Origin of the sequence: Burkholderia sp. BCC1985, assembly GCF_905339915.1 — a bacterium.
Classification (GTDB): domain Bacteria; phylum Pseudomonadota; class Gammaproteobacteria; order Burkholderiales; family Burkholderiaceae; genus Burkholderia.
Genome location: NZ_CAJPGY010000035.1, coordinates 1 through 55,436, shown reverse-complemented (window position 1 = coordinate 55,436; position 55,436 = coordinate 1). Strand labels below are relative to the sequence as shown.

The following is a 55,436-nucleotide window of genomic DNA, read 5'->3' as shown; positions in this document are numbered from 1 at the left end:
CAGGTCGTTGAAGCCCGCGTCGATCAGCACGAAGTCGTGCTTCGGACGGCGGTTCACGGCCTGCACTTCGGTGACGAGCGTGCCGGCCTCGGCAACGAGGAAGCGGCCCGGTTCGATCTCGATGCGCACCGCGTGGCCGAGATGCCGTTCGATCCGCTTGCGCGCGGCATCCCACTGGCTGAAGTAGTGACCGACGTCGACGCGCGGCTCGCCGTCGCGATACGGAATCGACAGCCCGCCGCCGGCGGAAATCGCTTCGATGTCGTGGCCGAGCGACGTGACGAGGTCGACCATCGCATCGCACACCTGAGACAGGTGGCCGTAGTCGACGCCCGAGCCGATATGCATGTGGATGCCGACCAGCTTCAGCCCGTACTGGCGCACGATCTCGATCGCGCGCGGCACGTCGTCGATCCAGATCCCGTGCTTGCTCTGCGGGCCGCCGGTGTTGGTCTTGTTGCTGTGGCCGTGGCCGAAGCCGGGATTCACGCGCAGCCACACGCGATGGCCGGGCGCATGCTCGCCGACGCGCGCGAGCATGTCGAGCGAGCCGGCGTTCACGGTCACGCCGTGCTTCAGCACGGCCGCGAGCGTCGGGCGGTCGATCAGGTCGGCGGTGAACACGACGCCTTCCGGCTCGCCCGCCGGACTGAACCCGGCCGCGAGGCTGCGCTCGATCTCGCCGAGCGACACGGCGTCGACGCACGCGCCTTCCTCGCGCATCAGCTTCAGGATATGCAGGTTCGAGTTCGCCTTCTGCGCATAGCGGATCACGTCGAACTGGCGCAGTTGGGCGATGCGGTCGCGGATGACGTCGGCGTCGTACACCCACAGCGGGGTGCCGTATTGCTGCGCGAGCGTCGCGAGCTGGCGGGAATCGAGGGACATGGCGGATGAATCGGATCGAATGAACGGACAGCGTGAATGATGCGCCTGAATGGCTATACAGTAAAATGCATGTTTTTCGACATTCGATGCATTTCTGATATAGATAGCCATGCTCACACACCGGCACATCGAGGTCTTCCGCGCGCTGATGGTCACCGGCAGCACGACGCGCGCGGCCGAGATGCTCTATACGTCGCAGCCCACGATCAGCCGCGAGCTCGCGCGGATGGAGCAGGTGGTCGGCTTCGCGCTGTTCGAGCGCTCGCACGGCCGGTTGCGGCCGACGATGGCCGCGCTCACGCTGTTCGACGACGTGCGGCTCGCGTATGTGGGGCTCGAGCGCGTCGCGGCGACGGCCGCGCGGCTGCGCGAGTTTCGCGACGGCCAGTTGTCGGTGATCGCGCTGCCGGCGTTTTCGCACGCGATCCTGCCCGGCGCATGCCGGCGCTTTCACGACGCGCATGCGGGCGTCAGCGTGTCGGTCGCGACGCAGGAGTCGCCGGTGCTCGAAGAGTGGCTGACCGCGCAGCGCTACGATGTCGGGCTGACCGAGCACGACGTCGCGCCGGCCGGCACCGTGCTCACGCCGCTGCTCGAAGTCGACGAGGTGTGCGTGCTGCCGGACGGCCATCCGCTGCTCGCGCAGCGCGCGATCGATCTCGCGGATCTCGCCGATCGCCCGTTCGTGAGCCTGTCGCTGAACGACCCGTACCGGATCCTGATCGACGAGGCGTTCGCGCAGCTCGGTGTCGCGCCGCGTTCGGTGGTCGAGACGCCGTCGGCCGTGTCGGTGTGCGCGTTCGTCCGGCAGGGGCTCGGCGCCGCGATCGTCAATCCGCTGACCGCGCTCGATTTCGTCGGGCGCGACCTGCACGTGCGGCCGCTCACGCGCTCGTTTCCCTACCGCGTCAGCGTGATCGTGCCCGAGCACCGGCCGAAGAGCCTGCTCGTCGACGCATTCGCCGAAGCGCTGCGCGGCGAAGCGCAGGCGATTCGCGAGCGGCTCGCCGCGCTGCCGGGCTGACGATAGCCGTATGATGGGCGTTTCGCTGCGCGCAGCCTGCTCCTCTTCGTCATCTTCACGGAAACGGAACCCGTCATGACCGATGCTGCATCTTCCCTCGAACAACCGACGCTCACCGGCGAGCGCATCGCGCTGCGGCCGCTCGAAGCATCCGACCGGCAGGCGTTGCTCGATGCGGCGGCGGACGGCGAGCTGTGGAACCTGAAGGTCACGGTCGTGCCGGGCGAGGAGACGGTCGACGCCTATCTCGATACGGCGCTGCAAGGCCGCGCGGCCGGCACCGTGATGCCGTTCGTGATCGTCGAGCGTGCGTCGGGCCGCGTGATCGGCAGCACGCGTTTCTGGAAGATCGACCGCAAGCACCGCAAGCTCGAGATCGGTCATACGTGGCTGAGCGAATCGGCGCAGCGCACGCGTGCGAATACCGAAGCGAAATGGCTGCTGCTCGCGTATGCGTTCGACACGCTGCACTGTGTGCGCGTGCAGTTCACGACCGACGAGCTGAACGAGAAGTCACGCGCGGCGATTCTGCGGCTCGGTGCGAAGCAGGAAGGGATCGTGCGTCACGAGCGGATCATGCCCGATGGCCGCAAGCGCAATTCGGTACGCTTCAGCATCATCGACGACGAATGGCCGGAGGTGAGCGAGCGGTTGCGGGCGAAGCTCGCGACCTGACGCGAGGCGGGTGCCGCGTGCGTCGCGCCGCCGCAAACGGGGCGGCGACGCGACGAGGGGGGAAGCGGCGTGCCGCGCGCGATGCGCGGCGGGGCAGCGCGTTACTGCGCCGATGCGAGGTGATGACGCTGCGCGAGCTTCTGCGCGGCCGCGTAGTGCGCCTGCAGGATCGGCAGCGCCTGGCGTGCGACTTCCTTCAGCTTCGTGTCGCGGCCCGACGCGATTTCGGCCTGGAATGCCGAGATCGTCTTCTGCTGGCCGGCGAGCGCGACCTGCTCGATATACGCCTTGTCGAATTCCGCGCCGCGCAGGGTCTTGATGCTGTCCAGCACGGCCGTGTCGGGATCGTTGGCCGGCACGTCGACGCCGCGCGGGCTGGCCGCGCGCATCGCCTGGATGATCTTCTCATCGTCGGTCGACACGCGTTGCGCGAACGCCTTCACCTGGCTGTCCGACGTGCGCGAATCGGCGATGCGTGCGGCGTCGTGCTGGGTCGACACGGTTTTCGTGCCGTCGTTGATGAAGGCCTGGTCGGCTTCGTGGATGCGCGTCTGCGTGGCGGCGGCCGGTGCGGACGGCGCCGGTTGCGCGGTTTGCGCGGTCGCCGTCACGGCGACGAGAAGCAGGCCAGCGGCAGACAATGCAAGGCGCGAGACTTGGGGAAAGCGGTTCATGGGACCTCCTTTCTATCGGGGCTCTGATTAACGGACGGATCGCGTGATCCGCAGCTGTGCGAGAGACCGGGCGCGCCCGGGCCGGGCTCGATCGCCGCTCTGCCGCGGCGGCGTTCGAAGTGTTTCCCGGCCCGACTGATTCTAGGAGAGCGCTCAGGTAGCAGGTGCAACCGCGCTGTGGTTTGTGTAACGGTTGGTAAGACGAAACGATGGGTGCGCGCGCGGCCAGGTAGGGCGTACCTGTTGCGTGCATCGTGGCGGCAATTTTTGCGTGCGCGGCGTGCATGTGATCGCTGCGATGCGCGCGCGTGTCATCGACGTTTCATCGTTTCGCGGGCGGGTTGTTTCGCGATTCGTCGAATCGAGCGCGCGATTCGTACGGCGTCCTCACACGCGATCGAGCAATGCGTCGAGACGCGGCAGCAACGGCGTCGCGCAATGCGCCTGCAGCGCGTCGGGCGCCGTGTAACCCCATGCGACACCTTGGAATGCGATACGCGCGCGGCGCGCCGCTTCGGCATCGCGGATCTCGTCGCCGACATACAGCACGTCGTCGGGCTGCATGCCCGCTTCGCGCACGAGCGCGCGCAGCCGGCGCGCCTTGCCGAACAGCGGAATGCCGCACGCGAACGTGTCGACGCAACGGCTCGCGTGCGGGCCGAGCCGGTCGCGCACGATGTCCTCGGTGTTCGACGTCGCGACCGCGATGCGGATGCCGCGTGCGGCGAGCGCGTCGAAGGTCGCGTCGACGCCGGGGAACAGCTTTACGTGCGCGATGCGCGGCCGCATCAGCCGGCGCATGTCGAGCGTCACGCGCGGCACTTTCCACATCGGCACCTCGAGCGCGCGGATGATCTCGCGTGCCGACATGCCGCGCAGCGCCGGGCGCAGCTCGGGCGTCGCGTCGCGAAAGCCGTGCAGGCGCGATGCCTCCGTGAGCGCCGCGAGAAAGCAGTCGAGCGAATCGGCGAGGGTGCCGTCGAAGTCGAACGCGATGAGTCGATAGGGCATGAAGCGATGCCGCGAGTTGATCGAGCCGGTGACGATATCACCGAATCGAGCCGCGTGGCCCGCGCGAGCGGTTGGGTCCGCGGCGAAGCGGGATGGTCGTGCAGCTTCCTTGCATCGGACGGAATGCCGCCCGCGAAACGCGGTGCATGACATAACGGGCGTGAAAGCCCGGTATGCTGTCGACGCTATCGTTTCCCCCCGTTTCCTTCGTCTGGACTTCCCTGAAATGAAAATCGCCCGTGCCCGTTCCGCGATGTGGATGCTTGGTGTGTTCGTCGCGTTGACGTCCGCGACGCCCGCGGCCGCCGCCGCGGAGAAGCGCTGCGGATGGCTCGAGAATCCGACGCCGGCCAACTGGTGGCTCGTCGACAAGGACAACAGCTGGACGCTGTCGACCCAGGGCAGCCCGCCGGTGCCGGGCCTCGACGAGATGCCGGACATGTCGACGCGCGGCTGGGTCGTCACCAATGCGGGGATGCACGGTTACGGCTGCGCGTGCCTCGACCTGGAAATCGACCCGCGCACCCGCGCGGTGACGCGGATCGTGGCGGCCCGGCCGCTACCGCTGAAGCGTTGCAAGGCTGATCGGGCGTTGCCGGCGCCGTAAGGGGGCAGGTTGGTGGGAGCGACGCGATCGTGAATCGGCGGCATCGCTTGTCGCCCACCCGGCGCCGCGCTATCGTTGCTGCTCCACCCCGAGCCGACCGGAGAGCCGACGTGCCCGCAGCCACCCCCGCCCCGCTGAGATTTTCCACCGACAAGCGCGAGCTCGACATCGACGCGATCTTCGATTTCCTGCACCGCGATGCGTACTGGTCGCAGGGCATTCCGCGCGACGTCGTCGAGCGCGCGATCGACGGCTCGCTGTGCTTCGGCGCGTATGTGGGCGACCGGCTCGTCGGGTTCGCGCGGCTCGTGACCGACCACGCGACGTTCGCCTACCTGTGCGACGTATTCGTCTTGCCGGCCGAGCGCGGCAACGGCTATGGCCGCGCGCTGATCGACCACGTATTCGCGCAGCCGATGGTGCAGGGCCTGCGCCGCATCATGCTCGTGACGACCGACGCGCACGAACTGTACCGGCCGGTCGGCTTCGGGCCGTCCGCGAATCCCGAGCGGCTGATGGAGATCCGCCGCCCCGATATCTACGCGAAACGCTGACGCGCGGCGAGCGCATACAATACGCGCTTTCGTTTTTGCCGAAGGGAAGCAGATCATGACCGAACAGGAAGCCGAACAGCTCGCCACGCATCGTCACTACAAGGGCGGGCTGTATCGCTACATCGGCGTCGCCCGTCATTCCGAAACCGAGGAATCGGTGGTCGTGTACGAGCATCTGTGGCCGCATGCGCGCGGCTTGTGGGTGCGGCCGGAAGCGATGTTCAACGAGAACCTGCCGGACGGCACGCCGCGCTTTCGCAAGCTGCGCGACTGAACTGAGCGCGCCCGCCGACCGCACGACGAGCGGTGCCGGCGCCCGGCCTAGCCGGCGGCGCCCGGCGTGTCGCGCGGCGCGGACTCCCGGTGCATCGCCAGCGCGAAGAAGCGCCGGATTTCGTCCATCAACTCCGCACGCGCCGATGCGAAATCGAAGGCGCGCCGGTTGTCGTGCGCGAAGCGCCGGCGCCACTCGTCCGCCGCATGCCGTGCTTCGCGTGCGCGCAGGTCGTCGAGTTCGGGCGTGCGCAGTGCGTGGTCGGCAATCAGCGTCACGCCGTCGCGGCTGACTTCCAGCAGGCCACCCGCGACGAGCAGCCGGCGGTGCTCGCCGCCCGGTGCGGCAACGAGCGTCACGACGCCGGGCCGCAGCCGCGTGAGCAGCGGCGCGTGATGCGGGTAGATGCCCAGCTCGCCGCTTTCCCCGGGCACGACGACGAAATGTGCGTCGCCCGAATACAGCACGTCTTCCACGCTGAGGATGTCGAGCTTCATCGACGTCGGCATGCGCGCCTCCTTCAGACCGCCGCCGCGCCGGCGACGATCTCGCACAGCTCGGTGGTGATCTGCGCCTGGCGCGTCTTCTGATACAGGTGCCGCAGCTCGCGTAGCACGCGATCGGCGTTCTCCGTCGCGGTCTGCATGCTGAACATCCGCGCGCACTGCTCGCACGCGTAATTCTCGACGACGGCCTGGTAGAGCGTCGCCTCGACGTAGCGCAGCAGCAAGGTATCCACGGCCGGCTTCGGTGCGGGCTCGTACAGATAGTCGGATGTCGCGGTGTCGCCGGGCGGCGTGCCGGTGTCGAGGCCGGTGAGCGGCAGCACCGCGTCGATGCGCGGCGAATACGCGAGCGGGCTCGTCAACTGGTTGTACGCGATGTGCAGTTCGTCCAGTTCGCCGTTGACGAATGCGGTGAGCGGCACGAGCAGCGCGCCGAGCAGCTGCTCGAAGTGCGGCGCGGCGGCGAGGCCGCTGGCGCGGGCGGTGATGGTCGCGCCATGGCGCATCAGCGGCGCAATGCCGCGTGCGCCGATCACGCTGAGTTCGCACGCGACGCCGGCGCGGTTCCAGCGTTCGAGCGCATCCACGCATTCGACCAGCAGCCGCGTATTGAGCGGGCCGCACAGCCCGCGATCGGTGCTGACGACGATCAGGCCGACGCGGCGCACGGGCGTGCGTCTCGCCATCAGCGCGGAGACGTGGCCGGACCGGTCGCGCAGCACGCGCTCGGCCATCTCCCGGATGCGCGCCGCATAGGGCCGGAAATCGCGCGCCCGCCGCTGCGCGCCCGCCATCTTGGTGCGAGCCATCATTTCCATCGCCTTCGTGATCTTGCGCGTGGACGAGGTACTGCTGATCTTCGAGCGGATTTCGCGGATGTGCATGTGAGGCGGGGAGGCAGGTCGCCCGGTGTCGCCGGTGCGCTGTGGCGACGCGATGTCGGCCGCGAGTGCGGCAGCGAGGTCGGCGGATATCGCGCCGCGGCCATCGAACTGTCATCGCGCGATTTCATGCTATCGGGATTTCACCTGAAACGATTGACCGCGATCAAGCGATCGCTTCCGGTTACGGACCAGAATGGTTTCGCCGATGGTCGCACCGGGCGTTCGATGACCGATTGCCGCCCGCATCGGAAGATCGTTGCGGACGCATCGAAAGACGCAAACGTCACGCATACGTCACGGCCGCGCGCGTGACGTGCGATTCGCCGCGGGTGTAGCGCGGACGATCGTCGCGCAGCCCGCGTACGGCTTTCTCCTTCATGTTCCCAGTAGCCAGGAATTCGATGAATTCGAGCGATACCGATACCATCCCGCCTTCCGCGACGTCCGCCAGCGCGCCGGCGTTGCCGATCTTCTGGCCGATGGCCGCCGCCGCCGAGATGGTCCGGCTCGGCTCGGCACTCACCGCGCGCAACCTGCGTTTCGTCGCGGAAGAGGAGAAGCTGCATTGCGAACCGCATCCGGCGCTGGCGTCGCCGAACCGCGCGCTGCTGGAACTGCGCACGATGACGTTCCGCGATTATTCGGTCGCGCCGGCGCACGGGCTGCCGACGATCGTCGAAGCGCCGTATGCGGGACACCGGGCGATGATCGCCGACTATCAGCCGGGGCAGAGTTTGATGCAGACGCTGCGCGAGCACGGTGTGACGCGCGTGTACCTGACCGACTGGCGCTCGGCGACCGAAGACATGCGGGACCTCGAGATCGACCAGTACCTGGCCGAGCTGAACGTCTGCGTCGACGAGCTCGGCGGCCGCGTGAATCTCGTGGGTCTGTGCCAGGGCGGGTGGATGTCCGCGATGTATGCGGCGCGCTTTCCGCACAAGGTCGCGAGCCTCGTGCTCGCGGGCGCGCCGATCGACACGGATGCGGGCGACGGTCCGATCAAGCGGATGGCGCACACCTATCCGACGTCGTTCTACGAGGAACTGGTGACGATGGGCGGCGGCCTGATGCGCGGGCGTTTCATGCTGCGCGGCTGGAAGAACATGCATCCCGACCAGCACTATCTCGCCGAGCACGTCGACCTGTACGAACACCTCGACGATGCGGACTACCTGCGCAAGCGCGAAGCATTCGCGAACTGGTACGAAAGTCCGATCGACCTGCCGGGGCGCTGGTATCTGCAGGCGATCGTGCAGATCTTCAAGGAGAACCGGCTCGCGAAGGGCACGTTCGTCGCGCTCGGGCGGATGCTCGACCTGAAGGCGATCACGTGCCCCGTTTATCTGCTTGCCGGCGCTGCCGACGACATCACGACGCAGGAGCAGGTGTTCGCCGCGCAGGACCTGGTGGGGACGCCCGCCTCGCAGGTGACGCGCCAGCTCGTGCCGGGCGGACATATCGGGCTGTTCATGGGATCGCGCACGCTGAAGGACGTGTGGCCGGGCATTGCACGCTGGATTGCCGCGAAGCGGTAGCGGTTGCAGCGGAGGCCCACCGCGCGGTGGGGATGCGCGGCGGCGCCGCGATGCGTCGGTGCGTCGATGGGTCGATGGGTCGATGCGTCGGCGCGTCGGTACGGCAACGGTGCCGGCGCGCACGCAGGCGGCGGGCGAGCGGTCGCGCCGCCGCGGCAGATCAGCTGCCGAGCAGTGCGTCCGCGAGCGCTGGCGGCGCGTGCCCGACCGTCACTTCCGGCGTGCCATGCCACGCCGCCAGCCGTTTCACGGCCTTCGCGACGTCGGCCGCGAGCCCCGTGCCGAACCGCACGCCCGGCTCGACATGCACCGTCTTCAACTCGAACGTGCCGAGCGCGCGATGCGCTTTCGCGTCGACGCGCCCGATCAGCCGGCCGCGATGCAGCACCGGCAGGCAGAAGTAGCCGTAGCGCCGCTTGTGCGCGGGCGTATAGCACTCGATCGTGTAGTCGAACCCGAACAGCGTCGAGGCGCGCCGCCGGTCCCACACCACCGGATCGAACGGCGACAGCAGCGTCGTGACCGTCGAGCGCAGCGTGTCTGCCGCGGCGGCCGGCAGCAGCGCGTCGAGCGAGCGATGCACGTAGGCCGGCTCCTTCCAGTCGGCGACCTCCACCGGGATCAGCTCGCCCGCGTCCGCGAGCTGCTCGAGTTCCGCGCGGTACGAACGGCGCGGCAGCCGGTAGTAATCGGCCACCCAGTCCGCGCGCACGATCCCGAGTGCGCGGCACGTGTAGTCGAGCAGCGCGGGCAGCACCGCGTCGCGCGGCGGCAGGTCGTGCGCATCGTCCCAGTCGGGCAGCACGCGTTCGCGCACGTCGTAGATGCGCTGGAAATTGCGGCGCTCGGACACCATCAGGTGGCCGGTCGTGAACAGCACTTCCAGGTGTTTTTTCTCGGGCTTGCGGTCCCACCAGCCGTTGCCTTTCACCCCGTCTTCGCGGATGAAATCGGCGGACCGCACGGGGCCTTCGTCGCGAATCCGCGCGAGCAGCCGCTCGATCTCGGCGCGGTTCTGCGCGTGCCAGTCGGCCGCGTATTTCCAGCCCATCCCCGACGGATCGAGCATCTTGTAACGCATCAGCCCGAATTGCTCGACCGGCAGGAAGCACGCTTCGTGCGACCAGTATTCGAACAGGCGCGCCTCGGCGAGATGCTCGTCGAGCCACTGCGGGGCGAAGTCGCCGAGTCGGCTGAACAGCACGAGATACGGACTGCGCGCGACGACATGAATCGTATCGATCTGTAACTGCGCCATCCGGCGGATCGTGTCGAGCACGTCGGCCTTGGTGGCCTTGCGGCGGGGCGGGGTCAGCAGGCCCTGCGCGGCGAGATGCAGCGCGCGGGCGGCGGCGGGCGAAAGCGTGAGCATCGGAGCGGCGGCTGAAGGTGGCGGTCGGGCACCACTTTAGCGCGAAAGCGGCGCACGTGTGCGACGCTTTCGCGCGACACGTCTGACAATGCTTGACAGATGCGCGGCGCGACTTTCCCTATAGTGCAGTCATGGCGCGACGAAATGTGCGCGCAACGATTCGGCTTCCGACGCACATATGTCCATGGCACGCAGGAAGCAGATCCGGGATTCTCAACCCCCAACGAGAGACCCGGAGCCCTGAGCGGACATCCATGCGGCTGTGCACCGGCCCCGTGTGGATGTCCGCTGATTTTTTTTGTGTGGCTGTGATTCCGCCGCCTGCCTTTTCCCGCCAGCCAGCCCGTTCATTGCCGCTTGCCGCGCGCGACCTCGTCGCCGGCGCCGGACGGCAGCCGCCGCGTGATCGGAATCGATGCGAACGAACACAGCCCGACCACGACGAACGCGGGCCAGAAATCCGACCACACCATCGTCTGATGCCCCTGCAGCCAGTGCGACAGGTGCAGCACGAGGCCGGCGACCGTCACGCCGAGGCCGAGCGACATCTGCTGTACGACACTGCCGAGGCTCGTCGCGCGGCCTGCATCGGCCTGCGAAATATCCGCGTAGATCATCGAATTCAGGCTCGTGAACTGCAGCGCGGGGAAGATCCCGCCGACCAGCACGATCATCCAGATCGCCCAGGTCGCCATGCCCGGATGGAACACGCCGTAGGCGGCGATCGCGAGCCCGGCGAACGCGGCGTTGTAGATCAGCACCGTGCGAAAGCCGAAGCGACGCAGCGTATGGGTGGCCGTCGAGCGGCTCACCGCGCCGCCGAGTGCCGATGCGCAGGTGATCAGCCCGGAGTGGAACGCGCTCATGCCGAGGCCTTCCTGCAGCGCGAGCGGCAGCAGGAACGGCACGGCGCCGAGGCCGATGCGGAACAGCGACCCGCCGACCACGCTCGCGTGGTAAGTCGGGATCTTCAGGAAACTGAGGTCGAGCACCGGCCGCGCCTTGCGGCGCGCGTACGGCACGTAGAGCGCGAGCATCGCCGCGCCGGCCGCGCACATCAGGAGCGCGTTGCCGCGCGACGTGAGCGCGCCGTCGATCAGCGTGAGCCCCATCAGCAGCAGCGCGGCGCCGCTCGCCGACAGCAGGAAGCCGAACCAGTCGAGCGGGCCGGGATCGGCCTCGTGCGTGTTCGCGATGTGCTTGCTCGCGAGGTAGATCCCGTAGATGCCGATCGGCACGTTGATGAAGAAGATCATCCGCCAGTGCAGGTAGGTCGTGATGAAGCCGCCGACGAGCGGCCCGACCGTCGGCCCGAACAGAGCGGGAATCGCGAGGTAGTTCATCGCGCGCACGAGATCGGAGCGCGGCACCGCGCGGAAGATGATGATCCGGCCGACCGGCACCATCATCGCGCCGCCGACGCCCTGCACGAAGCGCGCGAACGTGAGCACGCCGAGCGAGTTGGAGGCCGCGCACATCAGCGAGCCGGCGACGAAGATGCCGATCGCGGTGCGGAACACGGCGCGCGCGCTGAAGCGGTCGGCAAGCCATCCGCAGATCGGGATGAAGACGCCGAGGCCGACCACGTAGGCCGTGATCGCAATGTTCAGTGTGACGGGATTGTGCCCGAAGTCCCTCGCCATCGCGGGCAGGGCGGTGACGATGATGTTCGCGTCGACGCTTTCCATGAACAACGCACAGGCAACGATGAGCGGTGCTAGAAAGACGGGCGACATGGGCAGGGCGCGCGGTAAAGACGCCATTATGCCCACAATGTGGTCGTTGCGTCACGCGAGACAACGCTCGTTCCGCATGTTGCAACAGTCGTTCCTGTTAGCGCGCGTGGAAGAAGAGACGACTGCGCTGCCGGTGCGGTCCATGACATGACATATGACGCGCGCCCGCGGGGGCCGCCGCGAAACTTGCGTGCGATGCGCGTTTCGTGCGACAGTCGGAACTCATCCGCGGATGACAACGACGCGCATCGATCGACGGCCATCGAGACGAGCGCACGCGCGAACGAGACCCCTGCCGAACCATTGATCATCGAAAGGAGGGGACACGTCATGACGTCACGTCGCGCCGCATCGACCGCATCGCATCCTGCCTCGCATCCATCCGTGCCCGCGCCGCGTCTGCGCTGGGCCGCCGTGCTCGCCGTCGCTTACCTCGCGGTTGCCGGCTGCGCCGCGCAGGCCGACAGTGCGAACCAGGCCGCGAACCAGGCCGCGATGCAGGCGGCCAGCCAGTCCGCCGCGCCCGCCACGGCGCCGGCTTCCGGCACGCTGCTGCCGCCGCCGAGCCAGCTCTACGGCGACCTGTTCGTCGCGGTGCAGACGGCGCAACTCTATCCCGACCAGAAGACCTTCGTCGACGCGACGCCCAACGCCGATCCGGCGACGATCGTACAGTTGTATCAGCAACAGAAGTCGCAGCCGGGCTTCTCGCTGAAGGCGTTCGTCGACCAGCACTTCACGCCGCCGCCGGAAGGCGGGGTCACGCCGCCCGCGAACCAGACGCTGCGCCAGCACATCGACTGGCTGTGGCCGCAGCTCACGCGAACCAGCACGACGGTGCCGCCGTACAGTTCGCTGATCGCGTTGCCGAAGCCGTATGTGGTGCCGGGCGGCCGCTTCCGCGAAGGCTACTACTGGGATACCTATTTCACGATGCTCGGGCTGCAGGTGTCGGGGCGCGAGGATCTCGTCGACGACATGCTCGACAACTTCGCATACCTGATCGACACGATCGGCCACATCCCGAACGGCAACCGCACGTACTACGCGAGCCGCTCGCAGCCGCCGTTCTTCGCGTACATGGTCACGCTCGCCGCGCAGGCCGAAGGCGACAAGGTCTACCAGAAATACCTGCCGGCGCTGCGCAAGGAGCATGCGTACTGGATGCAGGGCGAAACGACGACGCCGCGCGGGCAGGCCGCGCGCAACGTGGTCGCGATGCCGGACGGTGCGGTGCTGAACCGCTACTGGGACGCGAGCGACACGCCGCGCGACGAGTCGTATCTCGAGGACGTGACGACCGCGAAGGCCGTGCCGGATCGCCCCGCGAACGAGGTGTACCGCGACCTGCGCGCGGGTGCCGAAAGCGGCTGGGACTACAGCTCGCGCTGGTTCGGCGACGGCAGGACGCTCGCGACCATCCGCACGACGGCGATCGTGCCGGTCGACCTGAACAGCCTGATGTTCCATCTCGAGACGACGATCGTGAAGGGCTGCGCGGTCACGCGCGACTTCGCGTGTGTCGCGGATTTCTCCGGACGGGCGGCGCGGCGCGCGGCTGCGATCAACCACTATCTGTGGAACCGTCGCGGCTATTACGGCGACTACGACTGGCAGTTGCGCAAGCCGCGCGACGGCGTGACGGCGGCCGCGCTGTATCCGCTGTTCGCGGGTGTCGCGTGGCCCGAGCGTGCGAAGGCGACCGCGCGAGAGGTGCGCAAGACGCTGCTGCAGCCGGGCGGCCTCGCAACGACGACCGCGAACACGGGCCAGCAGTGGGATGCGCCGAACGGCTGGGCGCCGCTGCAGTGGATCGCGATCGACGGGCTGCGCCGCTACGGCGAGCCGGCGCTCGCAAAGGACATCGGCACGCGCTTTCTGGCCGACGTGAAGCATGTATATGCAACCGAAGGCAAGCTCGTCGAGAAGTACGTGGTCGAAGGGGCTGGCGCGGGCGGCGGCGGGGGTGGCGAATATCCACTGCAGGACGGCTTCGGCTGGACCAACGGCGTCACGCTGAAACTGCTCGGGCTGTATGGCGAGTGACCGGCCGCGTGCATTGCATGCACGCACCTGAACGAGCACGGGCCGGATCGCCGCGCGCGCGGCAGTCCGGCCCGTTTCGCATGCGCGGATGTCAGAACGTGATCGTCGTGCGCACGCCGACCACCGTTTCGTCGCCGATGCGCGCGCCGGCCGCGTTCGGGTCCGGAATGCCGCCGCCCGGCCGGAAGAAGTGCTGCAGGTCGGCCTGCACTTGCCACCACGGCGCGACCTGGTACTGGTAGGTCGCCTCGATCACCGTTTCCGCGCGCCGCACCGGATAGCCGGGCGTCGCAAGCCTGCCGGTGTCGCCGTCGAGCGCACGCGCATGCGAGCCGATCTTCGCGTAGCCGACCGCGATGCCGGCCGTATCGTCGTCGCGGCCCTTGAACGGCGCCTTGAGCGTCACGCCCGCATTCGCCGCGAAATCGACGACGTTGCGATCGCCCGGCGCGCCCATCACGCGCGCGAACACGCCGACCGAGCGCGGGCTGTCCGCCGACGGCCGCCATACCATCTGATCCGCAACCGCATAGAAACCGTAGTTGCCGCGATGCGTGGCGGGGATCCCGTTGCTGGCCGGATCCGCGAGCGACAGCCCGTCGGTGCCGACGCGCGGATCGTTCGCGTGCTGCGACTGATACCAGAAGCCGAGCTTGTACGTGCCGGGCAGGCCGGCCGGTTGCGGTGCCTTCGGGTCGGCGGGCGGCGCGTTCAGCGCGTACTGGAGTTCGCCGATCACGAACGCGCCGCTGCGCAGGTTGAAGTTGGTGCCGTGCGCGTTCAGCGCCTGCGCATCGCCGTCGCTGCGGCCGGCCGGGTTGCCGTCGAACACGCCGACCATCGCGGTCCACGCGTCGGCCGGCTTCACGCGCAGCCGCACGCCGAGCGACGACAGCGGATAGGCAGCACCGCCGGCCGGCAGGTCGGTCGCCGGCAGCACGGGCCAGCCGAACGTCGCGTTCATGAACGTCGCCGCGTACTGGCTGACCATGAATTCCTGGTCGACGCTTTGCTGGCCGACCTTCACGTCGGCCTTGCCGGCGAGGAACGCCTGCTGGTACCAGAGCTCCCACAGCCGCGTGGTCGAATTCGCCTCGATGCCGGTCGCGGTCTGCAGCGTCTGCAAATAGCGCTGCGTGAGGTTGGTGCCGTGGATCTGCAACCCGGACACGTTGAACGTGCCGCCCGGCAGGCCGATCGCCTTCTCCGTATCGACGTTGAAGCCGAATTGCGTGAGGCCCTGGTAGGCACCGCCGCGCTGCGTGCCGCCCGCGGCGTTGTACAGGTACTCGCTGGTTTCCTGCAGGTTCAGCGTGACGCCGTGATCGCCGAGCACGTCGCGCAGGCCGCCCATGTTGCCGAGCAGGTTCGACCGTTCCCAGAAACCGGTGGGGGCGGGCGCGGCAGCGGCGGCTTGGGCGGGGGCGGCGGCAGTGTCGCTGGCTCCGGCCGCCGGTTCGGCCGCGCTGGCTGGTGACGACGATTGCGCGAACGCAGGCGCGGCCGCGAGCGACAGCAACAGCGCGGCGAGCGTGTCGAGGCGCGCTGTGCGCGGCGCGGATGCGAAGCGATTTTTCATGCGGGCTCCATGATTCGAGTGATTGGTTTGGCTGAAGCAGTGAAAACGTGAAGCGATGGCGCAGGTGCGGGCGGCGGCGCGCGGGCATGCTGCGCGTTGCGCGCGCGACCCGTTACGGCAGCCAGCCGCCGATCCGCCATACGTGCGTGAAGCCGAGGCGCGATGCGGTCGCACAGAGCAGCGCGACGAGCGCGACGGCGGCCGCCATCGCGCCGGCCAGCACGCAGTCGAGCGGGCGCGGTGCCGCCGGCAGGTGCGCGAGCGCGCTGCCGCGCCAGTTGCCGAACGTGTGGGCGAGCGGTGCAAGGGCCGAAGCGAACGAGCGGTCGGACACGACACGCGCGAGTTGCTTGAGTCTGACCATGAGCGATTGAAACAACATGACGTGCCTCCGTCCGGTCCGGCGCATGCCGGACGACGTGATCGAGCGCGGGTGCATGACGCGACCGGCGCTCGGCGGTTGGAACGTAACGGAGCGTGCGACACGGACGATCCGGCGATGCCGGCCCGGGAGGAAGCGCGCTAACCCGACGATGGCGAGCTAGCGGCGAAAGACATGCGCCTGGCTGCTATCTCGCGATGGCTTGGCCGGCCTGGACCGGCATCGAACTGCAACTGGAGCATGCGTCCACGAAGGGACTCCCTTGATGAATTGGGGCGGATTGTAGTCGCGAGTTTTGCTGCGGTGCAAGCAAAAAAGGCGGCGGCGTTGCGCATTTCGCACCGCGTGCGCCGCCCCCTCCGGGCCGGTCGATGCCCGCTGCGACCGCCCGCCGGCGGCGTGCGGCGACTGTTGCTCGCACGCATCGGCGGCGCGTGCGCGTCGAGGCGCTGAAAGGTTGCGGCGCGTCATTCCGGGCGCGATTCTTTCAGCTCGCATGAACCCGAAAAAATATTCCGTCAAGCCGGTTCCAAAGGGTTGACTTCCGTTTCGGCCGGTCCATAGAATCCGCCATCTTCACTCTTGGGGCCGCCGCCTTGGACGCCTGCAGTAGTCGATCTTCGAACGAAGTTTCCGCCTGAGCGACCGACGTCCGCGCCTCATCGAAGCCGCCGTTTGTCCCCCAGGCAAACGGTGCGCGCAGCAGTATTTCGCAGTAACCCCCTCGTGCACCCAGATTCGCGCCGGTCAGCGTGATGCGTTTGCGCATGCGCCATCCGGTTTCGCCGCCGCCCGGCGCGCGGCCGCGTTCGCGCATGCGTTTCGCATGCACCCGAACGGCGGCCCGCGCGCCGGGCGGCGGCCAACCGTGTTCTCCGGAACACCGCACAGGAGCCGCCATGAACGACAGTGACAGTTGTCCCTTATGCCCGTTGCACCAACAGACCCTTTTGAACCCGGGTCGCAGGGACATTCCGGCCGACTAGCCTGACACGTCGTTCAGGCCCCGGACTGGCCCCGCACCCACCACGCGGCCGGCATGCATGCCGCTGCCGTCAGGAGCCAGACCATGAACTTCGGCCTTCTGCTGTCGAATCTTCCGCAAGTCACGCGATCGCATCCGCACTACGACGCGATGCCGATGCTCGACGCCCGTCCGCGGGTGTTTTCCCGTTTGTTCAACCGGTTGAAATCGCTGCTTTGCTGAACTGAAACACCGAGCGCGTCTCGGCATGCGCGCGCGGGCTCCGGGCTCGTTACGCGTGCGCATTCCAAGACCACACGCTTGACCGAAAAAAACCAGTCGTACGGAATTCATCATGTCCACGCCATCCAACGTCTCTCCACCGATCGCCGTCGAACGCAGTGCCGTGCTCGACGAAGCCCACCTGGGCGACATCCGCGGCGCGCTCGGCACCATCGCGCATCACGACACCGCCGCGCGCGGCACGTGGTGGGCGCGCCTGCGCACGCTGCTCGCGATCATCGGGCCCGGCCTCATCGTGATGGTCGGCGACAACGATGCGGGCGCCTTCGGCACCTATACGCAGGCCGGCCAGAACTACGGGACGACGCTGCTATGGACGCTGCTGCTGCTCGTGCCGGTGCTGTACGTAAACCAGGAAATGGTGCTGCGCCTCGGCGCGGTCACGGGCGTCGGCCATGCGCGCCTGATCTTCGAGCGTTTCGGCAAGTTCTGGGGCGCGTTCAGCGTGATCGACCTGTTCCTGCTCAACGCGCTGACGATCGTCACCGAGTTCATCGGCATCACGTTCGTGCTGGCTTTCTTCGGGCTCCCGAAGATCGCGGGCGTGTGCGTGGCGGCCGCGCTGACGATGGCGGCCGTGAGTACCGGCGACTTCAGGCGCTTCGAGCGGTTCGCGATCGTGCTGTGCGTGCTGAGCCTGCTGCTCGTGCCGGTGCTCGTGTCGATCCACCCGCCGGTGGCGCAGATGTCGCGCGACTTCTTCGTGCCGAACTGGCCCACGCACGCGAAGCTGTCCGACGTGATGCTGCTCGTGATCGGCATCGTCGGCACGACGGTCGCGCCGTGGCAGCTGTTCTTCCAGCAGAGCTACGTGATCGACAAGCGCATCACGCCGCGCTTCATGAAGTACGAGAAGGTCGATCTGTGGATCGGCATCGCGTTCGTGCTGATCGGCGCGGTCGCGATGATCGGCTTCAGCGCGGCGCTGTTCGGCGGCCATTCGGAAGCGGGCAACTTCAGCGACGCGGGCGGCGTGATCGCGGGCCTCGAGAAGTATGCGGGCCGCACGAGCGCGACGCTGTTCGCTGTCGCGCTGCTCGACGCGTGCATCATCGGCGCGGCGGCGGTGTCGCTGTCGACCGCGTACGCGATCGGCGACGTGTTCAAGATCCGTCATTCGCTGCATCGCGGCGTGTCCGACGCGAAGGGCTTCTATCTCGTCTACTTCGGGATCGTCGCGGCCGCTGCCGCGCTCGTGCTGATCCCGGGCAGCCCGCTCGGCCTGCTGACCGAAGCGGTGCAGACGCTCGCGGGCGTGCTGCTGCCGAGCGCGACGGTGTTCCTGCTCGTGCTGTGCAACGATCGCCAGGTGCTCGGCCCGTGGGTCAACTCGACGAAGCTCAACATCTTCACGGGCGCGGTGATCTGGGTGCTCGTGCTGCTGTCGATCATCCTGACCGCGTCGGTGATGTATCCGGACATCAGCGGCGAAGCGATCATCGACGTGCTGGTCGGCGGCACCGTGCTCGCGATCACCGGCTATCTCGCGACGGTACTGATCCGCCGCAACAAGCGCGTCGTCGAGCCGGGCATCGATCGCGCGCTGCGCGCCACCTGGCGCATGCCGCCGCTCGACACGCTCGAACCGCAGAACATGACGGTCGCGACGCGCGTCTGGATGGCCGTGCTGCGCGGCTATCTGGTGATCGCGGTCGGTCTCGTGATCGTCAAGGTCGTGCAGATGACGCTGCTGAAGTAACGCCGTTCGGCGTCATCTCCTGGTGTTGCGCACATGCCGGCCCGCGAGGCCGGCATGTGCGTTTACGCGGGCAGAGCGCGCGCGTCAGATCAGCTCGAGCTTCGACGTCAGGTACGTGAGCTGGATCCGGTTCGCGACGCCGAAGCGCTTGCGCAGCTTGCGCAGGTGATAGTCGACGTTGTGCGCGCTGGTGTCGAGGCGCCGGCCGATCTCCTTGTCCGACGCGCCTTCCGCGATGCCCAGCAGCAGTTCCTGCTCGAACGGCGTGAGCCCGTTCACGGCGCGTTCGCGCGACGTCGCGATCAGTTGCGGCGACGCGAACTTGTGCACCGACAGCCCGATCGACAGCGCCTGCTCGATCGTCGCCGGCGTGATCCACTCGCGCGTGCGGCGCGGCGCGGTGAAGCTCATGAACGCGTGCAGCCGCGTGCCGGGCACGGCCATCGAATACATGATGCCGCTGCACATGCCGTCGTCCTGCATCGTCTGCAGGAAACCGTCGAGCGCGGCCGGGCTCACGCACGGGCCGCCGTCGCGCTCGCGGTGGTCGCGGCGCAGCTGCTGCAGGTCCCACACGATCGGCATGTTGCACACGCGCGCGTCGAGCGTGCGCGGATCGATGTCGTGATGGTTGTGCCGGACGTAGTCGCCGCGATAGGTGGGCGGCGTGAACGCCTCGTGCAGGTAGAGACTTTCGACACGCTCCCGCGAGAATTCGAGCGCGAAATACGCGAACGTCGAGAAGCCCGTCAGGTGCAGCAGGCTGGTGACGATCCGGTTGCGTTCGGCGGTGCTCTGCGCGTGCGCGAGCGTATCGGCGACGCCGAGCTTCGGCGCGTGCGGCTGCGCGATGTCGTCGCGCTTGACGTCGTCGCACCAGACGACCTGCACCGGGCGCGCTCTCGACGCGTCGGCACAGGCGACCGTCCGCCGCGGCGGACGGGGCAAGGTTGGGGCGACCGCTTCTTCTTGCAATGCAATATCGGACATGAGCCATCCCTCGGAATCGACGCGCATCGCGCAGCGGCAGCCGTGTCGTGCACGGTGCCCGCGACGATGCGATCGAGCATCTTTATGATTTGCGCCGATCGTCATCCAGACGAAACGCGGGGGCATTGTACAAAAATGCCTGTATGCGCGTAATATGCCGTAATACTAATTCGGGCGAAAGGTTCATATTCGCACCGGTATAGAGTCGACCAGAAAATCATAAAGAAAAGACCAAATCGTGACGGGGCAGGTTCACATATTGGGAAGGGGTGGGCTCCTCATGACATATGCTGACGACGCGCCACGCGTCGAGTGGTTCTCGCAAGCCGATATCGCGGCCGCTGCCGCTTATTCGAAAGAAATTCATGCAATCGGGCGCGACGTTTTTACCGGCATTCAAATCGCGCCCGGTAAATCCGACCTCGCTTCCGTCGATTTCTCCCAATGCCATGCGCGCTTGCGGCAAATCGGTTTCAGCACGCTCGGCTACGGCGCCTACGAGATGATCGGGCGGCGCATCCTGTGCGCGCATCTGCTGCGCGACCTCGCGCCCGCGACGTTCATGCAGCCGTATATCGAGGGCATGCTCTACGAGAGCGACCCGCGTTTCGCGCAGGTGCGCAGCAGCGGCTTCCCGGTCGCATGGCGGCTCGACGAGATCGAGTCGGCGGCGCAGGGCAGCGGCGACCGCAAGGTGCTCGCGCTGGCCGGCCATCTGCGCGCGCATGCAATGAACAGCGGCGTGATCTTCAGCCTGTCGGCGCCGCGGCTCGACCTGCGCGTTGCCGTGAACGTGACGTCGGAAGCCCACGGCACCGAATGGATCGACGATCGCGTGATCGGCGGTGCGCTGTCGGTGAGCCTCGCCGTGCATCGCGTCGCGCTGCCGTTTCTCGAGGCGCGCATCGCGCGCATGCGCGGCTTCGCGCTCGGCGACGAGCAGCAGCAGGTGCTCGACCGGCTCGTGCACGGGCTGTCCGACCAGGAGATCGCGAGCGCGCTGCGCACGTCGCTGCACAAGGTCGGTCACCATATCCGCTCGCTCGAAAAACTCTTCAACGTGCAGAACCGCGCGCAGCTCGCGTATCTCGCCGCGCGCCGTCTGGAGTCCTGACCCTGTCTGCCCGCGCGGCGCCAGCCGCGCGATGGAAGCGGTTCCGGCGATGCGCGCGCGCAGGCGCCGCCGGGTTTCGTAGTCCGATCCGATCGTCACCGGAAAACGGCTGCGACGCTACGAGGCGCATCCCTTTTTACGCGGTTGCGCGTCGCTACACTCGTCCCATTCAACGGTCCGCGCGACGCGGGGCATGACGGCCCGCGTCCGCCGGCGACAACGACAGGACGACGGCACGATGGCAGAACCGAAGGCGCTCCCTCGCGACTGGCAGCGGATCTTTTCCGCCGGCCGCAGCGTGTCCGGGCGACGTCTCGGGGCATCGCCGCGCGCCGACCTGTTTCTCGCCGCGTTCATCGTGTCGGTGGTCGCGCTGTTCATCCTGCCGCTGCCGCAAGCCGCGCTCGACGGGATGATCTCGCTGAACCTCGCCGCGAGCGTCGTGCTGCTGACGGTATCGACCTACGTGCCGTCGGCGGTCAGCTTCTCGTCGTTTCCCGCGCTGCTGCTGTTCACCACGCTGTTCCGGCTCGCGCTGAACATCGCGTCGTGCAAGCTGATCCTGCTGCACGCGAACGCGGGCCACGTGATCGACGCGTTCGGCCGGCTCGTGGTCGGCAACAACGTCGTGGTGGGCGGCGTGGTGTTCCTGGTGATCGCCGTCGTGCAGTTCATCGTGATCGCGAAGGGTTCGGAGCGGGTCGCCGAAGTCGGCGCGCGCTTCTCGCTCGACGCGATGCCGGGCAAGCAGATGAGCATCGACGCGGACCTGCGCGCGGGCATCATCAGCGCCGACGAAGCGCGCGAGCGCCGCGAGAAGCTCGAACAGGAATCGCAGATGCACGGCGCGATGGACGGCGCGATGAAGTTCGTGAAGGGCGATGCGATCGCGGGCCTCGTGATCGCGTTCATCAACATCGTCGCGGGCATCGCGGTCGGCACGCTGATGCACGGGATGGATATCGGCGAGGCGCTGCAGCGCTACGCGATCCTGACGGTCGGCGACGGGATGGCGTCGCAGATCCCGTCGCTGCTGGTGTCGATCGCGGCGGGCATCGTGACGACGCGCGTCGCGACGCGCGACACGCGGCAGCGCCAGCTCGGCGAACAGCTGGGCGAGCAGCTCGGCGCGCATCCGCGCGCGCTGCTGATCGCGGCGCTGGTGCTGGCCGGGTTCCTCGTCGTGCCCGGTTTTCCGAAATGGTCGTTCGCGCTGATCGCGCTCGGCCTCGGCGCGTTCGCCTTCACGCAGCTCAAGCGCAAGACGACCGCGCCGAGCTTCAACCTGATTCATATCGCGGGTCGCATCGGCGCGACCGACGACGGCCAGCCCGCGAAGGTGTCGCATGCGGCAGGCGTCACGTCGCTGATCGCGGTGTCGCTGTCGGACGACCTGCGCACGACGCTGAACCTCGCGCAGCTGCAGACTGCGCTGTCGAGCGCGAAGGCGCGCGTCGACGCGGACATCGGCACGGTGTTTCCACGCATCACGCTGAACGACGACGAAGGGGCGGCGCCCGGCACGTACCGGATCTATCTGCAGGACGTGCTCGCCGCGCATGGCGCGCTGAAGCCGGGCTGGCTGCTGTGGGACGGCGTCGCGCCGCTGCCGGAGCGCGCGGAGCGCCAGCCGGCCGAGGCGTTCGGCCCGTTCGCGACCGCGCTGTGGATCAAGCCCGACGGCGCGGCGCCGGACGGCAAGTGGCTGACGAGCGAAGGCGCGCTCGCCGCGCACGTCGAGCAGATCGTGCGCCAGCATGCGGACGAGCTGCTCGGCATCCAGGAAACGCAGGCGCTCGTGCACCTGGTGCGCCGCGAGCATCCGGAACTCGTCGGCGAACTGACGCGGCTCGTGCCGCTGCAGCGCGTGACCGAGGTGCTGCGCCGGCTGCTGGCCGAGCAGGTGCCGATCCGCAACCTGCGCGTGATTTTCGAAAGCCTGATCACGTGGGCGCCGAACGAGCCGGACGACGTGATCGCGCTGGTCGAGCTGGTGCGCGTCGACCTGCGCCGGATGATCACCGATCGCCATGCGGGCGCGACGCGGCAGCTGCGCGTCGTGCTGTTCGAGCAGAACCTGCAGGAGCGGATCGAGAACGCGGTGATGCGCACGAAGCAGGGCAATTTCCTCGCGCTGTCGAGCGCGATCAAGCAGGACATCGGCGAACAGGTGCGCGCGATCGTGCAGGCCGCGACGGCGGCGCAGCCGGCAGGCGCGGGCGGTCACGGCAACCCGCCGGGCGCCGCGCGGCTCGCGGTGATGGTCGCGCTCGGCGCGCGCCGCTACGTGAAGACGATTTTGCAGCCGGTGCTGCCGGAACTCGCGGTGCTGTCGTACCAGGAGGTCGAGGAGGACGTGCAGCTGCATACGGTCGGCTGGGTGAAGAACCCGCCCGACGACGGCACGCTCGGCGCGGGCGCCGGCGTGCGTGCGCCGGGAGTCGTGCAATGACGAGCTCGACGATCCTCGACCTGACCCGGCAGGCGCTGATGCTGGTGCTGCTGCTGTCGCTGCCGATCGTGCTGATCGCCACCGTCACCGGCCTCGTCGTCGCGATCCTGCAGGCCGTCACGCAAGTGCAGGACGCCAACCTCGGCATCGCGGTGCGGCTGATCGCCGTGATGGTCGCGCTCGTGCTGCTGTCGGGCTGGCTCGGCAGCGAGGTGCTGCGCTTCGCGCAGCAGGCGCTGGAACGCATGTTCGTTTCTTCCACAGGAGTGTCTTGATGCGTCGACGCGTCGCCCCGATCCGGTTTCAACCGCGCCGCCTGCAACGGGCCGCGCTCGCCATGTGCGCGACCGCGCTGCTCGCGGCGTCGCTGTGCGTGACGGTCGCGCAGCCGGCGCGCGCGGCGGACCTGCGCTGGCGCAACAAGCCGTTCACGATCGTCGCGAACGGCAAGAAGATCGGCGACTTCATTCGCGAGCTCGCATCGTCGCAGGGCGTGACGGCCGTGGTCGACCCGAAGGTCGACGGCGTGATCAGCGGCCGCTTCTCGGGCACGCCGCAGCAGACGCTCGACACGATCTGCTCGACCTACGGGCTCACGTGGTACTACGACGGCTCGTTCCTGTACGTCGACCCGGCCGACCAGTCGCAGACGCAGATGATCCCGATCCCGCCGAACGCGGCCGGCGAGATCGGCCGCGCGCTGCAGGCGATGCAGATTCCCGACAAGCGCTACACGCTCGTGATCAACGATCGCGCGAACAGCGTGTACGTGGCCGGCCCGCGTCGTTACGTGGAGCTCGTGCGGCAGGCGGTCGGCTCGGTCGGCGATCCGTCGGCGAACGGCGCGCATGCGGACATCCGCGCGTTCCGGCTCCGGTACGGCTGGGCGTCCGACTTCACGATCAACCGCTCGGGCAAGGAAGTGACGGTGCCGGGCGTCGCGACGATCCTGCGCCGGCTGTTCGGCAAGGGCGGCGGCACGAGCGAACTGCCGTCGAGCACGCCGCTCGGGCAGGCCGCGCGCCAGGTGAAGCTCGGCTCGGGGCTGACGATCGCGGTGCCTCGGCTCGACTTCCCGGACATTGCCGGCGGCCCGCGCCAGGGCGGCTATGGCGGTGCCGACGGCGCTGCCGGCGGCGTCTCGCCGTTCTCGAACGGCGGCGGTGGCGACACGCTGCCGCAGATCGTCGCCGATCCGGCGATCAACGCGGTGATCGTGCGCGACCTGCCGGAGAACATGTACCGCTACCAGTCGCTGATCAACCAGCTCGACGAGCGGCCACGCATCGTCGAGATCAACGTGACGATCATCGACATCAACGAGGATTCGCTCGACAGTCTCGGGATCGACTGGCGCCTGCACACGACGCACGGCGACGTGCAGATCGGCAACGGCGCGAACCCGCTGAACGGCAACACGCAGTACAACGGCGCCGGCAATCCGCCGCTGACGTTCGGCGTCGGCGCGTCGGAGACGGGGCAGACCGGCACCTTCATGCCGACCGGCATCGCGCTGACCGCGTCGATCGGCGGCTCGCTGCGCAACTACCTGCTCACGCGCGTGAACGCGCTCGCGCAGAAGGGGCAGGCGCAGCTGCGCTCGAAGCCGAAGGTTCTCGCGCTCGACAACACCGAGGCCATTCTCGAGAACCTCACGCAGTTCTACGTGCAGGTGCAGGGCTACCAGGATTCGTCGCTGTACAGCGTGACGACCGGCACCAGCATCAAGGTGACGCCGATGATCGTCGACGAGGCGATCCGCAATGCGGCCGCCGTGTCCGGCAACCCGCAGAGCGTGATGATGTCGATCGACATCCAGGACGGCAACATCGTGCCGGGCCAGGCCGTGTCGAACGTGCCGGTGATCCAGCAGCGCAACATCGTCACCAAGACGATGATCGACGAAGGCAAGAGCCTCCTGATCGCGGGCTTCAACGACGACGAGGTGCGGCTGAACAAGAGCGGCGTGCCGTGGCTGTCGGACATCCCGCTGATCGGCAACCTGTTCAAGTACACCGACAAGTCGGGCAACCACATGGAGCGGTTCTACCTGCTGACGCCGCGCGTGGTGACGACCGCGTCGATGTACGCGCCGGACGGCGCGCCGGTGAACCCGGGCGCGGACGGGCCGGCCGGTTCGAACGGCACGTCGATGTATCGCCCGCCGGACAACGACATCGCGGTGCCGCTCACGCCCGCGCCGCTGCCCGGCACCAAGTTCGGCCCGCCCGCGCTGCCGCCGCCGCCGAAGGATTCGGCGGCGCAGCCGGTGGCGACGACCGCAGGAGCGTCCACCCATGTCGACGACCATCATTGACCCGCACGGCGACGGCGCATTGTCCGGCGGCACGGCGGGCGCCGCGGCCGGGGCGCCCGCGCTCGCGTCGCCGTGGAACCTGTGCTTCCTCAGCGGGCCGATGTACGGCCGCACGATGTCGCTCGCGCGCGGCGCGAACTGGGTCGGCACCGCGGCCGACTGCGAAGTGATCCTGCCCGATCGCGAGATCGGCGCGAAACAGGTATGCCTGCAGGTCGGCGCGCTCGCGGTGACGGTGCAGAACCACGGCGGCGACGGCGGCGCGCCGGTGCTGTTCAACGACGCGCCGCTCGGCGCGGGCCGCCGCTCGATGACGCCGCAGGATGTCGTGACGGTCGGCTCGATCAAGCTCGGCATCGCGCGTCATGCGCAGGCGAGCGTCGCGGTGCCCGACGAGGCCGACGCGCCGGACGCCGCGCGCGAGGCCGCGTGGCTCGGCTGGCTCACCGGCGGGCTGCGCCGCCTCGGCAGCCGGCGGCTCGTGATCGCGGTCGTCGCGCTGTGGATCGGCGTGCTGCTCGGCGCGCTCGGTTACGGCTTCGTCGCATGGTCGGGGCGCCTGCCGTGGCAGCACGAGTCGGTGCTCGCGCGCACGCACCGGCTGCAGCAGCTGCTTCACGCGTATCCGGAGCTCGCCGTCGCGCCGCGCGACGACGGCGTGATCGTGTCGGGTTACGTGAGCGACCCGGCCGCGCGGGAACGCGTCGCGCAGATCGTCGCGGGCGTCGACAACGCGGCGCTCGGCAATCTCTACGTGGTCAGCGATCTCGTCGCGACCGCGCAGACGTATTTCAGCGACACGGCGCTGACGGTCACCTATCTCGGCCGCGGCCGGACCGAATTGACGGGGGCGGCCGAGCGCGCGCAGATCGAGCCGCGTATCCGCAACTACATGAAGGACGCGCGCCCGGCGCTCGAGGTAGTCGACCACGTGCGCGACGCCGATGCGGCCGCGCCGCGCACCGCGACGACGCTCGGCGGCGTCGCGGGGATTCCGGAGATCACGACGGTGTTCGCCGGCGACGGCGACCAGCGCTACATCGAGACGGCCGATGGCAGCCGCTATTTCGAAGGCGCGCGGCTGAAGGAAGGGCCGACCGTGGTGTCGATCGGCCCCGACGAAGTGGTGTTCGAACGCAATGGCCAGCGCATCACGATGCCGCTCGGCGGCCCGTCCGCGAGCGCGCCCGGGCGGGCGCCGGCGCCGCCCGTGCCGCCGCTCGCGAGCGGCGCGGCGGCCGGCGTCGCGCAGCCGGTGCCCGGACCGGCGTTGTTGCCGGATGCGCCGGCGGTACCGGCGGTATCAGCGGTACCGGCGGTTGCCGCGGCCGGCGCATCGAAGGCGGCGGCGCACTAGCGCCGCGACGGGACTTGCGCATCGCGTGTCGCGCGGTGCGCGCATTACGCGACACGCCGCGCGCATGCGGCGCGTCACGTCGCCGGCGGGGCATGGGGCCGCCGCCGGAACAGGGAAGCAGTTCAATGACGTACATGCAAAGGAGCGAAACATGAGTACCCCCCCGACTGGTGCCAACAACACGCAACAGGTCCAGCAGCAGGCGGACGACCTGACCAAGACGCAGCTCGAACTGACGAAGATCAACTTCCAGGTCCAGCAGTCGACCGCGACGTTCGAAACCAGCAACGCAGTGACCGCGCAGGAAGGGACGGCGAACGCCCAGGTTGCGCAACACCTGAGTTCCGCCGGCCGCGCATGACGCCGGTCGCCGGCCGTGCCGCGCGACGCCGGATGCCGGGGCCGCCCGTGACGGGCGCCCGGCGGGGCGTATGCGCGTGGCGGCCGGCCCGTTCCCGGCGCTGCCGGTCAAGGAGGACACGATCATGTCGGTAACAGGCGTAGGCGCGGCACCCCCGGGCGCGGCCGCGCTCGCGGGTGCCGTGCAGCAGGCGGGCACGGCGTCCGATCCGGCGCAGGTGCGCCAGTTCGATGCGTTGATGCAGCCGGGTGCCGCGCCGGCCGCGACGTCGCCGTCGGCGTCGGGCGTCGCGATGACGCGTGCGCCGGCCGATGCGGCGCCGGCCGTGCAGATGACGCCAGCGACACCCGCGCAGGCGAACCATTCGTCGCTCGTCGAGCGGTTGCGCACCTACGGCAACGATCTCGACACGCGGTACGCGAACATCGACAAGCATCGCACCGAGATGCTGACGTCGATGGCGGACAACCGCAGCGATCCGCTGATGACGATGGTGAAGGCGATGGATTTCCAGTGGACGGCGACCACCACGATTTCGGAATACCAGTTGAGCCTGTCGGTCGCGCAGGCGGCGAACGGCTTCACGCACACGGTGCTGAAGACCCAGGAGTAGCGAAAGCCGGTGCGTGCGCCTGAACCGGCCGCGCGCCCTGAAGCGGACAAACGATGACGACGATCGATTCGACGCCGCGCCTGCATGCGTGGCGCAGCCGGGCGGCGCGTGCGCTGCTCGCGGGGCTGCTCGCGCTGCTGGCGGGCTGCCAGAAGGAGCTTTACTCCGGCCTGTCGGAGCGCGATGCGAACCAGATGGTTGCCGTGCTCGGCGACGCGGGCATCAGCGCGGCGAAGGACAACGACGCGCGCGACACGTCGGATCGCAACGCATGGCAGGTGAGCGTCGCGGACGGCGACATGCAGTCGGCGCTCACCGTGCTGCAGGCGAACGGGCTGCCGAAGCCGAGCTACGCGAGCCTCGGCGAGCTGTTCCAGAAGCAGGGGCTCGTGTCGACGCCGGCCGAGGAGCGCGTGCGCTACCTGTACGGCGTGTCGCAGGACCTGTCGCGCACGCTGCAGGACATCGAGGGCGTGGTGGTCGCGCGCGTGCAGGTCGTGATTCCGGAGAACGATCCGCTCGCGGACAAGATCAAGCCGTCGTCGGCGGCCGTGTACATCCGCTACCGGCCCGGCGTGGACCTGCGCGCGATGGCGCCGATGGTCAAGGATCTCGTCGCGCACAGCATCGAAGGGCTGCAGTACGACAACGTGTCGCTGTTCCTGCAGCCGGCCGCCGCGCGCACGGCGCGCGTGGACGGGATCGGCAGCGCGGTGTCGGACATCCTGCGGCTGCGCTCGCCGCTCGGCTGGCTGGTGTTCGCGCTGATCCTGCTGACCTGCGCGGTGATCGCGCTGTCGGCCGCGCGGCGCGGGATGTTCGGCGCGCGGCTGGCCGGGCTGGTCGGCGGCGTACCGCGCGGCGGCAACGGTGCAGGCGGCGCGTCCGCGCAGTCGGGCGGCAGCCTGCGCACGCCGGACGGCGCGCGCGACGGCGCATGAACGAGCCGCATGTGCTGCCGCCGGGCGTTGCGCCCGACGCCGTGTCGCTGCCGTGGCTGCAATCTCTCGCGGCGCCGCCCGCCGGGCGGCGCGCGGCGTTTCGTGCGCTCGTCTGCGAATTCAACCTGCGGCCCGACCGTTATCTGCACGTGACGCGCGTGCCGGCCGACTGGCCCGCGCGCTACCGCTCGCCCGACGCGTTCGGCCCGGCCGGCCGCAAGCTGCTTGCGCGCCATCTGCTCGATGCGAACGGCGTGGCCGAACATCACGACTTCGACCTCGCGAATCCGTGCGCGCGGCTCGCGCTGCTGCCCGGCGCGGCGCTCGAACAGCTCGCATCGTATGCGGGCTTGCTGCTGCATCGCGGCTGGCTGCGCGATGCGCTGGCCGTGCGCCGCATTCGCGCGGAAGTCGCGGCGAAGCTCGGCGGCGATGCACTGGAGCTCGCGCTCGAGCGCGCGCCGGAATTCGGTGCGCTCGCGGACACGCTCGAACCGTGGCGTGCCGATCCGGCCGCGCTGCCGGTGGTGATCCGTGCGCGCGGCGGGCGGCTGCTCGCGGATTTCATCGGCGTGGCGGGCGATGCGGTCGCGCGGCGCGCGCGGCTGAAATTCAACCGCGCGATCGACGACGAAGCGCCGTACTGGCTGAACCGCGCGCAGCGCGACCAGTTCGGCGAATTGCTGTTTCTGTTTCTGATTCCCGAGAGGCTTGCGTCATGGGACTGGCTTTTCTGATCACGAGCGACAACCTGCAGCTGCTGTCGGAGCGCAAGGTACTCAAGGAGCGCGAATACGCGGCGCTGCTCGACGCGTCCGCGGTGATCGCGACCGCGCGCGACGAGGCCGCGCGCATCGTCGCCGATGCGCAGCGCGAATTCGACAAGCGCCAGGCGGCCGGCTACGACGAAGGGATGCGCCGCGCGCAGCGCGAGCATGCGGCGCAGGCTTATACGCAGGCGCTGGCCGCCGCGCGCACGATGGAGTCGATGAAGGATTCGATGGCCGACATCGTCGTGAAAGCCGTGCGCGCGATCGTCGGCGAGATGCCCACGCAGAAGCTGTACGAGGCTGCGCTCGCGCGGATCGCGCCGCTCGTGCGCGACGAGGCGTTCCTGATCGTGCGGGTCGCGCCGGGCCGCGAGGACGAGATGCGCGACGCGCTCGAGCGCGCGTTCGCCGGCCAGTCGAACCGGCAACGGATCCGCATCGTCGAGGATGCGCAGCTCGAACGCCACGCATGCACGGTCGAGACGCCGTCCGGGCGCATCGATGCGAGCCTCGACCTGCAGATCGACGCGCTGCGCCAGGCGATCCGCCGCGACGCGCTGAAGGGCTCGCCGCGATGAACGCGCCGCTCGACGATCCGCAACCGAACGGCCGCGAGAGCGACGACGATGCCGCGCCGTTCGATCGCGGCCGCCTCGTCGGCGATCTCGACGCGGGGCTCGCCTTCTTCTCGCCGGTGTCGGTGCAGGGCCGCGTCAATCACGCGGTCGGGCAGATCCTCAACGCGACGGGCATCCGTGCGCGGCTCGGCGAGATCTGCGAGCTGCGCACGCCGAACCAGCCGACGCTGCTCGCCGAGGTGGTCGGCTTCTCGCGGCAGACCACGCTGCTCACGCCGCTCGGCGACGTGGCCGGGCTGTCGCCGGAGACGAGTGTCGTGCCGTCCGGGCGCGAGCACGTGTTTCCGGTCGGCGAAGCGCTGTTCGGCCGCGTGCTCGACGGGCTCGGCCGGCCGCTCGACGATCGCGGGCCGGTGACGGGCGCCGCGTGGGTGTCGACGCAGCAGGACCCGCCGAACCCGCTCGCGCGCAAGCTGATCGACACGCCGTTTCCGACCGGCGTGCGCGTGATCGACGGCCTGATGACGCTCGGCATCGGCCAGCGCGTCGGCATCTTCGCGCCGTCCGGCGTCGGCAAGAGCACGCTGCTCGGGATGATCGCGCGCGGCGCGCAGGCCGACGTGAACGTGATCGCGCTGGTCGGCGAACGCGGCCGCGAAGTGCGCGAGTTCATCGAGCACAGCCTGTCGCCCGAGGTGCGCGCCCGCTCGATCGTCGTCGTGTCGACGTCCGATCGTCCGGCGATGGAGCGCGTGAAATCCGCGCTGGTCGCGACCGCGATCGCCGAGCACTTTCGCGATGCGGGCAAGCGCGTGCTGCTGCTGGTCGATTCGCTCACGCGTTTCGCGCGCGCGCAGCGCGAGGTCGGCCTCGCGAGCGGCGAGCCGCCGACGCGGCGCAGCTTCCCGCCGTCGACGTTCGCCGTGCTGCCGCGCCTGCTCGAACGCGCGGGGCAGGGCGCGACCGGCTCGATCACCGCGCTGTATACGGTGCTGGTCGAAGGCGATGAGGAATCCGATCCGATCGCCGAGGAAGTGCGCTCGATCCTCGACGGTCACATCGTGCTGTCGCGCAAGATCGCGCTCGCGAACCGCTATCCGGCGATCGACGTGCTCGCGAGCCTGTCGCGCGTGATGCCGCTCGTCGCGAGCCGCGCGCATCAGCAAGCGGCCGCGCGCGTGCGCGAGCTGATCGCGAAGTACCAGGAAATCGAGCTGCTCGTGCAGATCGGCGAGTACCGCGAAGGCAGCGACCGGCTTGGCGATCTCGCGCTGCGTGCGCGCGATGCGATCGGCGCGTTCTGCGCGCAGGCGTCGCACGAGGACGTGCGTTTCGACGCGCTGCTCGCGAAGCTGACGAAACTCGCGAACGACCATGTCTGAAGCCGACGACCGTCTCGTGCTCGCGACGCTCGCACGCCTGAAGCGCGTGCGCGAGATGCGCAGCCAGATCGCGCGCGTGGCGGCCGCGCGCCAGCAGGGCATCGCCGCGCAGAGCCGGCGCGCGCTCGACGCCGCGCACGCGCAGCTTGCGCAGCAGGTCGCGGCGAAGGCCGCGATCCAGACGCGCCTCGCCGATGACGTGCGCGAGGCGCGCGCGTTGCAGAACGCGGCGGCCGATACGCGCACGTTCGACCGCCATATCGGTGTCGCGCACGCGTCGGTCAGCGAGGCCGCGCACGTGCACCGCGATCACGAGGCCACGCTCGCCGACCTGCAGCGCGCCGCGCGCAAGGCGAAGGCCGCCGAGGACAAGCTCGACAAGGCCGGCGAGAAGGCCCTGCACGCGCGCGCGGCGCGGGTCGAGCGCGACGCCGATGAAGTCGCGGATGCGCATGCGGTGCGGCGCTTCGCGACGGCCGGCGTGTGGGCGGGCGACGCGCAGGGGCATGCATCGGGGCAGCGTGACATGGCGGCCGCGTTCGATGCGGAAATGGTGTCGCGACCGGCGGGGGTGGACGCGATGGACACGGCAAACACGGCAAACACGGCAAACACGGCAAACACGGCAAACACGGCAAACACGCGCGCAGCGGCCGGCAACGCCGACCCGGGCGGCGCGACTGTCCCGGCCGCCGCCGTCGACGATGCGGCGCCGCCCGCCGCCGCGGAGCGCCGATGCTAGACCACGCCGCGAACTTCAACGACATCGCCGGCACGCTGCGTCCACTGCTCTACGTGATGCCGCGCCTGCTGCCGATCATGTTCGTCGTGCCGGTGTTCAACGAGCAGATCGTCACGGGCCTCGTGCGCAACGGCATCGCGGTCGTGATCGCCGCGTTCGTCGCGCCGGTGATCGACCCCGCGCAGGTCGCCGCGCTGCCGTTCCTGATGTGGTGCCTGCTCGTCGCGAAGGAGGCGGTGATCGGCATGCTGCTCGCGGGCGCGTTCAGCGCGGTGCTGTTCGCGATCCAGGGCGTCGGCTACCTGATCGATTTCCAGACCGGCAGCGGCAGCGCCGCGTTCTTCGATCCGATGGGCGGGCACGAGGGCGGCCCGACGTCAGGGTTCCTGAATTTCGTCGCGATCGCGCTGTTCGTCACCGCGGGCGGGCTGCAGGTGCTCGTGCAGCTGTTCGCGCAGTCGTACGCGTGGTGGCCGATCGGCTCGCTCGGCCCTGATTTCTCGTCGATGCTGCAGACCTTCGTCGTGCGGCAGACCGACACGATCTTCGAATGGATGGTGAAGCTCGCCGCGCCGGTGATCATCGTGCTGGTGCTGGTCGAGCTCGGCATCGGCCTCGTCGGGCGCGCGGTGCCGCAGCTGAACATCTTCGTGTTCGCGCAGCCGCTGAAGAGCGCGCTCGCGGTGCTGATGATGGTGCTGTTCCTGCCGGTGGTATACGCGTCGCTGCACGCGCTGCTGAGCCCCGATAGCGGGTTGATGGCGCTGCTGCGCGCGCTGTTCGCCGCGCACGGCGGCGCGTGACGGCCCCGCCGGAACCGGAGCGACGATGGCCGAAAAGAACCAGCAGCCGACCGCGAAGCGCCTGCGCGAGGCCCGCCAGAAAGGCGACGTGCCGAAGAGCGCGGAGACGATCTCGTCCGCGTTCTTCGTCGGCGTGTGCGTCGCGCTCGCGGTCGGGCTCGGCACGTTGTTCGCGCGGCTGCAGGCGCTGTTCCGGCTCGTGTTCGATGCGGCGGGCGCCAGCGATCCCTCCGCGCGGCTCGCGGTGCTGATCGACGGCGCCGCGCGCGACTGGGCGCTGCTGTCCGCGCAGATCGTCGCGGCCGGGCTGCTGGCCGGCCTGCTCGCGGGCTTCGTGCAGGTGGGCGGCGTGATGGCGTGGAGCCGGCTCGTGCCGCAGCTGTCGCGGCTCAATCCCGCCGAGGGGCTGAAGAACATGGTGTCGATGCGCAACCTCGTGAACCTCGCGAAGATGCTGCTGAAGACCGTGCTGCTGGTCGCGACGCTCGGCTGGCTGATCGTCGAGTCGCTCGACCCGGCGGTGCAGTCCGGCTTCACGCGGCCGATGTCGATTCTCGCGCTGATCGTGAAGCTGCTGATGCTGCTGTTCGGCTGGGCCGCGCTGATCTATATCGTGATGGCGCTGATCGACATCGTGCATCAGCGGCGCGAGTTCAATCAGAAGATGAAGATGTCGATCGAGGAAGTGCGGCGCGAGCACAAGGAAGATGAAGGCGACCCGCACATCGAGGCGAAGCGCCGGCAGCTCGCGCGCGAAGCGCAGTTCTCGTCGCTGCCCGACCGGATCGGCTTCGCGTCGGTGGTCGTCTATTCGTCGAGCGTCGCGGTCGCGCTTTATTACGGCGGCGTCGGCACGCTGCCATGGGTGCTCGCGCGCGGCGAGGGCGAGGCGGCCGAGCGGATCGTACGGCTCGCGCGCGACGCGCTGCGTCCGACGCTTGCGAACGCCGGCCTCGCGCAGGCGCTGTACGAGAGCACGCCTGAAAAGGGCACGATCCAGCAACGGCATTTCCGCGAAGTCGCGCAGTTGCTGAAGTGGGCGACCGGCGCGGCCTGACGTGCTCGAACTGTCGGGGCCGGAACATCGAAAGGCGCGCGGTTCAGCGATGCGTCGTGATGCGGAACCGTTTCCGCTTCACCGGGCCGGTCGCACGCAGTGCTTGACGCCGGTTTTTTTCCGGGTTCTTCCGAGATTCACCCATGAATTATTGCTGATTTATTTCTTCGTAATATGGCTCGACCGTCAGCCGGACGGCGGGCTGCGAGGTTGCGCCGCCGCTGACGGAACAGGTCAACAGAGGCAGACAAATCAATGTGCGGAATCGACGGCTTTCTGAATAGCGTCGCCTTCGATGAGGAGACAGCGCGCGGCACGCTCGCGCGAATGACGGCGAGCCTCGCGCATCGCGGCCCCGACGGGCAGGGCCTCTGGGTCGACCCGGAAGCCGGTATCGCGCTCGGCCACCGGCGGCTTGCGATCGTCGATCTGTCGGTCCACGGCCGGCAGCCGATGGCATCGGCGTGCGGCCGCTACGTCATGGTCTTCAACGGCGAAATCTATAACCATCGCGAGTTGCGCGCGGAGCTCGGGCGCGCGGGTCGCGCACCGGCGTGGCGCGGCCACTCCGACAGCGAGGTGCTGATCGCGGCGATCGCCGCGTGGGGCGTCGAGGCGGCGCTGCGGCGCGCGACCGGCATGTTCGCGTTCGCGCTGTGGAATCGCGCGTCGCGGGTGCTGACGCTCGCGCGCGACCGGATCGGCGAGAAGCCGCTCTACTACGGCCGGATCGGCGACGCACTGGTGTTCGCGTCGGAGCTGAAGGCGCTGCGCGGCTACCCGGGCTTCGACGGCACGATCGATCGCGACGCGCTGTGCCTGTACCTGCGCCAGTCGAGCGTGCCCGCGCCGCATACGATCTATCGCGGCATCAGCAAGCTGCCGCCGGGCACCTTCATCCAGTTCGAGCATGCGCGCGACACGCCGCGCCCGCGCGCGTACTGGACGCTCGAGCAGGCGATCGAAGCCGGCCGCGAGCAGCCGTTCGAGGGCAGCGCCGACGAGGCCGTCGATCAGCTCGACACGATCCTGCGCCAGGCCGTCGCGCGGCAGATGGAAGCCGACGTACCGCTCGGCGCGTTCCTGTCGGGCGGCATCGATTCGTCGGCGATCGTCGCGCTGATGCAGGCGCAGTCGGCGAAGCCGGTCGACACGTTCACGATCGGCTTTCACGAGGCCGGCTACGACGAGGCCGGCTATGCGAAGGCGGTCGCGCGCCACCTCGGCACGCGGCATACCGAGCTCTACGTGACGGCCGACCATGCGCTCGGCGTCGTGCCGAAACTGCCGACGATCTATGACGAGCCGTTCTCCGACGCGTCGCAGATTCCGACCTTCCTCGTGTCGGAGCTGACGCGCCGGCACGTGAAGGTGAGCCTGTCCGGCGACGGCGGCGACGAGCTGTTCGGCGGCTATACGCGCTACTTCCTGACGCCGCGCCTGTGGCGCAAGCTGCATCGCGTGCCGGCGGCGGTGCGCGCGCGGATCGCCGCCGCGCTGCATGCGCTGCGTCCCGATCATGCGGACCAGCTCGCGGCGGTCGCGCAGGGCGCATGGAGCGGCGTGGAAGCGCGCGACTCGGCGACCCGCATCGGCGACCGGCTGCACAAGCTCGGCCACGTGATGACGGCCGAGAGCCGCATCGCGCTGTACCGGCTGCTGATGTCGTCGGTGCATCATCCGGAGCGCATCGCGCTGGCCGGACAGGAACCGCCGACCCCGCTCGATACGGTGTCTGCATGGCCCGCGAACCTGAGCTTCGCCGAGCAGGCGATGGCGATCGACACGCTCACGTACCTGCCGACCGACATCCTCGCGAAGGTCGATCGCGCGGCGATGGCGGTGAGCCTCGAGACGCGCATGCCGTTCCTCGATCATCACGTCGTCGAATTCGCATGGCGCGTGCCCGCGTCGGTGCGTTTACCGGAAGGGCAGTCGAAGGCGCTGCTGCGCCGGCTGCTGGACCGGTACGTGCCGTCGGCGCTGATCGACCGGCCGAAGCAGGGCTTCTGCGCGCCCGTCGATCACTGGCTGCGCGGCGCGCTGCGCGACTGGGCCGATGCGTTGCTGCAGCCGTCGCGGCTGCGTGACGAGGGCTTTTTCGACGCGGCGGCGGTCGACCGGCTGTGGCGCCAGCACCAGTCGGGCCGGATGAACTGGCAGCATCAGCTGTGGACGGTGCTGATGTTTCAGGCATGGCTGGAGGCGCAGCGCGCTGCGTGAAGCGGGGTTTCGCGCACGCTTGGAGGCACAGCGCGCTGCACGAAGCGGGATGACGCGGCGCGGTTCGGATGTGCCAGGCATGGCTGGAGGCACGGCGCGCCGCATGAAGCGGGGCGACGCGGCACGCCGCGTCATCCGATGCACGTCATGCCGGCGTCGCGTCGACGCTCACTGATCGAGACAGCGCACGCACAGCCGCTTCGCCTGGCTCGCCGGCAAGCCGCGGCACATCATCACGACCGGGCGCGCATGGCACGACGGCGCGTCGGCGGAGGCCGCGGGCGACGCGAGCCTGCGCGCGCGTTCGGGCGGCGTGGTCGCGGCCGCGTTCATGCGCCGTTGTCGCGCGGGCGGCGGCATATCGCTCACCACCGGAATCGGTTCGACGCCGCCTTCGCGCGCATTGCGTTGCGCGCTCGCGACGACGCGGCTCACGTAGCCGCTCGAGAACCCGGTCGTGAAGTTGCCGCTGTAGTAGCACGACAGCGCCGCGCGCAACGCGGCCTGCGCGGGACGGCCGGTATTCGACGAGCGCGCGAAGCATTCGGTCAGGATCGCGCCGCCCGCCCGCAGGTTGCGGCACGGTTCGAACATCGTCGTGTCGTCGAGGCCGTATTTCGCGAAGTTTCGTTCGTTTACCTGAGCGAGGCCGACACTGTAGCTGAAGCCGCGCGCGGCCAGCTCGCTCGTGGTCGCGCGCGCTTCGTCGAGCGACGCGGGCTGGCGCGTCAGGTGGCCGCCGACCACGCCGATCGCATACGGGTTGAAACCGGATTCGGTGCGCACCAGCGCGGCGAGCGTGTCGGGATCGACGTTCGGCGCGCACGCGCGCGCGAGCTGCGCGAAGCCGGCGGCGCTGCCGGCCGCGTGCGCGCTGCGCGGCTGCAGGCCCGCGCAGGCGAGCGTCAACGCCAGCGCGATTAGCACGGCCGGCGCGATCACTGCGCGCAGGTTCGGCACGACGCTGCGCAACGCGCGCGCGTTCATCCCGCCCCCGCCACGCGATACGACAGCACGAGCCCGTGCACGAGCAGCGACCAGCCGTCGAGCGCGACGAACAGCAGCAGCTTGAACGGCACCGAGATCGTCGTCGGCGAGATCATCTGCATCCCGAGCGCGAGCAGGATGTTCGCGACCAGCAGGTCGACGACGATGAACACGATGTAGATCACGAAGCCGATCTGGAATGCCTTGGTCAGCTCGGCGAGCGTGAAGCTCGGCACCAGCACGAGCAGGTCGTCGTCCTTGATGCCGTCCGCGCGGTTCTTCGGCCAGACCGAGGTTGCCGTGCGCACGAAGAATTCGCGGTCGCGCTGCCGCGTGTGCGACACCAGGAAATCCTTGACCGGCGGCAGCGCGGCATCGGCGAGCGCGCCGATATCGGCGGTCGACAGCTGCCCCGACGCGTCGAAGTGGCGTGCCTGCAGCGCGTCGCGGATCGACATGCCGACCGGCGCCATGATGAACAGCGACAGGATCAGCGCGATGCCGTTCAGCACGAGGTTCGGCGGCACCTGCTGGATTCCGAGCGCGGAGCGCAGCAGGCCGAGCACCACCACGAGCTTCGTATAGCTCGTCACCATCAGCGCGGCGAACGGCGCGATGCCGAGCGCGGCGATCACCGCGATCAGCGCGACCGGATTCGGCAGGCTGCCCATCGTTCAGCGCTCGCGCGGCGCGGGCTGCGTCAGCGTGACGACGCGCACGCCGAGCTTCTGGCCGACCGCGATCAGGTGCCCGGTGCCGATCAGCATCCCGTTCGCGACGAGATGGATCACGCTCTGGTTGATGCCTTGCTGCAGCTCGATCACCGCGCCCGGTTGCAGCGCGCCGAGTTCGCCGAGCGGGATCGACGTGGGCGGCAATTCGAAACGCAGGTCGACCGCGAGGCCGTCGAGCGAGCGCGGCGCATCGTCGGGCGGCGCATCGTGCGCGCTCGCGGGCGGGGTGTCGGTGCGGGTCGGTTCCAAAGGCATCTCCCTGATTCGTTCGACGGTCAGCCGGTTGCCCGACGGCCGTCCGGTGATCTCCCACGCCGGCGCGGCCGGCACCCGCGCGACGCACAGCAGGTTCTGCTCGTGCGCGCGCCAGCGTTCGATCGCGATGATGTCGCCGCCGACGACGTCGGCCAGCTCGGCCATCGTCAGCTCGGTCCGGCCGATCTCGAATACCAGCTGCACCGGCAGGCCCGCATACGCGGCGCCGGTGTCGGGCCGCGCGGCCGCCGGCGTCGGTGCTGCGAAGAACACCGCTAGCGCGTCCGGCGCATCGAACAGCAGCGCGCCGTGGCAGCGCCAGGCGCCGTCGGCGCGACGCAGCTCGAAGCGCAGCGCGGCCGGCGCGGTGCGCCACGCGGGCACGCTCGCCGGCGGCGGCAGCAATTCCACGCGCTGCCGCGTCGCGGCCTGCAACACGGCCGAGAGCGGCGCGGCGAGGTCGGCGAGCAGCGCCGCGCGGATCACGGCCGGCACGGCCGGGTCGGCCGCGTCGCCGAGCCATGCGCTTTCCGCGACCGGATCGATCCACAGCGTGCCGGCGGCCGGGCCGATGACGAAGCGGTAGGCATGCGCGTCGGCGGCCGGTTCGGCATCGACGCGCCAGCGCACCTCGTACGCGTGTTCGCCGAGCGTGATCGGGACCGCGGCCGTCGCGCCGTACGCATGCGACAGCCCGCGCGCGGCGGCGGCGGACAGGCGCGGCAGCCAGGGCGACGCGTCGAGCGCGACCGCGGCCGGCGGGGGCGGGATGGCGGCCGGGGTGGCGGCGGCGGGTGGCGCCCGGTTCGCGGCGTCGCCGGCGTCGGCATTCGTCAGGGACAGCGCAGGCACGGCGGGATCAGGGCGGATTCGGCGTTGGTTCGACGGGTTGTTGTGGCCGGCGGCGCAGGGGGCGCGCGGCTGCTGCGTCGATTGTAGGGACGCCGCCGGCCGCGTGCCGCGCCGGAATCCGTAGTCGTGTGCAGCGCGGGGCCGCGCGGGCGGCGGCGAGCTACGAAGCCTTTTGTCGGGGGGCGTGGCGGGGCGGTGGTGGGTCGGCGCGGTGTCGCGGCGGCGTGGCGTGCGATAGCGCAGCCGCTAATCGACGGCACGCGCGCTTGCATGCGACTGCCGCAAACGCGGCCGCCGCCCGATGGCGGCGGTCGTGTCGCGGCGGGGAAGGCGTGCCCGGCCACGAGACGCTCCGGGTCGCGCGTGCAGCGCCGTGGAGGAGCCTTGCCGGCGCGCCGCGCTGCGGCGGCGCGCGGGTGAGCCGCTACGCGTTACGCGTAGTCGGCGGCCAGCGCCTGCTGCGGGGCGGCGCGCAGGATCGGCGCCACATCGTGGCGTTCGACGTGCGTCATGGCCGCGCCGAACAGCACCAGCCGATAGCCGACCGCATAGATCGGGATGATCCGCAGGTTCTTGTCGTGATCGAGCTGCAGCTTCGAACGGATGCGCGAGATATGGGTGTCGAGCGTGCGCGACGACACGCCGAGCTCGCGGCCCCAGACCGCTTCCTGGATCGCTTGCCGCGGCACGATTTTGTTCATGTTGTCGAGCAGGAATTCGACGACATCGAATTCACGCGGCGTGATGTCGACGACTTTGTTGTCGATTTCGATCGTGCGGCGCACGAAGTTGATTTTTATGTTGTCGATGTACAGGTATTTGCAATCCATGTTGGCCCTCGCATGTCCGTAAAGGAGTGTTTGCGGGTCATGTACCGCAACTTCCGGGCCAGGGACGCGCTGACAGGGATCGACGGGCGGTCGGAGCGGGTGGGCGGCGCGCCAGCCTTGAATCTAAAAGAATTTTTAACGTGGGGCGTGTGGTGTGCTTCGGAAGGGTCGGAGCAACATTGAAGGATTGTTACGTAGCATCCGGCGGGAACGTTACGGGCGTTACGGGCGGCGTAACGTTGGGGAATGCGCTGACGGCAGGCGACGCGTTCGCGCGACATGGCGCAAAATCGAGCAAAATCAACCCTACACTGAACCCTACATTCAACCCAACCAATAATCATGAAAAATGCATATAAATCATAGATATAAGTCGCTATAATCGGCTACATCAAACCCTACATTCAACCCGACATCGAACCCTCCCGGCGAAGCATGACAACCGTTGCCACCTTTGAACCGCTGTTTCCCGAGGACCGTGTCCTCGATCCGCTGCTTGATCAGGCCGGCCAACTCGTCGATTCGTCGCAACGGTTGCTCGCGGTGAGGGATACGCCATTGGCACGCGCGCTCGTTCCGCAGTTGCGCGCAATGAATTCGTACTATACGAACAAGATCGAAGGTCAGCACACGACCCCCGCCAAAATCGAGGCGGCGCTTCATCGGGATTATTCGACCGATATCGTCGAGCGCAAGAAGCAGCGCTTCGCGGTCGCGCATATCGCAACGGAAGCCGCACTCGAGGAAGAATGGGGCGGCCTTCCGCTCGCCGCGCTGTTCGAGCCTGCGCGAATTTCCGTCATCCACGAGCGGTTCTTTTCGTGCCTTCCCGCAGATGAGCGAATCACCGACGATGGTCAAATCGTTGTTCCGGGCGAGCTTCGGCGCTCCGATGTGACGGTCGGGCGCCATCTGGCACCGGAGCCCGAGATGATCGAGCCGCTGCTTCAGGCCTGGGCGACGCGTTACGCCCGTATCCGCGCGAGGGAGTATCAAGTGATCGGGATCGCTTGCTCGCATCATCGCCTGGCGTGGGTACATCCGTTCATGGACGGTAACGGCAGGGTTGCGCGTCTGCATTCGCATCTTGGACTGCGCGCCGCCGATCTCACCCACGGGCTGTGGTCACCGCTTCGCGGATTGGCGCGCGAGCATGAGCAGTATTACGCGAGGCTGAGCGAAGCCGATCAGTCCCGGCGCAATGATCTGGACGGCCGGGGCAATCTGACTCAGGAAGGGCTGGTCAGGTTCGCGCGGTTCTTTCTGGCCTGTTGCGAGGATCAGGTCGGATTCATGGTGCGTATGACGGAATTCGACGGAGTCACCGGACGCATGCTCGATCTATTGCGGTACCTCGAATTCAATCCATGGAGCATCCGTTCGGAAAAGTCCGTCATCAAGGCGGAAGCCGCTGCGCTGGCCATGGAATTCGTCGCACTGCGTCGCGCCGTCACGCGCGCGGAATTCACGCAGATGCTGGGAGTCAGTGACGTGCTGGCACGCCGTATCGTTAGATCGCTGCTCGATTTCGGGCTGCTGACTTCTCCTTCGCACCGCGGTGAGCTTTCCTTCGGGCTGCCGCTCGCGGCACTGCGATTTCTTTTCCCCAGGCTTTGGCCGGAAGTCGAACAGGAGTGACCGGTCCGGCGTGATCGTGTCGCGTGCCGCAGGCGCCAGCGCAATAAAAAACCGGCCGCGCAACGTTCCCGTCACGCGGCCGGCCCGGCGTCTCTTCGTTCTGCCCGTCAAGCCTTCGCCGTATCGCCCGAATCGAACGGCAGCACGTAATGCCGCTTGCCGGTCGCCGCGAAGATCGCGTTGGCGACCGCCGGCCCGACCGGCGCGACACCCGGCTCGCCGACGCCCGTCGGCGCCTCGGCCGACGGCACGATATGCACCTCGACCTTCGGCATCTCCGCCATCCGCAGCACGTGATAGCCGTCGAAGTTGCGCTGCTCGACATGGCCGTCCTTCAGCGTGATCGCGCTGTGCAGCGCCGCGCCGAGCCCGAAGCCGATGCCGCCTTCCATCTGCGCGGCGACGATGTCGGGATTGATCGCGATCCCGCAGTCGACCGCGCACACCACGCGTTCGACCTTCACCTTGCCGTCGGCGTCGACCGACACTTCCGCGACCTGCGCGACATAGCTCTTGAACGCCTCGGCCACCGCGATCCCGCGCCCGCGGCCCTTCGGCAGCGGTTTCGCCGGATCCCAGCCGGCCTTCTGCGCGGCCAGCTCGAGCACCGCGCGCATCCGCGGCTCCTTCGCGAGCAGGTCGCGGCGGAACAGGTACGGATCCTTGCCCGCCGCGTGCGCGGCTTCGTCGATGAACGCCTCGACCGCGTAGGCCGTGTGCGAGCTGCCGACCACGCGCCACCACAGCACGGGCAGGCCGACCTTGGTGGTGGTCAGTTCGACCGACACGTTCGGCACCGCGTACGGCAGGTTCGCCGCACCCTCGACCGACGTCGCGTCGATTCCGTCCTTGACCATGAACGCCTCGAACGGCGTGCCGGCGAGGATCGACTGGCCGACGATCCGGTGGCGCCAGCCGACCAGCCGGCCGTCCGCGGTCAGCCCCGCGTCGAGCTTGTGGAAGTACATCGGGCGATAGAAGCCGCCCTGGATGTCGTCCTCGCGCGTCCACTGCAGCTTGACCGGCTTGCCGTCCGCGCCGAGCGCCTTCGCGATCGACACGGCCTCGACCACGTAGTCCGACCACGCGTTCGCGCGCCGGCCGAAGCTGCCGCCCGCATACAGCGTGTGGATCTGCACCTGCTCGGGCTTCAGGCCCGCGACCCTGGCGGCGTTGCCCTGGTCGACCGTCTGGAACTGGTCGCCGGCCCAGATCTCGCAGCTGTTCGCGGTCAGCTTGACGACCGCGTCGAGCGGCTCCATCGGCGCGTGCGCGAGATACGGAAATTCGTAGGTCGCGCTGACCTTGCGCGCGGCGCCCGCGATCGCCGCGTCGGCATCGCCGTCCTTGCGGGCCGACGCGCCGGGCTGCGCGGCGAGCTGCCGGTACTCGCGCATGAGCTGGTCCGAGCTGCGCTTTTCGGCGTTGGTTTCGTCCCAGTCGACCTTCAGCGCGTCGCGGCCCTGCTTCGCGGCCCAGAAACCGTTCGCGACGACCGCGACGCCACCCGGCACCTGCACGACCGACACCACGCCCGGCACGGCCTTCGCGGCCGTCGCGTCGAACGACTTGACCGTCGCGCCGAAGCGCGGCGGGCGCTGCAGCAGCGCGACGCGCATGCCGGGGAAGGTCGTGTCGAGCGTGAAATGCGCGGTGCCGTTCGACTTGGCCGACCCGTCGACGCGCGCAATGCGATGGCCGATCAGCTTGAAGTCGGCCGGCTGCTTCAGCGTGACCTTGTCGGGCACCGGCAGTTTCGACGCGTCGGCGACAAGCGTGCCGTAGGCGGCCGTCTTGCCGCTCTTCGCATGCGTGACGACGCCGTTGGCGGTGGTCAGTTCGCCGGCCGGCACCTTCCAGCGCGCCGCGGCGGCCGACACGAGCATCGCGCGGGCCTTGCCGCCCGCTTCGCGCAATTGCTGCCACGAGTTCGCCATGGCCGAGCTGCCGCCCGTGCCCTGCATCGTGCCGAACGCGAGGTTCGCATAGCGCTTCGCATCGGCCGGTGCGCTTTCGACGCGCACGCTCGACCAGTCCGCGTCGAGTTCCTCGGCGACGATCGTCGCGATGCCCGTATAGGCACCCTGGCCCATTTCGACATGTTTTGCGATGACCGTGACCGTGCCGTCGGGCGTGATGCGCAGGAATGCATTCGGCGCGAAGTCGGCAGCGGGCGCCGTCGCGGCGAGCGCGCGGCGGCCGAGGCCGGCCCATTCGAAGCCGATCGTCAGGCTGACGGCGGCCGCGGCACCGGCGGCCTTCAGGAACGTGCGGCGCGACGGTCGCACCGAGCCGGCGTTGTCGAGTTCGATCGTCATGGTCAGGCTCCCAGCGTCGCGGCCGCGTCGTGGATCGCGGCCCGGATCCGGGCGTAGGTCGCACAGCGGCAGATGTTGCCGTTCATCGCGGCGTCGATGTCCGCGTCGGTCGGCTTCGGGTTCTGTTCGAGCAGGGCGGTTGCCGACATGATCTGGCCGGACTGGCAATAGCCGCACTGCGGCACCTGCAGCTTCACCCAGGCGGCCTGCACGGCCTGCGCGGGCTTGCTCTCGAGGCCTTCGATCGTCGTGATGTGCTTGCCCGCGATGCCGGCGAGCGGCAGCACGCACGAGCGCACGGCCTGGCCTTCGAGATGGACGGTGCACGCGCCGCACTGCGCCATGCCGCAGCCGAACTTCGTGCCGGTCAGCCCCGCATGCTCGCGGATTGCCCAGAGGACGGGCATCGACGGATCGGCGTCGAGCGTGACACTCTTGCCGTTCAGGACAAACGTGGTGGGCATTTTTTGTCTCCGTGGGGAAAACCCGGCATGCGCCGGATAAGGGGGGAGTGTGCGCGAACGGCCGATTTTTACGTCTACCCAATCCTGCAAATTTATTGAACAATCCTGCAAATCCCCGGCGCGGCGGCGAGCGATTCGCTATGCTCCCGCGATTCAGGGAAATGAGGCGAGGAATCCGTCATGGACATGACCGATATCGCGGCGTCGCGCGAATCCGGGCGGCGCGAACTGGCGTCGCTGATCGGCCGGTTCGCGCCGACGGACGGCTCCCACTCGACGGCCGTGCCGGCGCTGATGCTGCATCGGCATGCGCATCCGGTCGATCTCGGCTGCGGCGTGTCGCGTGCCGCGCTCGTGATCGCCGCGCAGGGCGCGAAGCGCGTGATCGTGGCCGGCCAGGCCTACGAATACGACACGCGCAATTGCCTGATTACGTCGATCGACTTGCCGATTCTCTCGCGCGTCACGCAGGCGTCGCCCGACGCGCCTTACCTGTGCCTGTCGCTCACGCTCGATCTGCAGCGCATCGTCGAACTCGCGGCCGAGATGCGGCTGCCCGAGCCCGATGCGGGCCCGGAAGGCGAGGGCATCGCGCTCGCCGAGTTGACGCCGCCGCTGCTCGATGCCGCGCTGCGGCTGTTGCGGCTGCTCGATACGCCGGCCGACATTCCGGTGATCGCGCCGCTGATCGAAAAGGAACTGCTGTACCGGCTGATGACGAGCGGGCAGGGCACGCGGCTGCGGCACATGGCCGTCGCGAGCAGCCAGACGCACCGGATCGCGCGTGCGATCGAATGGATCCGCGATCACTACGCGGAGCCGATGCGCGTCGACACGCTCGCACAGGCGGTCAACATGAGCGTGTCGTCGCTGCACCATCACTTCAAGCACGTGACCACGCTGAGTCCGCTGCAGTACCAGAAGCAGCTGCGGCTGCACGAGGCGCGGCGTTTGCTGTTGCGGCAGGGCGGCGACGTCGGGTCGGTGGCGGCGACCGTCGGCTATGAAAGCGCGTCGCAGTTCAGCCGCGAATACAGCCGGCTGTTCGGCGCGCCGCCGATGCGCGATGTCGGGCATCTGCGCAAGAAGGAATTGCTCGGCACCTGACGGCAGTGCCGGTCGTGTCGACCGCATCGGGCCCGGCTTCGTCGCGCGATGCGCGGCTCGCCGGAACGGGATGACACGCAATCGATGTGCCATGGCCGCCGCACGCAGGCGCAACGGGACAGCGGAGCGTGCCGCCACGCCGCGCACGAACTTCTGTTTCAAGCATGCATCCCGGAAACGGGCGAACCGATACGGAAAATGCCGGCAGGATGCGAACCGACGGGCCGAAACGCGCAATAACACCGCTCCGCCCCGCACATTCTGCATGGATCGCGCATTTCACGACCATGTTTCGCGCGATGAGATTCGCAGTCGAAATCGATTCGAAAATGTTTCTCGCGCGCAGCGCGCGTTCTCATCCCAGCCGTTGGAGCACGATGGTTGCCGGTACTGGATGTCGGTGAATTGAAGGAAAACAGTAAAAATCGATAAAGTGTGTTCAAGGCCGCATGGCGCACCTGCCGTCGTTTTTTCCGATATGCGGCGTGAAAGCCATGTCGGCTCGCGTCGTATTTACCGGTTTTTGCCGCGCGTTCGCATCGCCGGCCGATGCTCGATATCGTCGGTATTTTCACGGATGAATCAATTGCGTTTCGCGGCGGCGGGTGCGCACGTCCGGAACGATAGCGATGTCAGCCGCGCGGGTCCCGCAGAACCGGTTGTCGCGCGCTTAGATTCACGATTTTTTCGCGTACGGGAAGGCTGCCGAACGGGCTGCGGCAGGCGGTTTGCCGGGGGCCGAAATGTACATCGGCCGGGATATGCGACGGTGCAGTTCTCAAGTATGAAACATCCGTTCGACACCCCCTTGCGCGAGGCCCCGCGGGCCGCGTTCGTCCGCCTTTTCCGGCATTGCTTCGCGCCATTCGATGATCGGCGCGTGCTGCCGACCGTTATCGCGATACATTCCTGAAACAAAAAATTCGATTCCCGGCGATATTGCGGGCGCCGCGAACGATACGCGACGCGCAACCATCGGTGGAATCACGCATGGCATGCCGTTTGCGATATTGGACGCACCGGCGAGCGGTCGACCTGATGCAACAAAGATGGGGGGCGGCCCGTTCGTCAATAAGCAGTCGGGGAAATAGCGATGAAGACCAGAAGCAACAACTTGATGCGCGCATTCCTTGCGCACCCGTGGGGTAGTCGGACAGCTCGGAACAGGACTCGCGATGCAGTGCCAGCTTCGCGGGTTCGTTGCCGGTTTCCCGGTATCCGCGCGTTGCGCGTGCTGGACCGCTTGTCGTTTCTCACGACAACCGGCCGACAGCCGTGCTCCCCTTCATTCAGCTCGTCCGGATGGGCCATGCTGTCCGTGCCGGACAGCTCGACGCCGAATCGTTTCCGCTCGTGCCGAGCCGTATCCGCTGCGCCGGGCCGATGCCGGCGCTGGCTGGACTAGCTCGCATACCCGTCGGCCGGATTGCCCGGAAGATCTTTGATCGGTAGCCCAGGGAGAAGCGATGCCGCCTGACTGTAATGCAGGCCCGTTATCGCCGCGATAACGCGCATGTTTTCGATGGCACTGCATTCACGGTAGATAACTGTACTCACGCATTTTCGATCGCTGAAGCGGATGCCATGTGCCGGTATGCCGTGTAAGCAAATTTCGAAAACGACTGATCCCGAATGGCGAATGCCTGTTTCCGGGTGCGTGCGTCGATTCGTTTTCCGATTGATAAATGATCGATAACTCATATCGAGAATAAATATAAAAATTTCGGAAAACTAAAAAAATACGAAACCAGGATTCGGATCGCCGAAAAATTATGCGGCCATCGGATTCGAGATGAATCAATTCTTTGTAATTAGATAGTGATCCTTATGTTATGGGGATTGCTCAGGGCTGGAAAGTTGAAGGCGTGCAGCTTTCCTCGCTTGTTCCGTCCACGCCGTTATGGAGTCGACCATGAAGAAGCTTCTGATTGCAGCCGCAGTTCTGGCGGTTTCGGGTGCAGCATTCGCCGGCAGCGGCACGGTATCGACCAGCAATTCGTCGAGCGGCGGCTCGACGATTGCCGGGGTTGCCGGATTCGGCCATTTCACCGCGACCGATTCGGGTGCCGCACTCGGCGCAGCCGGTGCCACGGCTGGCGGCGGCAGCAGCGGTTCGATCTCGTACACGAGCCACGTCCAAACGTCGACGGTGGGCGGCTTCGGCTTCGGCGGCGCGCAAGCGGGCGGCAACAGCGGTGCGAATGCCGGCTCGATCGGCTGGACGTATCACCACTGAGCCGCGGCGCGCAGCGTTCGTCATTGGCTGGTGGCACGGACGCCGGGTTTCGTTTCGCGAGGGCGAGCCCGGCGACTTCGCCATCAAACTTTCTCACGGCAAGGAATTGCTATGAAAGCCAAAGTCATTTTAGCGACAGCGCTCACCGTCCTTTCGTCGGCCGTATTGGCCGCCGGTCCGTCCACGACCAACCAGACGCAATCCGTTGCAGCGGGTGTGTCCGGTTCGGTGCTGGTCGGCTCAGGCAGCTATACGAGCAATTCGAATTCGGTCGCGGGCGCAAGCGCAGGAAGTACCGTGACACCCGCTGGTTCAACCGGCACGGCATCGGCCTTCCACAACTCGACTTCGACGGCCAGCGGCTGGGGCTCGAACGGGGGCGCGTTCGCGGCAGGCGGCGGTATCGGTGCCGCAGGTTCGTACGGTGGAAACAGCAGCACGAACGAGAACGCGAATGCGCTGTCGGGAGGGGTGACCGCCACGATCGTCCTCGGCGCGAACCACTACACGGCCAGCGGCGGGAACGATCAGGGTATCGCCAACGCGGGTGCTGCCGGGTTGACGGGCAGCGGCGGGTCGGGCGCGATCGCGGGTTCGAATCACTACAACGCGTCGACCGTGTGGAGTACCGGTCCGGCCGGTTCGCCGTCTGCATCGGGCGGAAGCCAGGGGAGTTCGAGCGCGACCGGGAGCAGTCACTAGTCGGGTGCGGGGGACCAGTTTCCCAGCGACGCTGGTCTCTTTTCCGCACTGTTGTTCAAGTAAGGAGTTGGCATGAAGCAGAACCTGATTGCCGCCGCTCTGATGCTCGCGTCTCTGACGGCATATTGCGCTGACCGCGCTGCCGAGGACGTGCAATCAAATTTGCAGACGTCGAACCCTGCAACCAATCCGTCGGAACAACACACGCTTTCGTCGGGCAGTGCCATCGGCGCACCGGATTCCCTGGCGTGGCCGGGAATGTCGGGCGGTTCGTGGTCCCAGCTGGGTAGCGGCTGGAAGCAGTTCGGGGAAGCGGGCAAAGCTGAAGGCATTCGGGGGAATTAGTGCGGTTGCCTGGGTCGGAGGTCAAACCTCGTCCGGAGAGTGAAATGAACAGCAACAAGATCAGGGCGGCATGTGCCGCAATGTTCGCGATGGCCGCGATCGGTGCCCAGGCGCAGACTGCCGACTCGACTTCAAGTTCGCAGTCCTCGACGTCGTCGACGGCGATCAGCCAGGGCGGCGGCTCGAGCATGAACACGAACGTCACCAGTTCGCGCGGCGGCAACGCCAGCAGTGCCAGCACGAGCGGCGTGCGCGGCAGCGGCAATTCGAGCGTGAACGTGAACGTTACGATGCCATCCAGCACGAGCGGCGGCTCGAACGTGACGCCGCAGAGCGTGAGCTCGCTCCAGTCGGCCGGCTCGCCCGGCACCAATCCCTACAACACCCAGGCGTCGGAAAACGTCAACTATTCGGGTACCCAGACGATCAAGACGAACCCGGCGATCCAGGCGCCCGGACTCACGACCACGCTGTCCGATACCTGCATGGGCTCGGTGAGCGTCGGCGTGTCGTTCCCGGGCTTCGGCGCGACGGGCGGCACGACCCTGGTCGACCAGGCGTGCGTGCGTCGTCTCGATGCGCGGGAATTCCGCGCGATGGGGTTGACCGACGTCGCGCTCGCGCTGCTCTGCCAGAGCGATGCGAACCGGCGCGCGGTGGAAGCGACCGGGCATCTGTGCCCGGGGACGACCACGCCGCTCGCGCGCTCGAATGTGGCGCCGTCCGCCGAAGCGACCGTTGCCGACGACGTGAAGTATCGCGATCCGCTCGTGCGAAACCGCATGGGCCTGCCGCCGCTCGATGCCGCCGCGCCCGTGCAGATTCGCCCGGTGGCGACGACCGCGGTCCAGGCGGCGCCGATTCCGGTTCCGGTGCCCGCGCCGTCGATGGTCGCGCCGGCCGTCAGCGCGGTGCCTGCCGCGACGCAGGCGGCCGCCGTGAAGGCATCGCAAGCGGCTGCCGTCGTGCCTGCCGTCGTCACCGCGCCGGTTGCCGCGGCAGCACCGGCGGTGAGTGCTGCGCCTGCCGTTGCCCCGGCTGCGATGAGCGCGGTGCCGGGTGCCGCCATCGTTGCCGCGGGGGGCTTCGCGGACAAGGCGCCGGAATCTGCGCCAGCGGTTGCGGACAAGGCGCCGGTACCCGCGCTGCCGGCCGCTGACATGGCGCCGGAACCCGCGTCGACGGTTGCGGACAAGGCGCCGGAACCCGCGTCGACGGTCGCCGACAAGGCACCGGAACCGGCACCGGTTGCAACCGACACCGCAGCGCAAGCCCCGGCAGCGCTTGCCGTCGACGCGAAGGTGCCGGACACCGCGCAAGCCGCACCGGCCCCGACCGACGCTGCAGCGCCCGAGCCCGCGGTCGATGCGAAGGCTGCCGAGCCGGCAACGCAGGCGGCAGCCGAAGCGCCCGCACCGGAGGCCGCGTCGCGCGCCACGGCGGCAGCCGCTGCCGACACGCCAGCCGTCGACGCAAAGGCGACCGGCTTGGTCGAATCCGCGCCCGCGCCGTCCGCCGACATGCCGGCCGCGCCGGATCCAGCCCCGGCCGCGGCCGACCAGCAGGTCGCCCCGGCCGCGCCGGCGATGCCGGCTCCGACCGTCATCTCGACGAGCACATCGTCGTAGGCACGCGGGCGACGCTTCCGCGCGACCGGCAAGCCGGGCCGCACGGGAACGCCGGGATCCGCTGTGCGACGCACGGTGCAAGTTGGACGGGTGTTGATCCCTCCCCGAGGTCAACACCTCTTTTTGCCTGACGAGGGTACGAGGAGGCCTCAATCATGAGGATCTTTTGGGTCGCGCTGCTGCTGGTCGACACACAAGCCGCCGCACAGTCGGTTTTCCAGAACCCCGCGGTCTTTGTCATCCTGAGCGAGCAGACCCTCGCGAACGCCGCGAGCGTCCAGCAGGCGCTGACGACGCTCGGCCGCGCGGACAACACGGCATGCGTGCCGATGATGATGGTTGGCGATCCGCAGATGGTCTACATGATGCCGGAGGAGGGACACGCCCCGTCGTGGCAATCGCCGGTGTACGGCCGCGGCGCGCCGTTCGAGGCGCAGAACGGGCCGACCGCGACCGGCAAGACGATCGGCGCGATGCAGCACGCAGAGGACATGCAGACACAGCCGTGGAGCGACAGCAGTGCGATCACGCAGAAGATCGCCGGCGAGTCGAACCTGTCCGCGTCGGCGCGGGTCAGCGACTGGCAGCGCAAAGGATTGAACACGATCGAGACGGCGCCCGCGACGCAAGTGACGGTGAACGGCAAGACCTACCGCACGTATCGCGAGGAACTCAACCAGGCCGCGCGGCCCGTCGTCGAACCGCAGATCTACACGCAGCGTGTCGTGTTCTGCCGATGACGAAACTTTCCGGAGCGGACATGCCGGTAGCGCCGCGTGCGGGCAGGGAGGCCCGCCGTGCACCGCTTCGCGCCGCCCGCTCCGTCAGACAACCCTATGCGGCGAGGCCATCATGAACCATTGCTGCCAGATCAGCCTGTCAGGCCCGCACGAGGACGAACGGGCCGCATACGCGCCGCCGTTCGTTGCGGCCCGGCGTCACCTAACCGTGCTGTCGCGCCCGCTCGTCTATCTGTCGCAGCATCCCGATGCGGGGCTCGTCGACTGTCTCGCGTCGCGCGGCTGGGATGTGTGGCGCGCGAAATCCGTTGCGGACGCATTCAATCTCGTGAAGGCGAACCGCCTGCATGCGGGCATCGTCGATTTCGACGGCTTCGCGTCGCCCGACGTCGCGTCGTTCGAGACGCTGCTGCGCGATCCGCGGATCGGCTGGGTCGCGCTCGCCGACGGCGAGCGGCTGCGCGATGCCACCATCGCGCGCCTGATTCGCCAGTGCTGCTTCGACTACGTGCGCAATGCGACGGCCTACACGACGATCGGATATCTCGTCGGCCATGCATACGGGATGCTGAAACTGGCGGAAAGCGATCCGGCCGACGATGCCGCGCCGCCCGGCGGCGTGATGATCGGCGCGTGCGCCGCGATGCGCCGCCTGTTCGCGACGATCCGCAAGGTCGCGAACACCGAGGCCACCGTGTTCATCGCCGGCGAATCCGGCACCGGCAAGGAGTTGACCGCATCGGCGATCCACCAGCATTCGTCGCGCGCCGACGCGCCGTTCGTCGCCGTGAATTGCGCGGCGATTCCGTCGACGCTGCTGCAGGCCGAACTGTTCGGTCATGAGCGGGGCGCCTTCACCGGCGCGCATCAGCGCAATATCGGCCGCATCGAGGCCGCGCACGGCGGCACGCTGTTTCTCGACGAAATCGGCGACATGCCGTTCGAGAGCCAGGCGAGCCTGCTGCGGTTCCTGCAGGAGGGCAAGATCGAGCGGCTCGGCGGGCGCGCGTCGATTCCGGTCGACGTGCGGATCGTGTCCGCGACTCACGTCGATCTCGAGTCCGCGATGCAGGCGGGGCGGTTCCGCCCGGACCTGTACTACCGGCTGTGCGTGCTGCGCATCGACGAGCCGCCGCTGCGCGCGCGCGGCCGCGACATCATGCTGCTCGCCGATCATGTGCTGCGGCGCTATCGCGGCGAAAGTTCGCACCGGATTCGCGGCTTCATGCCGTGCGCGATCGAGGCGATTCACAACTATGCGTGGCCCGGCAACGTGCGCGAACTGATCAACCGGATTCGTTTCGCGGTCGTGATGACGAACGGCCCGCTGATCTCGGCCGTCGATCTCCAACTGAACCAGTACACGTCGCATCGGCCGCCGACGCTCGCGGAATCGCGCCGGCAGGCCGAGCGGCGCACGATCGAGGAAACGCTGTTGCGGCATCGGCATCAGCATGCCGACGTCGCGGCGGAACTCGGCATCTCGCGCGCGACGCTGTACCGGCTGATGACCGCGCTCGGCCTGCACGGCTGACGCCGGTTGCGGCCGCGCGGCACGCGGCCCGACGTCGCGCGGCCCACGGCCCACGGCTCGCGGCTCGCGGCGTCAGGCCGGCCGTTCGAAGCCCGATTCGACCCAGCGTGCGGCGCTGGCCTTGTTGAGCTTGAACCCGGCGGACACTTTCGCGTCGGCCAGCAGTTCGCCGTACGGGTCGAACGCCTTCAGTTGCGCATACGGCTCGAACTCGTCCGGCACGATGTCGAGCGTGACCGACACATCCTGCCCGTCGCCGTCCTGCACCGTCACTTCCTTGTGCAGCATCGCGCGGCGCTGCTGCTCGTGACGCATCAGCACCTCGGTCGCGGTCTTCACCAGCGTGCGGAACGCGTTCGCGTCCATCGGCTTCGGGTTCTTCTTGTCGCGACCCATGGTCCACGGGCAGACGAGCGCGGGCTCGGCTTCGCCGTCCTTGATCATCTCGACGGCCCAGCCGTCGTCGTCTTCGTTCTTGATGATGCGGGCCGTCCAGCCGTTGTCGCGCCAGAGGCAGTCTTCGTGGATGGTGGTGTCGTCGGATTGCAGATCGGATTCGGTCATGGAGGAAGCGGGAGTACGGGCCGCCGGCGAACGGGCGGGGCGCGCGGCCGGCAACGGCGCGCTGCCCCTGGCCGGTCGCCCGGAATGGCATGCAAAGGCCGCAATTTTACCCCGCGGGCCGTCGGTGCGGCCCGTGCGACCCGTCACGTTGGCTGTCAGGACGAGGGCGATACCAGCCAAACGGTCGGGCCGGCGCCAAAAATCAAACTTGTACTACGTCCCCGCAGGCCGCTCTATTCACCGTCCGATATCCCGTCCAAGCGTCGCCTCATAGAATAACGATCGGGATAAAAATATCTCACTCGTGAATTCAATGCCACGCCGGTCGTGCGCGCATTCCGCGCCGCGCGCCCGGTGAACCTTCTGGAACCGCGCATGGGGAAATTCAATATTCGCACCATCTTTGCATACGACTGGCCGTTGACGCTCGCCGGCATGGAGCACATTGCCGGCGACGTGTGCGCAATCGATCTCGTCGGTGTCTGCCGGACGCCGGACGAACTCGTCGCGACCCTCGACACGCTCGATTGCGACATCGCGCTGGTCGATTATTCAGTCCGCGGCGATGCGCAGATGAACGGCTTCGCACTGTGCGAGTGGCTGCGACGCATGCGTCCGAACGTCGGGATCGTTGCGTTGGTCGGGAACGAGAACCCGGTGATCTTCCGCTCGATTCTCTCGCAAGTCGGCGCGAGCCTCGTGAGCAAGTTCGACGAGGTGGGCCATATCGTCACCGCGATTCACTCGAGCTACAGCGGCGGTCACTATCTGTCGCCGCTTGTGCGCCGCGCGCTCGATGCGTTGGCCGAACACGATGCGCCGCCGGTGAAGCTTTCGACGCGCGAGATCGAGGTGATTCGCCTCTATCTGGCCGGCATGCCGATCAAGGCGATCGCGCAGCGGCTGAACAAGGGCAAGCAAACGGTCAGCGCGCAGAAGATCAGCGCGATGAAGAAACTCGGCGCGAGCAACGACATCGAGCTGGTCCAGCGAGCGGCCGCGCTGGGGCTCGACGGCTGCAAGGTTGCGAGCTGCCTGGGCGGTGCTGAGCAGGCGGGGAGCCGAGAACAGGAATCACGAGCGCTATATCGGTAGCAGCGACATTCCGGAATCTTTCTTAGGGTCGCGTCGACTGGAACAATCGTTTGGTTGTCCTTCATATCGAAAGGCTGAACGCGTGATTGTCCAGTGCGTCGGCGCTTCGTCTTGCTGACGTCTGAGGAGGGCCGATGCAGGGGGGGCACTTTGCATGCCTCCCCCACGATCATCGGTCGGAACGAAAGGAAGCGCGTGCCGATATCGCTCCGGCGTTATGTGCGGCCTAGGGTTGCGCGTACATGAAAGCGACCGGCGGCCGACGCAGACCGGTTCGGGAGGCCGGCGACGCGGTTCATCAAGAAGAATGGTCAAGATATATGAAGGAATGCAGATGAGCGATTCATTTTCCGATGCGCGGCCAGTAGCAGCCGCTCGAACGGGGGCGCGCGGCGCTGAAGCCATAGCCCGAGACGGGCCGGCGCCGCGACCGAAACCGCCGCCGATCGTCGTCGGCCGCGTCGAAGGCGTGACGATGTTTGCGAAGAACACGCCACTCATCTGCATCAAGCAATTGCCCTTGCCCGGTATCGTGATCTTCGTGCATGGGGTGAATTCCGAAGGCGAATGGTTCGAGGCGTCGGAGGAAGGGCTGTGCGCCGGGCTGAATCGAAGGCTCGGACGTCTGGACGATCAGATGATGTATCACGGTATCGATGCGGGGCAATTGACGCCCGCAAAGTACACGGAGAGTGTGACGCCGGATGGGTTCCTGAACCCTGATTTGCTGGCAGACAATTACATCAAGCCCGAGCCGTCGTTTTCGCCCGTCATTCATTTCCGCTGGGGCTATCGCGCGACTGCTGCGGAATTGAAGGAGTATGGCGACAAGATCTTCCTGAACGAGAAGGACTATTGGGGCGGCGGCCCGTTCACGAACGGCTGTGCCAGCCTGCCCGATCTTTGGCACGGCGGTCTGGATGATCGAACGATGGGCTGGATGACCGTGCAAGGCATCAACCCGACCAATCGGCCGCTGTACCGCGCGCCG

53 protein-coding genes and 1 pseudogene (1 of these 54 running past the window's edge) are annotated in these 55,436 nt (G+C 68.1%); 35 read left to right on the top strand and 19 right to left on the bottom strand.

What is annotated here, in order from left to right; genetic code table 11:
• A protein-coding gene (gene lysA, locus U4Z31_RS28020) for a diaminopimelate decarboxylase (RefSeq protein ID WP_124485349.1) crosses the window boundary here: on the bottom strand, nucleotides 1–888 show its 5' portion. Its footprint begins 351 nt before the window's first position; only the first 888 of its 1,239 coding nucleotides appear in the window; the start codon lies at nucleotides 886–888; its stop codon lies off the left edge, out of view.
• A gap of 109 nt (nucleotides 889–997) precedes the next feature.
• Here lysA and U4Z31_RS28015 point away from each other — a divergent pair, with 109 nt between their 5' ends.
• Together U4Z31_RS28015 and U4Z31_RS28010 are read left to right on the top strand one after the other, a co-directional pair.
• Nucleotides 998–1,912, top strand: coding sequence for a LysR family transcriptional regulator (locus U4Z31_RS28015; RefSeq protein WP_124523022.1), 915 nt, complete (start codon nucleotides 998–1,000; stop codon nucleotides 1,910–1,912).
• Nucleotides 1,913–1,987: 75 nt separating this feature from the next.
• The gene (locus U4Z31_RS28010; RefSeq protein WP_321812026.1) at nucleotides 1,988–2,587 is read left to right on the top strand and encodes a GNAT family protein; all 600 of its coding nucleotides are present in this window, start codon (nucleotides 1,988–1,990) and stop codon (nucleotides 2,585–2,587) included.
• Between the two features lie 101 nt (nucleotides 2,588–2,688).
• Here U4Z31_RS28010 and U4Z31_RS28005 read toward each other — a convergent pair whose 3' ends face one another.
• Both U4Z31_RS28005 and U4Z31_RS28000 read right to left on the bottom strand, forming a co-directional pair.
• Nucleotides 2,689–3,261, bottom strand: coding sequence for a DUF4142 domain-containing protein (locus tag U4Z31_RS28005; protein WP_124485352.1), 573 nt, complete (start codon nucleotides 3,259–3,261; stop codon nucleotides 2,689–2,691).
• Nucleotides 3,262–3,648: 387 nt separating this feature from the next.
• Nucleotides 3,649–4,272, bottom strand: coding sequence for an HAD hydrolase-like protein (locus tag U4Z31_RS28000; protein WP_321812025.1), 624 nt, complete (start codon nucleotides 4,270–4,272; stop codon nucleotides 3,649–3,651).
• Between the two features lie 226 nt (nucleotides 4,273–4,498).
• Between U4Z31_RS28000 and U4Z31_RS27995 the strand changes: the two genes are divergently transcribed.
• The 3 genes from U4Z31_RS27995 (at nucleotide 4,499) to U4Z31_RS27985 (ending at nucleotide 5,707) form a co-directional block, all read left to right on the top strand.
• Nucleotides 4,499–4,879 carry a DUF4087 domain-containing protein gene (locus U4Z31_RS27995; RefSeq protein ID WP_257769216.1) on the top strand — a complete coding sequence of 127 codons (381 nt, stop codon included), beginning with the start codon at nucleotides 4,499–4,501 and terminating at the stop codon, nucleotides 4,877–4,879.
• Nucleotides 4,880–4,989: 110 nt separating this feature from the next.
• Entirely contained in the window at nucleotides 4,990–5,433 is a 444-nt protein-coding gene (locus U4Z31_RS27990) for a GNAT family N-acetyltransferase (protein WP_044847594.1), read from the top strand.
• A gap of 55 nt (nucleotides 5,434–5,488) precedes the next feature.
• Nucleotides 5,489–5,707: a DUF1653 domain-containing protein gene (locus U4Z31_RS27985; RefSeq protein WP_006751720.1), complete on the top strand. Its 219-nt coding sequence runs from the start codon at nucleotides 5,489–5,491 to the stop codon at nucleotides 5,705–5,707.
• A 47-nt stretch (nucleotides 5,708–5,754) separates the two neighbouring features.
• Here U4Z31_RS27985 and atpC read toward each other — a convergent pair whose 3' ends face one another.
• The gene (gene atpC / locus U4Z31_RS27980) at nucleotides 5,755–6,216 is read right to left on the bottom strand and encodes an ATP synthase F1 subunit epsilon (RefSeq protein ID WP_044847595.1); all 462 of its coding nucleotides are present in this window, start codon (nucleotides 6,214–6,216) and stop codon (nucleotides 5,755–5,757) included.
• An 11-nt stretch (nucleotides 6,217–6,227) separates the two neighbouring features.
• On the bottom strand, nucleotides 6,228–7,097 hold the full coding sequence (gene atpG / locus U4Z31_RS27975; RefSeq protein ID WP_321798890.1) for an ATP synthase F1 subunit gamma: 870 nt from the start codon (nucleotides 7,095–7,097) through the stop codon (nucleotides 6,228–6,230).
• Nucleotides 7,098–7,576: 479 nt separating this feature from the next.
• Between atpG and U4Z31_RS27970 the strand changes: the two genes are divergently transcribed.
• A complete protein-coding gene (locus U4Z31_RS27970) occupies nucleotides 7,577–8,635 on the top strand; it encodes an alpha/beta fold hydrolase (protein WP_415750307.1) in 1,059 nt (352 codons plus the stop codon).
• Nucleotides 8,636–8,795: 160 nt separating this feature from the next.
• On the opposite strand, the gene U4Z31_RS27965 is transcribed toward U4Z31_RS27970, so the two are convergent.
• Entirely contained in the window at nucleotides 8,796–10,007 is a 1,212-nt protein-coding gene (locus U4Z31_RS27965) for a winged helix-turn-helix domain-containing protein (RefSeq protein WP_321812024.1), read from the bottom strand.
• A 347-nt stretch (nucleotides 10,008–10,354) separates the two neighbouring features.
• Nucleotides 10,355–11,743 (bottom strand): MFS transporter, encoded by a 1,389-nt coding sequence (locus U4Z31_RS27960; RefSeq protein ID WP_321812023.1) that lies wholly within the window; start codon nucleotides 11,741–11,743, stop codon nucleotides 10,355–10,357.
• Here U4Z31_RS27960 and U4Z31_RS27955 point away from each other — a divergent pair.
• Nucleotides 11,694–11,894, top strand: a complete 201-nt coding sequence (locus U4Z31_RS27955) for a hypothetical protein (RefSeq protein ID WP_185500302.1) — start codon at nucleotides 11,694–11,696, stop codon at nucleotides 11,892–11,894. The two genes, U4Z31_RS27960 and U4Z31_RS27955, sit on opposite strands and share 50 nt — an antisense overlap.
• A 179-nt stretch (nucleotides 11,895–12,073) precedes the next feature.
• Nucleotides 12,074–13,789, top strand: coding sequence for an alpha,alpha-trehalase TreA (gene treA, locus U4Z31_RS27950; RefSeq protein ID WP_044847601.1), 1,716 nt, complete (start codon nucleotides 12,074–12,076; stop codon nucleotides 13,787–13,789).
• Nucleotides 13,790–13,880: 91 nt separating this feature from the next.
• Here treA and U4Z31_RS27945 read toward each other — a convergent pair whose 3' ends face one another.
• The 3 genes from U4Z31_RS27945 to U4Z31_RS27935 form a co-directional block, all read right to left on the bottom strand.
• On the bottom strand, nucleotides 13,881–15,368 hold the full coding sequence (locus tag U4Z31_RS27945; protein WP_321812022.1) for a carbohydrate porin: 1,488 nt from the start codon (nucleotides 15,366–15,368) through the stop codon (nucleotides 13,881–13,883).
• A 112-nt stretch (nucleotides 15,369–15,480) separates the two neighbouring features.
• The gene (locus U4Z31_RS27940) at nucleotides 15,481–15,750 is read right to left on the bottom strand and encodes a hypothetical protein (protein WP_321812021.1); all 270 of its coding nucleotides are present in this window, start codon (nucleotides 15,748–15,750) and stop codon (nucleotides 15,481–15,483) included.
• 487 nt (nucleotides 15,751–16,237) lie between these two features.
• A complete protein-coding gene (locus U4Z31_RS27935) occupies nucleotides 16,238–16,567 on the bottom strand; it encodes a hypothetical protein (RefSeq protein WP_193759831.1) in 330 nt (109 codons plus the stop codon).
• A gap of 252 nt (nucleotides 16,568–16,819) precedes the next feature.
• On the opposite strand from U4Z31_RS27935, the gene U4Z31_RS27930 reads away from it, so the two are divergent.
• Together U4Z31_RS27930 and U4Z31_RS27925 are read left to right on the top strand one after the other, a co-directional pair.
• Complete coding sequence (locus tag U4Z31_RS27930) at nucleotides 16,820–16,957, top strand: hypothetical protein (protein WP_193759822.1); 138 nt, start codon at nucleotides 16,820–16,822, stop codon at nucleotides 16,955–16,957.
• A 112-nt stretch (nucleotides 16,958–17,069) separates the two neighbouring features.
• Nucleotides 17,070–18,716 (top strand): Nramp family divalent metal transporter, encoded by a 1,647-nt coding sequence (locus tag U4Z31_RS27925; protein WP_044847603.1) that lies wholly within the window; start codon nucleotides 17,070–17,072, stop codon nucleotides 18,714–18,716.
• 84 nt (nucleotides 18,717–18,800) lie between these two features.
• Here U4Z31_RS27925 and U4Z31_RS27920 read toward each other — a convergent pair whose 3' ends face one another.
• Entirely contained in the window at nucleotides 18,801–19,706 is a 906-nt protein-coding gene (locus U4Z31_RS27920) for a helix-turn-helix transcriptional regulator (protein ID WP_321812020.1), read from the bottom strand.
• A 280-nt stretch (nucleotides 19,707–19,986) separates the two neighbouring features.
• Between U4Z31_RS27920 and U4Z31_RS27915 the strand changes: the two genes are divergently transcribed.
• The 15 genes from U4Z31_RS27915 to asnB all read left to right on the top strand — a co-directional run bounded on the left by U4Z31_RS27915 (nucleotide 19,987) and on the right by asnB (nucleotide 36,416).
• Nucleotides 19,987–20,820 carry a helix-turn-helix transcriptional regulator gene (locus tag U4Z31_RS27915; RefSeq protein ID WP_321812019.1) on the top strand — a complete coding sequence of 278 codons (834 nt, stop codon included), beginning with the start codon at nucleotides 19,987–19,989 and terminating at the stop codon, nucleotides 20,818–20,820.
• Between the two features lie 238 nt (nucleotides 20,821–21,058).
• Nucleotides 21,059–23,272: a type III secretion system export apparatus subunit SctV gene (gene sctV, locus U4Z31_RS27910; RefSeq protein WP_044847605.1), complete on the top strand. Its 2,214-nt coding sequence runs from the start codon at nucleotides 21,059–21,061 to the stop codon at nucleotides 23,270–23,272.
• A complete protein-coding gene (gene sctS, locus U4Z31_RS27905) occupies nucleotides 23,269–23,547 on the top strand; it encodes a type III secretion system export apparatus subunit SctS (protein WP_044847606.1) in 279 nt (92 codons plus the stop codon). The genes sctV and sctS overlap by 4 nt, the downstream gene beginning before the upstream one ends.
• Nucleotides 23,547–25,589 carry a type III secretion system outer membrane ring subunit SctC gene (sctC, locus tag U4Z31_RS27900; protein WP_321812018.1) on the top strand — a complete coding sequence of 681 codons (2,043 nt, stop codon included), beginning with the start codon at nucleotides 23,547–23,549 and terminating at the stop codon, nucleotides 25,587–25,589. Before sctS ends, sctC begins: the two co-directional genes overlap by 1 nt.
• On the top strand, nucleotides 25,570–26,946 hold the full coding sequence (sctD, locus tag U4Z31_RS27895) for a type III secretion system inner membrane ring subunit SctD (RefSeq protein WP_321812017.1): 1,377 nt from the start codon (nucleotides 25,570–25,572) through the stop codon (nucleotides 26,944–26,946). The genes sctC and sctD overlap by 20 nt, the downstream gene beginning before the upstream one ends.
• Nucleotides 26,947–27,097: 151 nt before the next feature.
• Nucleotides 27,098–27,307 carry a hypothetical protein gene (locus U4Z31_RS27890; protein WP_044847609.1) on the top strand — a complete coding sequence of 70 codons (210 nt, stop codon included), beginning with the start codon at nucleotides 27,098–27,100 and terminating at the stop codon, nucleotides 27,305–27,307.
• Between the two features lie 124 nt (nucleotides 27,308–27,431).
• Entirely contained in the window at nucleotides 27,432–27,920 is a 489-nt protein-coding gene (locus U4Z31_RS27885; RefSeq protein WP_321812035.1) for a hypothetical protein, read from the top strand.
• Nucleotides 27,921–27,973: 53 nt separating this feature from the next.
• Complete coding sequence (gene sctJ, locus U4Z31_RS27880) at nucleotides 27,974–28,861, top strand: type III secretion system inner membrane ring lipoprotein SctJ (RefSeq protein WP_321812016.1); 888 nt, start codon at nucleotides 27,974–27,976, stop codon at nucleotides 28,859–28,861.
• Nucleotides 28,858–29,598, top strand: a complete 741-nt coding sequence (locus tag U4Z31_RS27875; protein WP_321812015.1) for a SctK family type III secretion system sorting platform protein — start codon at nucleotides 28,858–28,860, stop codon at nucleotides 29,596–29,598. Before sctJ ends, U4Z31_RS27875 begins: the two co-directional genes overlap by 4 nt.
• Entirely contained in the window at nucleotides 29,580–30,209 is a 630-nt protein-coding gene (gene sctL / locus U4Z31_RS27870) for a type III secretion system stator protein SctL (protein ID WP_321812014.1), read from the top strand. Before U4Z31_RS27875 ends, sctL begins: the two co-directional genes overlap by 19 nt.
• Nucleotides 30,206–31,591: a type III secretion system ATPase SctN gene (sctN, locus tag U4Z31_RS27865; protein ID WP_124893035.1), complete on the top strand. Its 1,386-nt coding sequence runs from the start codon at nucleotides 30,206–30,208 to the stop codon at nucleotides 31,589–31,591. Before sctL ends, sctN begins: the two co-directional genes overlap by 4 nt.
• Nucleotides 31,584–32,333 (top strand): hypothetical protein, encoded by a 750-nt coding sequence (locus U4Z31_RS27860; protein ID WP_321812013.1) that lies wholly within the window; start codon nucleotides 31,584–31,586, stop codon nucleotides 32,331–32,333. The genes sctN and U4Z31_RS27860 overlap by 8 nt, the downstream gene beginning before the upstream one ends.
• Entirely contained in the window at nucleotides 32,327–33,136 is an 810-nt protein-coding gene (sctT, locus tag U4Z31_RS27855; RefSeq protein ID WP_124667327.1) for a type III secretion system export apparatus subunit SctT, read from the top strand. The genes U4Z31_RS27860 and sctT overlap by 7 nt, the downstream gene beginning before the upstream one ends.
• Nucleotides 33,137–33,161: 25 nt before the next feature.
• The gene (locus U4Z31_RS27850) at nucleotides 33,162–34,193 is read left to right on the top strand and encodes an EscU/YscU/HrcU family type III secretion system export apparatus switch protein (protein WP_124920859.1); all 1,032 of its coding nucleotides are present in this window, start codon (nucleotides 33,162–33,164) and stop codon (nucleotides 34,191–34,193) included.
• Between the two features lie 255 nt (nucleotides 34,194–34,448).
• Nucleotides 34,449–36,416, top strand: a complete 1,968-nt coding sequence (asnB, locus tag U4Z31_RS27845; RefSeq protein ID WP_321812012.1) for an asparagine synthase (glutamine-hydrolyzing) — start codon at nucleotides 34,449–34,451, stop codon at nucleotides 36,414–36,416.
• Nucleotides 36,417–36,584: 168 nt separating this feature from the next.
• On the opposite strand, the gene U4Z31_RS27840 is transcribed toward asnB, so the two are convergent.
• From U4Z31_RS27840 to U4Z31_RS27825, 4 genes are all read right to left on the bottom strand, one after another.
• A complete protein-coding gene (locus tag U4Z31_RS27840) occupies nucleotides 36,585–37,403 on the bottom strand; it encodes a lytic transglycosylase domain-containing protein (RefSeq protein ID WP_321812011.1) in 819 nt (272 codons plus the stop codon).
• Nucleotides 37,400–38,074 (bottom strand): type III secretion system export apparatus subunit SctR, encoded by a 675-nt coding sequence (gene sctR, locus U4Z31_RS27835; protein WP_044847619.1) that lies wholly within the window; start codon nucleotides 38,072–38,074, stop codon nucleotides 37,400–37,402. The genes U4Z31_RS27840 and sctR overlap by 4 nt, the downstream gene beginning before the upstream one ends.
• Before the next feature lie 3 nt (nucleotides 38,075–38,077).
• Nucleotides 38,078–39,244: a type III secretion system cytoplasmic ring protein SctQ gene (gene sctQ / locus U4Z31_RS27830; RefSeq protein ID WP_321812010.1), complete on the bottom strand. Its 1,167-nt coding sequence runs from the start codon at nucleotides 39,242–39,244 to the stop codon at nucleotides 38,078–38,080.
• Between the two features lie 431 nt (nucleotides 39,245–39,675).
• Nucleotides 39,676–40,074: a winged helix-turn-helix domain-containing protein gene (locus U4Z31_RS27825; protein WP_321812009.1), complete on the bottom strand. Its 399-nt coding sequence runs from the start codon at nucleotides 40,072–40,074 to the stop codon at nucleotides 39,676–39,678.
• Between the two features lie 435 nt (nucleotides 40,075–40,509).
• Here U4Z31_RS27825 and U4Z31_RS27820 point away from each other — a divergent pair, with 435 nt between their 5' ends.
• On the top strand, nucleotides 40,510–41,712 hold the full coding sequence (locus U4Z31_RS27820; protein ID WP_321812008.1) for a Fic family protein: 1,203 nt from the start codon (nucleotides 40,510–40,512) through the stop codon (nucleotides 41,710–41,712).
• Between the two features lie 107 nt (nucleotides 41,713–41,819).
• Here U4Z31_RS27820 and U4Z31_RS27815 read toward each other — a convergent pair whose 3' ends face one another.
• Nucleotides 41,820–44,030, bottom strand: a complete 2,211-nt coding sequence (locus tag U4Z31_RS27815; protein ID WP_321812007.1) for a xanthine dehydrogenase family protein molybdopterin-binding subunit — start codon at nucleotides 44,028–44,030, stop codon at nucleotides 41,820–41,822.
• 2 nt (nucleotides 44,031–44,032) lie between these two features.
• Nucleotides 44,033–44,494 (bottom strand): (2Fe-2S)-binding protein, encoded by a 462-nt coding sequence (locus U4Z31_RS27810; protein ID WP_044846636.1) that lies wholly within the window; start codon nucleotides 44,492–44,494, stop codon nucleotides 44,033–44,035.
• 180 nt (nucleotides 44,495–44,674) lie between these two features.
• Between U4Z31_RS27810 and U4Z31_RS27805 the strand changes: the two genes are divergently transcribed.
• Complete coding sequence (locus U4Z31_RS27805; RefSeq protein WP_257769274.1) at nucleotides 44,675–45,601, top strand: AraC family transcriptional regulator; 927 nt, start codon at nucleotides 44,675–44,677, stop codon at nucleotides 45,599–45,601.
• Nucleotides 45,602–46,379: 778 nt separating this feature from the next.
• Here the strand turns inward: U4Z31_RS27805 and U4Z31_RS27800 are convergent.
• Entirely contained in the window at nucleotides 46,380–46,739 is a 360-nt protein-coding gene (locus U4Z31_RS27800; protein WP_135801005.1) for a hypothetical protein, read from the bottom strand.
• 774 nt (nucleotides 46,740–47,513) lie between these two features.
• Here U4Z31_RS27800 and U4Z31_RS27795 point away from each other — a divergent pair.
• From U4Z31_RS27795 to U4Z31_RS27770, 6 genes are all read left to right on the top strand, one after another.
• Entirely contained in the window at nucleotides 47,514–47,837 is a 324-nt protein-coding gene (locus U4Z31_RS27795) for a hypothetical protein (RefSeq protein ID WP_044846715.1), read from the top strand.
• Between the two features lie 111 nt (nucleotides 47,838–47,948).
• Nucleotides 47,949–48,539: a hypothetical protein gene (locus U4Z31_RS27790; protein WP_124485385.1), complete on the top strand. Its 591-nt coding sequence runs from the start codon at nucleotides 47,949–47,951 to the stop codon at nucleotides 48,537–48,539.
• 72 nt (nucleotides 48,540–48,611) lie between these two features.
• Entirely contained in the window at nucleotides 48,612–48,884 is a 273-nt protein-coding gene (locus U4Z31_RS27785) for a hypothetical protein (RefSeq protein WP_124522334.1), read from the top strand.
• A 44-nt stretch (nucleotides 48,885–48,928) separates the two neighbouring features.
• A complete protein-coding gene (locus tag U4Z31_RS27780) occupies nucleotides 48,929–50,512 on the top strand; it encodes a chemotaxis protein CheA (protein WP_321812006.1) in 1,584 nt (527 codons plus the stop codon).
• Nucleotides 50,513–50,667: 155 nt separating this feature from the next.
• Entirely contained in the window at nucleotides 50,668–51,252 is a 585-nt protein-coding gene (locus tag U4Z31_RS27775) for a hypothetical protein (protein WP_321812005.1), read from the top strand.
• Nucleotides 51,253–51,364: 112 nt separating this feature from the next.
• Nucleotides 51,365–52,786, top strand: coding sequence for a sigma-54 dependent transcriptional regulator (locus tag U4Z31_RS27770; RefSeq protein WP_321812004.1), 1,422 nt, complete (start codon nucleotides 51,365–51,367; stop codon nucleotides 52,784–52,786).
• Between the two features lie 72 nt (nucleotides 52,787–52,858).
• On the opposite strand, the gene U4Z31_RS27765 is transcribed toward U4Z31_RS27770, so the two are convergent.
• Nucleotides 52,859–53,350, bottom strand: a complete 492-nt coding sequence (locus U4Z31_RS27765; RefSeq protein WP_321812003.1) for a hypothetical protein — start codon at nucleotides 53,348–53,350, stop codon at nucleotides 52,859–52,861.
• A gap of 375 nt (nucleotides 53,351–53,725) precedes the next feature.
• Here U4Z31_RS27765 and U4Z31_RS27760 point away from each other — a divergent pair, with 375 nt between their 5' ends.
• On the top strand, nucleotides 53,726–54,445 hold the full coding sequence (locus U4Z31_RS27760) for a response regulator transcription factor (RefSeq protein WP_321812002.1): 720 nt from the start codon (nucleotides 53,726–53,728) through the stop codon (nucleotides 54,443–54,445).
• Nucleotides 54,446–54,779: 334 nt separating this feature from the next.
• A pseudogene (locus U4Z31_RS27755) lies at nucleotides 54,780–55,436 on the top strand (hypothetical protein); the annotation flags it as partial.

What these genes read in the sequence shown, in the direction of transcription:
- U4Z31_RS28015 (WP_124523022.1), top strand. Translation starts at nt 998, where the DNA reads ATGCTCACACACCGGCACATCGAGGTCTTCCGCGCGCTGATGGTCACC.
- U4Z31_RS28010 (WP_321812026.1), top strand. Translation starts at nt 1,988, where the DNA reads ATGACCGATGCTGCATCTTCCCTCGAACAACCGACGCTCACCGGCGAG.
- U4Z31_RS28005 (WP_124485352.1), bottom strand. Translation starts at nt 3,261, where the DNA reads ATGAACCGCTTTCCCCAAGTCTCGCGCCTTGCATTGTCTGCCGCTGGC.
- U4Z31_RS28000 (WP_321812025.1), bottom strand. Translation starts at nt 4,272, where the DNA reads ATGCCCTATCGACTCATCGCGTTCGACTTCGACGGCACCCTCGCCGAT.
- U4Z31_RS27995 (WP_257769216.1), top strand. Translation starts at nt 4,499, where the DNA reads ATGAAAATCGCCCGTGCCCGTTCCGCGATGTGGATGCTTGGTGTGTTC.
- U4Z31_RS27985 (WP_006751720.1), top strand. Translation starts at nt 5,489, where the DNA reads ATGACCGAACAGGAAGCCGAACAGCTCGCCACGCATCGTCACTACAAG.
- atpC (WP_044847595.1), bottom strand. Translation starts at nt 6,216, where the DNA reads ATGCCGACGTCGATGAAGCTCGACATCCTCAGCGTGGAAGACGTGCTG.
- atpG (WP_321798890.1), bottom strand. Translation starts at nt 7,097, where the DNA reads ATGCACATCCGCGAAATCCGCTCGAAGATCAGCAGTACCTCGTCCACG.
- U4Z31_RS27970 (WP_415750307.1), top strand. Translation starts at nt 7,577, where the DNA reads ATGGCCGCCGCCGCCGAGATGGTCCGGCTCGGCTCGGCACTCACCGCG.
- U4Z31_RS27965 (WP_321812024.1), bottom strand. Translation starts at nt 10,007, where the DNA reads ATGCTCACGCTTTCGCCCGCCGCCGCCCGCGCGCTGCATCTCGCCGCG.
- U4Z31_RS27955 (WP_185500302.1), top strand. Translation starts at nt 11,694, where the DNA reads ATGAACAACGCACAGGCAACGATGAGCGGTGCTAGAAAGACGGGCGAC.
- U4Z31_RS27960 (WP_321812023.1), bottom strand. Translation starts at nt 11,743, where the DNA reads ATGTCGCCCGTCTTTCTAGCACCGCTCATCGTTGCCTGTGCGTTGTTC.
- treA (WP_044847601.1), top strand. Translation starts at nt 12,074, where the DNA reads ATGACGTCACGTCGCGCCGCATCGACCGCATCGCATCCTGCCTCGCAT.
- U4Z31_RS27945 (WP_321812022.1), bottom strand. Translation starts at nt 15,368, where the DNA reads ATGAAAAATCGCTTCGCATCCGCGCCGCGCACAGCGCGCCTCGACACG.
- U4Z31_RS27940 (WP_321812021.1), bottom strand. Translation starts at nt 15,750, where the DNA reads ATGTTGTTTCAATCGCTCATGGTCAGACTCAAGCAACTCGCGCGTGTC.
- U4Z31_RS27935 (WP_193759831.1), bottom strand. Translation starts at nt 16,567, where the DNA reads ATGCGCGAACGCGGCCGCGCGCCGGGCGGCGGCGAAACCGGATGGCGC.
- U4Z31_RS27930 (WP_193759822.1), top strand. Translation starts at nt 16,820, where the DNA reads ATGAACTTCGGCCTTCTGCTGTCGAATCTTCCGCAAGTCACGCGATCG.
- U4Z31_RS27925 (WP_044847603.1), top strand. Translation starts at nt 17,070, where the DNA reads ATGTCCACGCCATCCAACGTCTCTCCACCGATCGCCGTCGAACGCAGT.
- U4Z31_RS27920 (WP_321812020.1), bottom strand. Translation starts at nt 19,706, where the DNA reads ATGTCCGATATTGCATTGCAAGAAGAAGCGGTCGCCCCAACCTTGCCC.
- U4Z31_RS27915 (WP_321812019.1), top strand. Translation starts at nt 19,987, where the DNA reads ATGACATATGCTGACGACGCGCCACGCGTCGAGTGGTTCTCGCAAGCC.
- sctV (WP_044847605.1), top strand. Translation starts at nt 21,059, where the DNA reads ATGGCAGAACCGAAGGCGCTCCCTCGCGACTGGCAGCGGATCTTTTCC.
- sctS (WP_044847606.1), top strand. Translation starts at nt 23,269, where the DNA reads ATGACGAGCTCGACGATCCTCGACCTGACCCGGCAGGCGCTGATGCTG.
- sctC (WP_321812018.1), top strand. Translation starts at nt 23,547, where the DNA reads ATGCGTCGACGCGTCGCCCCGATCCGGTTTCAACCGCGCCGCCTGCAA.
- sctD (WP_321812017.1), top strand. Translation starts at nt 25,570, where the DNA reads ATGTCGACGACCATCATTGACCCGCACGGCGACGGCGCATTGTCCGGC.
- U4Z31_RS27890 (WP_044847609.1), top strand. Translation starts at nt 27,098, where the DNA reads ATGAGTACCCCCCCGACTGGTGCCAACAACACGCAACAGGTCCAGCAG.
- U4Z31_RS27885 (WP_321812035.1), top strand. Translation starts at nt 27,432, where the DNA reads ATGTCGGTAACAGGCGTAGGCGCGGCACCCCCGGGCGCGGCCGCGCTC.
- sctJ (WP_321812016.1), top strand. Translation starts at nt 27,974, where the DNA reads ATGACGACGATCGATTCGACGCCGCGCCTGCATGCGTGGCGCAGCCGG.
- U4Z31_RS27875 (WP_321812015.1), top strand. Translation starts at nt 28,858, where the DNA reads ATGAACGAGCCGCATGTGCTGCCGCCGGGCGTTGCGCCCGACGCCGTG.
- sctL (WP_321812014.1), top strand. Translation starts at nt 29,580, where the DNA reads ATGGGACTGGCTTTTCTGATCACGAGCGACAACCTGCAGCTGCTGTCG.
- sctN (WP_124893035.1), top strand. Translation starts at nt 30,206, where the DNA reads ATGAACGCGCCGCTCGACGATCCGCAACCGAACGGCCGCGAGAGCGAC.
- U4Z31_RS27860 (WP_321812013.1), top strand. Translation starts at nt 31,584, where the DNA reads ATGTCTGAAGCCGACGACCGTCTCGTGCTCGCGACGCTCGCACGCCTG.
- sctT (WP_124667327.1), top strand. Translation starts at nt 32,327, where the DNA reads ATGCTAGACCACGCCGCGAACTTCAACGACATCGCCGGCACGCTGCGT.
- U4Z31_RS27850 (WP_124920859.1), top strand. Translation starts at nt 33,162, where the DNA reads ATGGCCGAAAAGAACCAGCAGCCGACCGCGAAGCGCCTGCGCGAGGCC.
- asnB (WP_321812012.1), top strand. Translation starts at nt 34,449, where the DNA reads ATGTGCGGAATCGACGGCTTTCTGAATAGCGTCGCCTTCGATGAGGAG.
- U4Z31_RS27840 (WP_321812011.1), bottom strand. Translation starts at nt 37,403, where the DNA reads ATGAACGCGCGCGCGTTGCGCAGCGTCGTGCCGAACCTGCGCGCAGTG.
- sctR (WP_044847619.1), bottom strand. Translation starts at nt 38,074, where the DNA reads ATGGGCAGCCTGCCGAATCCGGTCGCGCTGATCGCGGTGATCGCCGCG.
- U4Z31_RS27825 (WP_321812009.1), bottom strand. Translation starts at nt 40,074, where the DNA reads ATGGATTGCAAATACCTGTACATCGACAACATAAAAATCAACTTCGTG.
- U4Z31_RS27820 (WP_321812008.1), top strand. Translation starts at nt 40,510, where the DNA reads ATGACAACCGTTGCCACCTTTGAACCGCTGTTTCCCGAGGACCGTGTC.
- U4Z31_RS27815 (WP_321812007.1), bottom strand. Translation starts at nt 44,030, where the DNA reads ATGACGATCGAACTCGACAACGCCGGCTCGGTGCGACCGTCGCGCCGC.
- U4Z31_RS27810 (WP_044846636.1), bottom strand. Translation starts at nt 44,494, where the DNA reads ATGCCCACCACGTTTGTCCTGAACGGCAAGAGTGTCACGCTCGACGCC.
- U4Z31_RS27805 (WP_257769274.1), top strand. Translation starts at nt 44,675, where the DNA reads ATGGACATGACCGATATCGCGGCGTCGCGCGAATCCGGGCGGCGCGAA.
- U4Z31_RS27795 (WP_044846715.1), top strand. Translation starts at nt 47,514, where the DNA reads ATGAAGAAGCTTCTGATTGCAGCCGCAGTTCTGGCGGTTTCGGGTGCA.
- U4Z31_RS27790 (WP_124485385.1), top strand. Translation starts at nt 47,949, where the DNA reads ATGAAAGCCAAAGTCATTTTAGCGACAGCGCTCACCGTCCTTTCGTCG.
- U4Z31_RS27785 (WP_124522334.1), top strand. Translation starts at nt 48,612, where the DNA reads ATGAAGCAGAACCTGATTGCCGCCGCTCTGATGCTCGCGTCTCTGACG.
- U4Z31_RS27780 (WP_321812006.1), top strand. Translation starts at nt 48,929, where the DNA reads ATGAACAGCAACAAGATCAGGGCGGCATGTGCCGCAATGTTCGCGATG.
- U4Z31_RS27775 (WP_321812005.1), top strand. Translation starts at nt 50,668, where the DNA reads ATGAGGATCTTTTGGGTCGCGCTGCTGCTGGTCGACACACAAGCCGCC.
- U4Z31_RS27770 (WP_321812004.1), top strand. Translation starts at nt 51,365, where the DNA reads ATGAACCATTGCTGCCAGATCAGCCTGTCAGGCCCGCACGAGGACGAA.
- U4Z31_RS27765 (WP_321812003.1), bottom strand. Translation starts at nt 53,350, where the DNA reads ATGACCGAATCCGATCTGCAATCCGACGACACCACCATCCACGAAGAC.
- U4Z31_RS27760 (WP_321812002.1), top strand. Translation starts at nt 53,726, where the DNA reads ATGGGGAAATTCAATATTCGCACCATCTTTGCATACGACTGGCCGTTG.